Genomic DNA, 45,693 nt, shown 5'->3' with positions numbered 1-45,693 from the left:
ATTGAAGACAATATTTATACATAAAAACTGGCTTATATTACAATACTTTCAGGTATTATGCTCCAGATATTGTCCACGTTGTTCAGCTTGATCCGTTTTAGGTTTTTAGTCAGGTTTAACCTGTGTCAGTATGAGCTTAACGGATTGGTTTTAATGCCTTAAATAAAATAATAAAACGCTAGTTGATGGCTCCAATTTAAGCTAAATTAGATATATAATTTGAAAAAACAATAAATGGGATCGGTAATGGCTAGTCAAAATAGTGTAAGTTCTATTTCTGTTTCACATCTTTTAGAAGCTAAACCAGCTTTTTGTTGTCAGTTAGATGGTAAAGGCAAAGCGCTACCACTTAATGAACAGAGTAAACCTTCAATTTCACAACCATTTTGGATTCATTTAGATTTTGCTAAACAAGAAACCATCAATTGGGTAAATAATACAAATCTAGTTCCAGATTTGATTAAAAATGAATTGCTAAAACCTAAGCAAATATCCAAGGAAATTCGTTTTGAGTCTGGTGTTTTAGTGGTTTTAAAAGGTGTTAATTTTGTTCCCAATGAGCTTCCCGATCCTATTGTTACCTTTCGTTTTTATATAACTGATAACATGATTATTTCAACACGGCATCAACAAATTTCGGCTATTGCTGAATTAAAGGATCATCTAGAAAAGGGCATTGGTCCTGTAGATGTGGCGGATTGGTTGATTCAAATGTCTGATTTAATTAGTGATCAAGTTAATTTATCTTTTGATAGTGTTCACAATAAAATCATTAAGTTAGAGGAATCTGTTTTAAACCAACGTATCTTTTCTTATAAAGAAATTGGTCGAGTTCGTAAACAGTTGATCGTCTTACGCCGATTGTTATCACCACAACGCGATATTTTTGTAAAAATTTCGACTGAAAGAATATCGTGGATTGACGATAACGATCGCCAACGCTTACATGATATTTCCTATCAACAAAATCATTATGTATCTGATATTGATAGCTGTTTATTAAGAATAGCTTCAATTATGGAACAAATTAATAGCTTCTTGGCTGAATCAACCAATAAAAGAATCTATTTAATGTCACTTTTTACCATTATTTTTACACCCATTACGTTTTTAACCAGTTTGCTTGGTGTCAATTTAGCTGGTATTCCTTTTAGTAGTGAAAGTTGGTCTTTTGTTGGATTAATATTATTACTTGTTATTATTTGTGTTATTTCAGTTATTTGGCTTAAATACAAAAAATGGTGGTAATAAAGCATCTTTAAAAATGGATGAAAATTTATGAATGTTTATAAAGTTGGGTATAAGGATATAATTGACTTTTTATTTAAAACCATAAAATTAATACTGATTCAAACTTATCTTGTTTGAAATTTTAATGAATAATTATTGTTATGCAACCTAATCAATCTTATCGTTTATTTATTGCCGAAAAGCCCAGCTTAGCAAGGGCTATCGCTGACGTATTACCTAAACCTCTTCAAAAAGGTAATGGTTTTATTAAAGCGAGTAATGGTGATGTGGTTAGTTGGTGTATTGGTCATCTCCTTGAGCAAGCCACTCCAGAGGTTTATGATCCTCGATATAAGAAATGGGTGATTAATGATTTACCCATAGTGCCTGAAAAATGGATATTAATGCCTAAAGGTAATACAGAAAAACAATTTAATATTTTGGTAGATTTGATTAAGTCAGCAGAGCAAATAGTACATGCTGGTGACCCAGATAGGGAAGGGCAGTTACTAGTTGATGAAATTTTAAATTATTGCCAATTATCGCCAGATAAGCGCAAAGCAATTCAACGCTGTTTAATTAGTGATTTGAATGCCAGCGCTGTTGAAAAATCATTGCAACAATTACGCAACAATCAAGATTTTATTCCTTTATCAACTTCGGCATTAGCAAGGGCTAGAGCCGATTGGCTATATGGAATTAATATGAGTCGTCTTTGTACCATTGTTGGTCAAAAAAACGGTTATCGGGGGGTTTTATCAATTGGGCGAGTACAAACTCCTATTTTAGGGTTAGTGGTTAGGCGAGATTTAGAGATAGAGCAATTTGTACCTAAACCATTTTATGAAGTTTTTGCAGTGCTACAAACCAAAGATAATGAAATATTTAAAGCTAAATGGCAACCCAGCGAAGCTTGTTCGCCTTATCAGGACGAAGAAGGACGTGTTTTAGTTAAAAAATTGGCCGAAAATGTTTGTCAGCGTATTAATAAGCAATCAGGCACAATTGATAAAGTTAGTAATAAAAAGAAAGAACTTGCGCCACCAATGCCATTTAATTTATCGGCACTGCAAATTGAGATGGCTAGAAAAAATGGGCTAAGTGCCCAAGATGTGCTTGATATTTGCCAATCGTTATATGAAAAACACAAATTAATTACTTATCCAAGATCAGACTGTCGCTTTTTGCCAGAAGAACACTTAAAACAAATTACAGGTGTAAAGTCTGCCATTGAAAATAATTGTCCAGAACTACAAACCGCAATTAATAATGCTGATTATACTTTACGCACTAAAGCTTGGAATGACAAAAAAGTGGAAGCACATCACGCTATTATTCCAACGTTGCGTAAAGCTAAAATGGAAAACTTAACTGACAACGAAAAGGCGGTTTATCAAGTTGTGGCAACGCAATATTTAGCTCAATTTTATCCAGCATATAAATATGCTGAATTGCAAATTGATGTAGATATTCAAGGCGGAAAATTTATTTCTAAAGCTAACCAAATGCTTGATGAAGGTTGGAAAGTTTTATTTAGAACTAAAAACCATCAATCCCCAACCGATATGAATGACAATGAAAGTAATGGTTTATTAACTAAATTAGTTAAAAAGGGTGAAACCGTGCAATGCATTGATACTGAACTGGTTAGCAAAGAAACTCAGCCACCAAGACAATTTACCGATGCAACACTGTTGTCTGCGATGACGGGGATTGCCAGATTTGTTAAAGATCCAGAAATCAAAAAAATACTACGCGAAACAGATGGTTTAGGTACAGAAGCAACAAGGGCAGGTATTATTGAATTGTTATTTAAACGTCAATTTTTAATTCGTCAAGGCAAAGCAATTCGCTCAACCGAGGTGGGTAAAAATCTGATTTTATCACTACCAGATATAATGTCGATGCCAGACATGACCGCCCATTGGGAATTGCAATTAAACGAAATTAGCAAAAAAGAGTTTTCGTACCAACAATTTATGTATCAACTTAATTTATCACTGTTAGATCTTGTTAATCAGTTAAAGAATGCAAGGTTGAATATTCAAGGTTAATATCTATATAAAAAACAGGATGAAATTTAATAATACTGTTCATTCTGTTTATTAATATAGCCATACTAATTAAATAATAATTTTAAGTGCTTTTTCTTTTTGTTATTTTTATAACTCGATCAAATATCAGCATATATTAATAATATTATCCAAGTTAGCCGTTTTGAGTACATTTTTCTTAAATAAATGTGATAAAAGAAATCACAAAATAATTACCAAATTGGACTGATTATTATGGAGTAATTCAGATAGTTCCCTTTAAAATATTTACGTTAGTTAATAGGGTAGCGATTGTATATTCTATTAGATAATAGGGTTATCAATTTTATATAAAGTGAAGATGAAAACGGCGATAAGTGCCGTTTTTCAACAACTGTATTTATTTTTTCGTGATATAGGTTGACTTCTAATCCTTAAAGGAGTATAAAGAGCCCGCCTTTTGAGCTTTTCTTCCTTTTTTAGCTATTATGGAAGTTAAAAACGAGGGTGAAGGGAAGTTGAAATATAAAGTGAAGAGTTCAATTTACAGGAGAAATATGGACACTCAATCGGGTCACCCCAAGACTAGGGGAGACAAATTTAAACACATCATTATCGGTTAATGAACCTGTCTAAATAACCATTTTTTCAGTTCACAAACCGAAATTGATAAAACGGTAACGGTGAACGATATGTATTTTTTTACACGCTATCACACAAATTCAAAACACCAATGCGCGCAAAGTTTAATGGTGCGTGTTTTACATCTTTCAGAAAAACATTTAGAACCACCGAGTTGTATCTAAATTCTTAATTAATTCTGTTTGCTAATCAAATTTAATGCTCAGCCCAAGCTATAAGAAATAGCTTTATAGGCTACTTTTGTTATGCACTAAATTTTAGTTAATCACAAAATTTAATTATTTATTGTTATTTAGTAACAATAAGTTGGCCTACTTTTGCCAAAATTATGAATATAGGTACTTATGATGACAAAAAATACATCAAAAACTAAAGCACAAAATAGTGTAGATATTAAAGCTATCAACGAAGCTCAAAGCAGTCTTGATAGTATTTTAGCTAAATTTCAATCCAGCCTTTCAGGATTAACACAAGAAAGTGCAAAGTCGAGAATTGAAACATATGGAAAAAATGAAGTTGCACGCGAAAAGGTACCATCAGTTTTAGTACAACTATTAATGGCGTTTAATAATCCATTTATATTTGTATTATTAGCGTTAGCTATTGTCAGTTTTGTGACTGATTTTTGGTTACCTTTGCAAAATGGTGAAGAGACAGATTTAACCAGTATTATCATTATTCTAACTATGGTATCACTGAGTGGATTATTGCGTTTTTGGCAGGAATTTAGATCGAACAAAGCGGCTGAGGCGTTAAAATCGATGATTCGTACAACAGCAACGGTGCTAAGACGTGCGCATAAAGATATGAGCCCAGAACGTATTGAAATTCCATTAAGTGAAATTGTTCCTGGGGATATTGTTTACTTGTCGGCTGGAGACATGATCCCGGCAGATATTCGATTGATTGAATCTCGGGATTTATTTGTTAGCCAAGCCGTATTAACAGGCGAATCGATTCCTGTTGAAAAGTACGACACATTAGGTGCTGTAACACAAAAAACATCCGATAATATCGAAACATCAAACATCAACAAAGATAATTTGCTTGATGTTAATAACATTTGTTATATGGGAACCAACGTTGTTAGTGGAACCGCCACAGCCATTGTTGTTGCAACAGGAGGGGATACTCATTTTGGCTCATTGGCAAAATCAATTGTAGGATCTCGTGCTGAAACTTCGTTTGATCGCGGTGTTAATAGCGTTAGCTGGTTGCTTATTCGCTTTATGCTAATTATGGTGCCAATTGTATTTTTTATTAATGGTTTTTCAAAAAATGATTGGGGCGATGCTGCACTTTTTGCATTAGCCGTGGCCGTTGGCTTGACGCCTGAAATGTTACCAATGATAGTGAGCGCTAATCTAGCAAAAGGCGCTGTTGGTATGGCAAAACGTAAAGTGGTTGTTAAAAGACTTAACGCAATCCAAAATTTTGGGGCGATGGATATTTTATGTACTGACAAAACGGGGACATTAACACAAGATAAAATTATTTTAGAGCATCACCTTGATATAAAAGGTCAAGTCGATTCATCTGTTTTGGAACTTGCATGGCTTAATAGTTATTATCAAAGCGGCATGAAAAACTTGATGGATAAAGCGATTATTCGTTTTGCCGAAGAAAAGACCAGCATGAAAAAGGTTGGTGTTAGCTTATACAAAAAAATTGATGAATTACCATTTGATTTTGTACGCCGACGTTTATCGGTGGTGGTACAAAATGGTGATGATAACCATTTGATGATTTGTAAAGGCGCAGTTGAAGAAATGCTGTCTATTGCCAGTTACGTTTATGAAAATGACGAATATTTACCATTAAACGATGAACGTAAACAAGCTTTGATCGCATTAGCACATGAATATAATAAAGAAGGTTTTAGAGTATTAGCCGTTGGAGTAAAAAACATTCCGGCAAGTGAAACAAAACCACAATACACCGTGCAGGACGAAACTGCGCTCGCCATTCGTGGCTTTTTAACTTTTTTAGATCCACCAAAAGAAAGCGCATTCGAAGCTATTTCAGCATTGAATGAGCATGGTGTGGGAGTTAAAGTTTTAACTGGTGATAACGAAATCATCACCATTAAAGTTTGCCGAGAAGTTGGTTTAGAACCAGGCACGCCATTACTTGGCACTGAAATTGAAAAAATGGATGATGTCGAGCTAAAAAAACAGATCGAACAGCACACTATTTTTGCAAAATTAACGCCGCTGCAAAAATCGCGAATTATTCGGTTGTTGCAAGATAATGGACATACAGTTGGTTTTTTAGGCGATGGTATTAACGATGCACCAGCACTTCGCGATGCAGATGTAGGGATTTCGGTCGATACTGCAACCGACATCGCTAAAGAATCTGCTGATATTATTTTACTTGAAAAAAGCTTAATGGTTTTAGAAGAAGGTGTAATATGTGGCCGCGAGACCTTTGGCAATATCATGAAATATCTAAACATGACAGCAAGTTCTAATTTTGGCAATATTTTTTCAGTATTGGTTGCTAGTGCGTTTCTACCATTTTTACCTATGCTAGCGATACATTTACTTATTCAAAACTTATTGTATGATATTTCACAACTCTCATTGCCATGGGACAAAATGGACAATGAATTTTTACAAAAACCACGTAAATGGAATGCGTTAAATATTAGACGTTTTATGATTTGGATTGGGCCTACATCGTCTATTTTTGATATCACAACTTATGCATTAATGTGGTTTGTATTTAGTGCTAATAGTGTTGAAGCTCAATCACTATTTCATTCAGGATGGTTTATTGAAGGGTTATTATCGCAAACTTTGGTTGTGCACATGCTAAGAACACAAAAAATTCCATTTGTGCAAAGCACGGCGGCATTTCCTGTTATTGTGATGACTTTGTTAGTTATGGCGATTGGTATTTATATTCCATTTTCTCCACTAAGTGGGTTAATTGGACTACAACCATTACCGTGGTCATACTTTCCATGGCTATTAGCAACTCTATTTAGCTATTGCTGCGTTGCACAATTAATGAAACGTATCTATATCAAACGTTTTGGACAATGGTTTTAATTAACTAATAACAGCTAAGTGATACTAATATCGCTTAGCTAATTTAAGAAGTATTTATTTAAAAAATACTAAAAATCAAAATGTTAAATATAAAATAATAACAAAGGAAATAATCTATGAAAACACCACATAAAAATTTAATTATGCTAATTAAAAGCCGAAAACAAAAAAAGCTCAAGCAAAATTAAGCCATTAAATATAAAATAGTTAGCGCAAGGATTTTAAGTTAACACACAATAAAAAACCCCAATTATTGGGGTTTTTGTTTAATTGTTTATTAGTTTGAAATAAAACGATTAATTAAAATAATTACAAGTTGTAGGTAATTAAAAGTTTAGATAATTTCAGACGCTTTTTTTTAGAATTTCATGAATTTCATCTTTAATTTTAAGTTTCTGTTTTTTTAATGCCTCTATCGTTTCAGCGGTATTGACAATAATTCCAGATTCAATATTTTTAATTTTTTGGTCGAGCTCATTATGTTGGTCGAATAATTTTTGAAAATGTAAATCGGTATTTTTTAATTTGGAAATTAATTCTCGATATTCTGGAAACATAGTGCCTCCTTATATGGGCTAGTTAGAATAATAACAATAGCAGCTATTGCTAATTCAGAATACAATATTATGTGTAGTTTTAATAGAAAAATTGTTTTAATAACCAAATATATTTTTATAACAAAACTGTTTTAATTGCAGAGTAAAAAACAACAAGGGAGTTATTCCATGAGTGAGTCGATTGTAGTTGCCAAAAGTCATGGTAAAGATTTATCAATTATTGCTGCATTAGCTAATCGTCATGGTTTAATTACTGGCGCAACTGGTACAGGTAAAACAGTGACATTACAAAAAATGGCAGAAGGTTTTTCAAAAATAGGTGTACCTGTCTTTCTTGCTGATGTTAAAGGCGACCTAACTGGGATTGGTGAAAAGGGCAAATTAACTGAAAAACTACAAGCTCGTTTAGCGAGTATTGAAGTTAATAATTGGCAACCAGACTCGTCACCTATTGAATTATGGGATGTATTTGCTGAAAAAGGAATCCCCGTTCGTAGCACTGTGTCAGATATAGGACCTATTTTGCTTGGTCAGTTACTCGATTTAAATAACGTTCAAGCAGGGGTTTTACAGTTAGTATTTAAAATTGCTGATGATAACAATTTATTATTAATTGATTTTAAAGATCTTCGAGCATTAATTCAATTTGTTGGCGATAACGCTAAAAAATTTACTACACAATATGGAAACATTTCGTTATCGTCAATTGGCGCAATTCAACGTGGATTGTTAACTCTTGAACAACAAGGTGCCGAATTTTTCCTTGGTGAACCAATGCTTAACATTCAAGATTTAATGCAAGTTAATCCTAAAGGTTACGGTATAATTAACATCTTATCGGCCGAAAAGTTATATAACTCGCCAAAATTATATTCAGTCTTTTTATTGTGGTTATTGTCAGAACTTTTTGAGCATTTGCCAGAAGTAGGTGATCTTGATAAGCCGAAACTTGTCTTCTTTTTTGACGAAGCTCACTTACTTTTTAATAACATTTCGCCTGCATTATTAGAAAAAATAGAACAAGTGGTGCGTCTAATTCGCTCTAAAGGGGTCGGGGTTTATTTTTCTTCTCAGAATCCGAGTGATATTCCTGATACAGTTTTAGGGCAATTAGGCAATCGTGTGCAACATGCCTTACGCGCATTTACCCCAAAAGATCAAAAAGCTGTAAAAGTGGCTGCCCAAACTATGCGTGCCAATCCAAGTTTTGATACTGAAAAAGCAATAATGGAATTAGGCGTTGGCGAAGCTCTTATCTCGTTTCTAGATGAAAAAGGCAGTCCAAACATGGTTGAACGTGGTTATATTATTGCACCGAGTTCAAAAATGGGACCTATGTTGCCAGAAGATCAATTAACTATTATTCGCCAATCATGTTTTTACAATAAATACGCACAAACCATAGATCGACAATCCGCTTATGAAATACTGAAAAATGGATTTTCGTTAAATAACCAATCCGATCAAAACAGCAATGGTAGCGATATAAAAAGAGACGATGATAAAAATAATAAACAAAATAATGGTGGATTGCTAAATTTTTTAAGCACACTACTTTTTGGTACTAAGGGGCCAAGAGGTGGACAACATGATGGTATCACCCAAAAAATAGCTAAAAGCGCAACAAGGCAAGTTGTTAATCAAATCGGTAAACAGATCACCCGTGGTATATTAGGTGGTTTAAAAAAATAACCAAAACAAAGTTATTACTTAAAAAGTCAGCAAAATAGGAGTATTTTAATGTTAAAAATGTTCATAGAATGGTATAAAAAACGCTTTAGCGATCCGCATGTTGTTTCGCTAATGGCTGTTATTGTTGGCTTATTTGTTATTATCTATTTTTTCAATAAAATTCTTCTACCGGTTTTAATTGCGATTGTATTATCTTATTTACTTGATAGACCGGTTAACTATCTACATAAAAAAAACATACCAAGAACACTGGCAGTTGTAATGGTGTTACTGCTTTTTTTAATGATTGTATTAGTCGGATTTATGATTTTATTACCATTAATTTGGCAACAAAGCATTAGCTTAATCACTAATATTCCAAACATGCTAAATTTTGCAAACAACTTTTTAACCACCTTGCCTGAACACTACCCTGAACTAATTGATGTTGGCTTATTCGACTCGGTCATCCAAGGTATTACCAACAAAGTTGTGCAAACTGGTAATTCGTTATTGCAATTTTCCATTGTGTCTTTATTAGGGCTAGTATCTGTTGCAATTAATGGGGTATTAGTGCCCATAATGATGTTTTTTTTATTAAAGGACAAAACAAAAATATGGGGATACTGTTCAAAAATCTTGCCTAAGAACCGTACAATTTTGAACAAAGTTGCTGCTGAAATGGATATGCAAATATCCAATTATATAGTAGGCAATGTACTACATATAATTATTTTATCCATTTGTGTCTATATTCCTTTTTGGTATTTTGGTTTAGATTATGGACTTTTATTAGCAGTGCTTGTTGGATTATCTGTATTAGTGCCTTACGTTGGTATTATTATTTCAAGTATTCCGGTTGTATTAATTGCTCTATTTCAATGGGGATTAAGCGCACAATTTGGTTATTTATTGTTTTTCTATGTATTAATACAAGCATTAGATGGTAATTTATTGGTACCTTGCTTATTTTCTGAAAAACTTAATTTACATCCATTAGTTATTATTTTAGCGGTAATTGTGTTTGGTGGTTTATGGGGATTTTGGGGAATATTTTTTGCAATACCTTTGGCTACATTGGTTAAAGCAATTATAAATGCATGGCCAAAATCAGACGAATTAAATACTATCAATAGCGAAGTAAAAGCAGATTAATGGTTAATCTGCTTTTAATCAGAACTATTTGCTGTGTTTTTTAAGATAGTCTAAAACTACTTCGTGATGGTTAGCGGTTTTGAAATCATCAAACACTTTTTCGATTTTACCGTCTTTGCCAATTAAAAAGCTTATACGGTGAATCCCATCGTAGGTTTTTCCCATAAACTCTTTTTCGCCCCAAGTACCAAATGCTTGAGCAACTTCATGATTTTCGTCAGAAAGCAGCGTGAAATTTAACAGCTCTTTTTCGATAAATCGAGATAATTTCTCAGGTTTATCGGTACTTATACCAAGGATCACCACATTATATTTTTTGAACTCATCAGAACAATCTCGCAAATTACATGCTTGCACAGTGCAACCAGGTGTCATCGCTTTTGGGTAAAAATAAATTAAAACACGTTTGCCTTTAAAGTCATTTAAGCCTACAAGCTCTCCATCTTGGTCTGGCAACGAAAACTGAGGTGCTTTTTCACCTTCTTTAAGTGGATTAACCATATGATTATTACCTATTTTAATAGTTTAATTTTTAATTGGAAATATAAAAAGTGCCATACATCTAAACTAAGTTATTAAAAAAACGACTTGCTGCATCAATGGTATGATTGATCTCTTTATCTGTGTGCTTAAGTGACATGAAACCAGCTTCGAAAGCTGACGGTGCAAAATAAACACCTTCATTTAGCATATGATGATAGAATTTCTTAAATAATTCAACATTACACTGCATCACATCTTGATAAGTGGTTACTTCAGAAGCAGTTGTAAAGAATAATCCAAACATCCCTCCTACATAATTCAACACTAACGGCACATTATGCTTTTTAGCTACCGATAATAAACCATCAGCAAGCGATGCGGTTTTATCTTTTAACTCTTGATAGATTCCAACTTCCATTAACTTGGTTAACGTTGTGTAACCCGCTGCCATTGCAACGGGGTTACCTGAAAGCGTTCCAGCTTGGTATATTGGACCAGTTGGTGCTAATTGCATCATAATATCTGCACGACCACCAAACGCTCCAACAGGCATACCTCCACCAATAATTTTGCCTAAACAAGTTAAATCGGGCACAACATCATAATAATCTTGAGCTCCGCCCAGTGCGACTCGAAAGCCTGTCATCACTTCGTCAATGATTAATAACGTACCATACTTATCGCAAAGTGCTCGTAAACCGTGCAGAAACTCTTTTTGAGCTGGCACGCAATTCATATTGCCCGCAACTGGCTCAATAATGATGGCGGCAATTTGGTCGGGATATTGCTCAAATTGTTTTTTGACCGATTCTAAATTGTTATAATCACAAACTAAGGTATGTTTAACAAAATCATCAGGTACACCTGGTGAAGTTGGGTGACCAAAAGTAAGGGCACCAGACCCCGCTTTAACTAACAAATAATCAGCATGACCGTGATAACAGCCTTCAAATTTAATAATCTTATCACGTCCAGTAAAACCACGTGCAACACGGATGGCACTCATGGTTGCTTCAGTTCCCGAATTTACCATACGCACCATTTCAATTGAAGGCATTAATTGAGTGACCAAATTAGCAACTTTGGTTTCAATTTCGGTTGGTGCACCATAACTCAAACCGTTATGAACAGCGTTAATTACCGCATTGGCTACATCGGGGTCATTGTGTCCAAGGATCATCGGCCCCCAAGAACCAACATAATCAATATAGGCTCTTTCGTCCACATCATAAATATACGCACCGTTTGCACGCTCAATAAATAAAGGTGAGCCACCAACGCCATTAAAGGCGCGAACAGGCGAATTAACGCCACCAGGCATAACTGATTGAGCCTGATGATAAAGTTTTTCTGATTTGAAATTGTTTTGCATAACTGAGATGATCTCTCTATAAAAATTTGTTGTATTTATTCATAAAATCAAAATAAATTCAAGCCAACTATGAGAAATTTATTTAATAGAAGTTTTCTATTTTGTATTTTCATTTAGCAAAGGTATATAATGCAAAGATCAATATATTAGGAGAAGAATATGAGCGATGCTTTACCGATTAACTTTACTGATGCTGCAGCCAACAAAGTTAAATCATTAGTCACTGAAGAAGAGAACCCAAACCTAAAATTAAGGGTGTATATAACAGGCGGTGGTTGTAGTGGATTTCAGTATGGTTTTACTTTCGATGAAAAGGTAAACGAAGATGACTTAGCTATTGAAAAAAATGGTGTATCTTTAGTTATTGATCCCATGAGTTTACAATATCTAGTTGGCGGCACTATCGATTATGTAGAGGGTTTACAAGGCTCTCGTTTTGTGGTTGATAATCCCAATGCAACAACAACATGCGGTTGCGGTTCATCTTTCAGTGTTTAAGCCATATTTAAGTTTTAAAAATACCAATAACGTTATGGGAAGATAATAAACCATAACTTTAACTTTAATTTTTATAGAAAGATTAATAAAAGCCATAAAAAGTGACAAACATTGAGCAGTTAAACAATAATTTTTAATTTTTAGTTGACGGCAAAATTAAGATGGGTAAAATGCACAGCATTCGAAACGCAATTACCTTTTGGTAATAAGTTTTGAGCCCGGGTGGTGAAATCGGTAGACACAAGGGATTTAAAATCCCTCGGCCTTTTTGGCCGTGCGAGTTCAAGTCTCGCCCCGGGCACCACTAACAAACAACTCTCATGCGGGAATAGCTCAGTTGGTAGAGCACGACCTTGCCAAGGTCGGGGTCGCGAGTTCGAACCTCGTTTCCCGCTCCAATAAAACATCTATTTAGTATAAAAGTAAATTTATATCCCATAGTGTGTTAACTAACGAAAGTTATTAGTTGTGTGCAAGGCACAAAAAACACAGCAAAAACATTGTAATAAAAACAGAAATTAGCTAATAATTACTTAAATTAAGTAAAACAAAAAACTTAAATAAAATCAATAGTCTGCCTGAGCTATTTTAGAGAAAACACACAACACGGCAAGGTTAATTTACCTATCTTTTAACTGTGTCGGAGTGCTTTGCTGATAGACTGAGGGCAGCACGCCAAATAGGACTGTTTGGCGAGTTTGTGCTTTGTTATGGATGCCAATTTATCAGTAACAATTTGGCACTTCTGAGCAAAGCAAATAGGCTTAAAAAAGGCGAATATCATAATGATTTGAGTAAATCATGCCGATGGTTAAGAGCGAGCGTGGGCGTTGGGTACCGTAGTTTATATTTTGTAGCCATGTGATTTGTAAGATGTTACGCTCAAAATTCTTAAATTAAACGTTACCACCAATATCAGTTATTCCGACAAAATTCAAAAGCTATAAAGCTAACACCATATTTTAATTATAAAATTAACCTATCTATAAAGTCGAATTGTTTTATCTTTACATTTCTTTACAAAAAAGTCCGCCAAAAAACTAGCCAACTATTTTATAAATGGTTATACTTTTATCGCTGTAGGAAAACAAGCTTATTAAATAAGCAAATAATTATAAAAATATAAATAAAACAAATCATTACTTGACAGGTTAACCATAATGCATTATCATTTTAGACACCAGACACCAGACACCAGAACTGGCAAACCTATGTCTTAAGTTTATCAAATAATCTTATTCGACGAGTTTTTTCACGAAACTTATTTATACCTTCCAAATTATTTCTCAACGAATTATCGAAATTATCGCTCAAATCACCTAAAACAGCTTTGTTAGTATCAGCACTGTTATTATTGTCATCGTCATGGAATGTACAGGCAAATGGTAAAAAGGTTAGAGCGGGTAATCGTAGTGATGCAATAATAATACCGTCGCCAGTTATCAATTATGTAAGGCCAAATCTAAATTTTGGTGACGACGAATATGCAGGCCAAGCTAGCTTATGGAATCCTGATAAGGGCTTTTTAGTACAATCAATTGATTTTGAATCAATTCATCCTGAATTATACAACCTCAATTTCCCGACCACAGGTATGCATAATTTATATTTTGATTTACTTATAACTGGAGTAAATATAAATAAATTGACATGGGAACCCGTTACTTTGGGGGGAATCACTGCGACAGTGACAAATGTTGTAGCTAATGATAGGTGGATCCCTGATGAAGATAAGGGACAAGTTGTCGCCCGTGTTAAGCTAACAGGTCCAGAGGCAAGAAATCAATGGTACAATCCTCATCCTAACCCAATTGCTAAGCCAAGGTTACCGCAGACGTTTGAGTTAGTGGGTAGGGATATTAGTACCGCTGATGAGGTAGTAAAATATGGATTTGTGTTAAAGCAGTGGTTCGTCAATCGGGGTGATCAATTGAAAACTTATAGTGACCAGTTAGCATGGTGTAATAGTTTGGGGTATCGAATGCCGAGGATAAGGGATTTAACTGGAATGGCAACACATTTTCAAACAAAAAAATTAAGGGGTAAGTGTTTTTTAAATTCAACGGGAGGCAAGTAGCCTAACGAAGAATGTAATCGTTTATGATTATACCAATAGGCATAAGCCGAAAAAGCGCGTTGTAACTCAGCCGTTGAGTTGAACCGTTGGCCTTTTACAAATTCCGTTTTAATTGTTTTAAATGTCGCTTCCGCTACCGCATTGTCATATGGACATCCTTTCTTGCTTAATGAATGCGTGATATTAAATGTCTTAAAACAATCCGCTAATAACCGATTATCAAACTCTTTACCGCGGTCTGAATGAAATAAATCTAATTTTGATAATGGTTGTTTAATTTGGCTTAATGCCGACATAACAAGCTCTGCTGTTTTATGTTGACCAACATGATAACCGACAATTTGCCTATCGGATAAGTTCACTAAAACACATAAATAGTTCCAACGTTGCTTAACTTGAATATAGGTTAAATCCGCAACAACAATTTGTTTTTTATCACCTACATCAAATTGTCGTTGCAGGTGATTTTCTGTGGCGGTTTCATTCACTTCCGTATTGTGAGATTGATAACGTTTAACGGTGTATTTTGATACCAGCAATGAGGCTTTCATCACCCGAGCAATGTAACGACGTGACACCCAAATATTCTCTTTCTGTAAATCAAAACGAATTCGTCTTGTACCATAAGACTGATAGCTCTGATTAAATAGCGTCACGATTTTATTGGCATAAAGCCCTACTGATTTTTGTCTATTCAATTTACACTGATAATAAGCATAATGTCTTGATAATCCTAAATATTGACATAGCTTTGTTATGCTATAACGATGTCGATTTGCTTTTAGGATAACGATTTTCGTCCTATTATCAGTGCTGCTTGCTTTAAAATATCGTTTTCCATACGGAGTTGTTTAAGCTCTTTACGCAACGCGATTAACTCTTGTTCTTGTGGACTGCGATTATCTTTTGTTTTAAATGAGCCGCTTTGGCTTGCTTGCGTTATCCAACGGTCCAATGCTGATGGTGTCAAATCATATTCGGCAATGATTTCACTACGTGATTTACCATGTTGATAAAGACTGACCATTTGGTGTTTAAAATCATCTGTGAATGTTCGTCTTTTGCGTTTAATCTTATTCATATTTGTTCCTTTTTTAGTTGTGATAAGTTTACCTTACCCCTTAAAAAAGTTGTATGAATTAGTGTAGCCGATCCAAACCAATTCGAAGTGTGGTGTAGATAATAATTATTTCCCATGTATAAATAACATAGATGGGGCTACGCCGTCATCAGGTACTCTATTTTACCAGCGTCACATAAGAGCAGGATTTTTTACGGAGTGGGGCCGCATGGACGACTACGCTGGTGCGGGCTTCGTTTTTTACGGCTACTGGACAGGCGACGCGGCAGGTAGCACCCGGTTCGCTGTCGACTCGGACGACGCCCGCGTCCGCCCAGCTAGCCACACCAATTATGCTGTTTGCATTGCGCCTTAGCTTTTAGCATTTAGTTCTTAATCTGTATGAAAACGCCGAGTTGTTTACACTTCATAATTAAAATAATCCTCTAAAGACTCATAAGGCGTTTTGCCTGAAATCGCTTTATGGGGTTTAATGGTATTATAAAAATTAATAAAGCGTTTAAGTTTTTGTTTTCTATCTTTTGAGTCGCTAAATATTTGCCGATTATGCCACATCGCAATTCAAAGTTTGTATCACTCTTTCGGCTTTCACATCGGTTTGACAGGTGGGATTGGTACATTTTTGCTTGATACAGCGATTATCACGCAGTTTATCTAAACAAATATTTATCTAACAAACAAAGACTGTCCAATTTTTGTCAAAAAGTTTCAGGAAAACACCGTGTTTAAGTAAAAAAACAAAAAAAATCATGTTAATACTAGAAAATAATTTTTCTAGTTTGCTGTTTCGTTTGATTTATAAGTAAAGATAAACCTTTGGTATCAATCTGTAGCATTTTGCTTGGATAGGTTTTGTAATAGCGTTTAGCCAAATCAATGGCCGTCGTTTTTTCTTTATGATATAAACGCCATATCGCTTGCTGGTGATAAAGCGCTAATTTTGTTTTTTACGACTAATTATTACAGTAGTTTCTCAAATTACCGTAAACAATATTAGTAATATCTTACACATAAGACATCAAATAATATGATGCCTATTGAATTAAAAACACGAAAACAGGCAGCTTAATTTTCTACGTGAGAGTGTACTAAGTTTGGGGTATTTACATCGTGAGTATTTATTTTACCTATTTAGAAACACAACACAGCGAAGGTTTGAGTTTGTATTTTTTATTGTTTAATTATATTTACTATTTTTTTACTGTTTATTTATTTTTGTTGAGAATAATTCGCATTTTTACACTAAAAATAACTTCATTTCTTTCTAAAATATGTATTTTTAATTTTATATGATTATTTATATCAGCACTGTTGTCATTTTTAGGAAGCGTAATGTCATTTTTTACTCTTAACCAGTTACCTTTAGGCCACGAGGCGGTTATTACTAGGTTGTTACCCGAATCGTTACCTTTTCGTCGAAAGTTACTTGCAATGGGGATTACACCAGGGTGTAAGGTTCTGGTTGTGCGAGTTGCACCATTTGGTGATCCGATTGAAATTAAAATGCGTGGATTTTGGCTTTGTTTGCGTCGTAAAGAAGCACAAGCTATTGAAGTTATGGAGGTAAGTAAATGAAGATAGCATTAATTGGTAACCCTAACTGTGGTAAGACGACATTATTTAATTTATTAACTGGCTCAAAGCAACGTGTAGGAAATTGGCCTGGAGTGACTGTTGAACGTAAGACAGGTGTTTTTACTTATCATAATGCACAATATGAAGTCGTTGATTTGCCTGGTACATATTCGATCGAACCAGACCCACTTAGTGTTTCACAAGATGAGCTTATCGCACGTCAGTTTGTGTTGTCTGATAGTGATAGTGTTATTATTAATATTATGGATGCAACTAATTTGCAACGTAGTCTGTATTTAACTTGTCAGTTAATTGACTTGCAAGTGCCAATGATTGTTGTATTAAATATGATGGATGCAGTTAAAGCCATGGGCGAACAGATTAATGTTGATATGTTGTCAACACTGTTAGGTTGCCCTGTTGTGGCATTATCATCAACCCAAAAAATGGGGCTATCGTGCTTTTATCAACAAATCGAAAACATGGTAATCACGCTACAAGTAGCTCAACCGTCGATTGATTTGCTTGGCGATGATCAGCAAGCGGTGATTAATCGTTGTATTTGTGAGTTACCAGATGATAGTGTTGTGCATCAATTCAATCGTTGGCAATTGATGGATGCGTTATTAGATGATTCGCGTTATAACTTACTCGAATGCGAAAAAGAGATGTTTGCAAACTGCCGTTCATTGCTTGCAAAATGGTGTGATAATGAAATTGATGTGGCGCTTGCTAGTGCACGTTATGATACGATTGATACAATTTGTAAGAAAGTGATTGATAAACCACGTGAACTTAGTCGTCGATTTTCAGACATATTGGATAATATCACCTTAGGGCGTATTACTGGTATTCCGTTCTTTTTACTCGCAATGTATGCCATGTTTATGCTAGCGATTAATTTTGGGACTGTGTTTATTGATTTTTTTGATGTGCTGTGTGGTACTATTTTTGTCGATGGTTCAACGCAGTTACTTCATGCTATCAATGCACCGAATTGGCTTACGGCTATTTTGGGTAATGGGATTGGTCGTGGTATTCAAACGGTTTCAACTTTTATTCCTGTCATTGGGGCGATGTTTTTTTGTTTGTCTTTTTTGGAAGATTCTGGTTATTTGGCGCGAGCAGCAATGGTAATCGATCGGCTGATGCGTTGCATTGGTTTGCCGGGAAAAGCATTTGTGCCAATGTTAGTGGGTTTCGGTTGTGGTGTGCCAGCCATTATGGGCACGCGAACGTTAGAAAGTCCTCGTGATCGTATTATGTCAATTTGTATGATTCCTTTCATGTCATGTGGAGCTAGATTGCCGGTGTATGCTTTATTCGCCGTGATATTTTTTCCTAAAAATGCCTCTATAGTGGTGTTTGCCTTATATTTGCTTGGTGTAGTTGTGGCAATGATAACTGGATTTATACTTAAATTTACGCTATTAAAAGGTTCATTAACACCGTTTATTATGGAAATGCCAGTGTATCGTATTCCGACTTTAAGTAGTCTAATTAGTTTAACTTGGCAGCGTTTAAAGTCGTTTGTTTTTAAAGCAGGTAAAGCCATTGTGTTGATGGTAACAATATTAAGTATGCTTAATTCATGGGGGAGTGATGGTTCGTTTAGACACGAAAGTTCGCAGGACTCTATGCTTTCTGTTGTTAGCCAAACAATCACTCCAGCATTTTCACCAATGGGGATTAAACACGATAATTGGCCCGCAACGGTGGGAATTTTTACGGGTATTTTTGCTAAGGAGTCGGTGATTGCAACGCTTAATTCGCTTTATTCGATGGGCGATGACAATGAGCAAGCAACCAAGTCATTTGATTTATCACAAGGGATTGTAGATGCGTTGGCAACGATTCCTAAGAATTTAGTTGATCTATCAGATGCAGTATTAGATCCACTAGGGTTTAATACAGTTTCACAAAATATTGATTCACTTCAGTCTGATTTGGATGTAAATTCGGTAACAATTTCTCAAATCAAGGGCGCTTTTGGTTCGTCTTCGAATGCGATGAGTTATTTGATCTTCATTTTACTTTATACACCTTGTGCTGCTGCATTAGGAGCTGTGTACCGAGAGGCTGGTTTTAGATGGATGATATTTGTGGCAATTTGGACTTTTACTATCGCATGGCTAACAGCAACGATTTATTATCAATTTACTTTGCTTGGGCATTCTACTATGGCAGGTTGGTGGCTTTTGGGATGTAGTGTATTTATTGTTGTAGCACTATTGTTTATGCGTATTTTAGGGCGATATTCATCATTTAACCAACAAACGGAACCGAATCTACAACAGTGTAAAGAATCATCATGCTGTCAGTAAGTAGCTGGCTAGCTAATTTGTAAAAATATAGATAGAGAAAAGATTTGTGATTTTTCTGTAACTTTAATTATCGGATTATTGCTATGTTAATAACGTCGATTCGTGATTATGTACAATTAAAAGGCCGTGTACCATTGCAAGATGTTGCACGCCATTTTCGTTTACCTGAAAGTGCAGCTGAGCAGATGTTAGGGTTTTGGATTAAAAAAGGGATGATAAAGCTCATAGTACAAGATCAGCTATTGTTTTGCCAAACTAATAAGTGTCACTCTTGTTCAAACTGTCACTTAGCTGGTAATGTTGAATATGTTTGGGTTTAATTGAATCATGAATCAGTAACTTTTTACATTTATAATGTGTTGTCAATTATTTTGTTGCATCATAGATAAATGATGCTAATTAACGCTGATTTGATTTTGTGATTAAATTCACAGAATTAATTTTATTTGTATGGATAAGCTAGCAAACATGGATAAGTGATTCTATATTATCAGAGTCTGAGGCTACATTTTATGTTTTTAGCCTATCTGATTTTTGACAACAAGATAGATTAATGACCACCTCATGACAAAGTCGTTTTATTGTTGAATAAATGTTATTATACTTTCATTATAGTAAAACGTTGTATGAGGATAAAATGTATGAGTCAATTAGATGAATTTAAAAAATTAACTGTAGTGGTAGCCGATACTGGTGATATCGATTCTATTAAGCAGTTTTCCCCCGAAGATGCAACAACCAATCCTTCCCTCGTTTTGAAAGCAGCGCAACTTCCTCAATATCGTTATTTAATTGATTCTGCAGTTGAAACTGCGAAAAAAATTGGTGGCAGTAAAGAACAACAATTAGTTAATGCGTGTGATCAGGTTGCAGTTAATATTGGCGCCGAAATTTTAAAAACAGTTCCTGGTCGTATTTCGACCGAAGTGGATGCCCGTTTGTCTTTTGATAAACAAGGATGTATTGAAAAGGCACGTGAAATTATTGCACTTTATGAAGAAAAGGGTATTGATAAGTCACGTATCTTAATTAAAATTGCTTCAACTTGGGAAGGTATTAAAGCGGCTGAAGTGCTAGAAAAAGAAGGGATAAACTGTAATTTAACTTTGCTATTTTCGTTCGCACAAGCACGTGCTTGTGCTGAAGTAAATGCATTTTTAATTTCGCCTTTTGTGGGCCGAATCTATGATTGGTATCAAGCTAAAAAATCAATCGAACCTTATGTTGCGGATGAAGATCCGGGCGTAATTTCTGTGCGTAATATCTTTAATTATTATAAACAACACGGTTATAAAACTATTGTTATGGGGGCTAGCTTTCGTAAGGTCGATCAGATTTTAGCATTAGCAGGTTGTGATAGATTAACTATTTCACCTAATCTATTAGCCGAAATGCAACAATCAAATGCGCCTGTTGTACAGAAGCTCAATCCAAATCAAACCATAGTTGCTCGTCCTGCGCCAATGACTGAGGCCGAATTTAGATGGCAACATAATAGCGATGCTATGGCAGTTGAAAAATTAGCCGAAGGGATTCGTGCTTTTGCCGTAGATCAAGGCAAATTAGAAGATATGATTGGCGCATTGTTATAATCATATAAAACAATTGGGGAGTATGCTCCCCATTTTTATGCTATTTCTTTCGTTAATTTAAATAACGATTTTGCAAGTGATGTTAACCTTGCAGGTATTAACAAATTTAAACTCAAAATTTTTTGGAGATGATGACATGAATGCAACCACACTATCTCACCGCGAACTGGCGAATGCGATAAGGGCATTAAGCATGGATGGCGTGCAAAAAGCAAAATCAGGCCATCCTGGTGCACCTATGGGTATGGCGGATATGGCCGAAGTACTTTGGCGTGGCTTTTTAAAACACAATCCAACCAATCCTAAATGGGCTGATCGTGACCGTTTTGTTTTATCAAATGGTCATGCATCTATGTTGATTTATAGCCTATTGCATTTAACTGGTTATGATGTGACGATTGATGATCTTAAAAATTTCCGTCAGTTGCATTCAAAAACTGCAGGACACCCTGAATATGGTTATGTGCCAGGTGTCGAAACAACCACAGGTCCACTTGGGCAAGGTATTGCCAATGCTGTAGGTATGGCAATTGCAGAAAGAACATTAGCGGCACAATTTAATAAAGCAGGTCATACTATTGTTGATCACCATACTTATGTGTTTATGGGCGATGGTTGTATGATGGAAGGAATATCGCACGAAGTGTGTTCATTAGCAGGCACGTTAAAGCTAGGTAAACTAATTGCATTTTATGACGATAATGGAATTTCAATCGACGGTGAGGTAGAAGGTTGGTTTACTGATGATACCGCAAAACGTTTTGAATCTTATGGTTGGCATGTTATTCGTGGTATTGATGGGCATGACGCTAAAGCCTTAAAACAAGCGATTGAACAAGCGCAAGCAGTAAGTGATAAACCATCACTACTAATGTGTAAAACGGTAATTGGTTTTGGTTCGCCAAATAAAGCAGGTAGCCATGAAAGTCATGGTGCACCTTTAGGTGATGCTGAAATTGAAGCAACCCGTAAATCATTAGGTTGGAATTATCCTGCTTTTGAAATTCCTAAAGATTATTATGATGCTTGGGATGCGAAAGCAAAAGGTAAACAGCACGAAGATGAATGGAATGCTCGTTTTGATGCTTATGCTAAGGCCTATCCTGAATTAGCTAAAGAATTCAAGCGTCGCGTTAATGGTGATCTGCCTGCAGACTGGTCACAAATTGCTAACGATGTGGTTAATAAACTACAAGCAAACCCTGCAACAATAGCTACTCGTAAAGCATCACAAAATGCTATCGAAGCATTTGCGCCAGCTTTACCTGAATTTTTAGGTGGTTCAGCAGATTTAGCACCAAGTAACTTAACCATGTGGTCAGGCTCTAAAGAAATTTTAGCTAATGCTGATGGTAACTATATCCATTATGGTGTGCGTGAGTTTGGTATGTCAGCAATCATGAACGGTATTGCCTTACATGGCGGATTTATTCCTTATGGTGCAACATTCTTAATGTTTATGGAGTACGCACGCAATGCTATTCGTATGGCTGCGTTAATGAAAATCCGTTCATTATTTGTTTATACACATGATTCAATTGGCTTGGGTGAAGATGGCCCAACGCATCAACCCGTCGAGCAAATGGCAAGCTTACGAGTTACGCCAAATGTGAGTACTTGGCGCCCATGTGACCAAGTAGAATCAGCTATTGCTTGGCAGTATGGTATTGAGCGCAAAGATGGTCCAATTGCATTAATCTTCTCAAGACAGAATTTAAAACAACAAGAACGTACAGCTGAACAATTAGCCAATGTCTATCGAGGCGGTTATATCTTAAATGATTGTACTGGTACTCCAGAGTTGATAATTATTGCTACTGGTTCAGAAGTAGAACTTGCAGTTGAAGCTTATCATCAACTTACACAAGCAGGTAAAAAAGTGCGAGTTGTGTCAATGCCATCAACTGATGCGTTTGATAAACAAGATAGCACTTATAGAGAGTCAGTATTGCCATCATCAGTGACAGCTCGCCTAGCTATTGAAGCTGGTATCAGCGATTACTGGTATAAATATGTTGGTCTTAACGGCAAAGTCGTTGGCATGACAAGCTTTGGTGAGTCAGGTCCAGCTGATCAACTATTTAAAGCATTCGGCTTTACTGTTGAAAATGTACTTGCGCAAGCAAATAGTTTATTGAAATAGTTAATTTATTATACTAAAAAACACCATCAGTGAAAGTATTGATGGCGTTTTTTTATTTAAATAATGAGTATTAATCAAAAGGATTAACCCATTTTTTGTTTAATTATTGAAAATTCAATAATTGGTTATTATAAAAATGTAGTTAATCCTTTCTATATTATTAAATTTTTATATAGATGATTTTACTTTGATGCCCATTCTAAAATAACTTCAACGGGTTGTTTTTGAATATAGATCATCCTAGCTATTAATAGTAATGCCGCAACAGCAAGTCCTGATATAATACCTATCCAAAAACCAGCTGCGCCAATTGGTTGAATGATTAGGTCGGTTAATCCTAAAACATAACCAACTGGCAATCCGACTACCCAATAAGAAAGTAGAGTAATAAAAAAAATGCTTTTAGTGTCTTTATAACCTCGAAGCACATTACTAGCTACTACTTGTAAATAGTCAGACGCTTGATAAATAGCGAGTAAAATAATAAGTTGCATACAAATAGCAATTACAGCATTTTCTTGTGTAAATATGGTGATGATTTGTGAACTAAAAATAACTAAAATTAATGCAACTATAATGGCGATTGCTAAGGATATGGCTAAACTAATGTAAGAAGTTTGTTTGGCTAAAACTGGTTTTCTTTTGCCCAGTAAATAACCGACACGAATACTAGTAGCAACCCCAAGAGATAATGGAATAGCGAAGGTTAAACTGCTGATGGTGAATATAATTTGATGTGCAGCAACGGTTATTTGACCTAATGGGGCAATTAATAATGCAATCACAGCAAATAAGCTCATTTCAAAAAAGTAAGCGAGAGCAAGAGGAGTACCAAGCACAACAATTTTTTTGATTATAGCAAAATCAACTAGTTTGGTGATTGGTGTTAGGCGAATGTCGCGTTGGCTTGCGCTAGTGAGTGTATATAAGCGTATTAATATAAACATGAGCCAAAAGATGATTGTCGCTGTAATGCCACAGCCGACCCCACCAAAAGCAGGTAAGCCTAATTTTCCATAGATTAAAACGTAATTAATTGGAATGTTGGCAAGAAGGGCAATGAATATAATCACCATGGCTGGCTTTGTGTTTGATAGCCCTTCACATTGATTGCGGTAGACCAAGAAAAGCAAGAATGCTGGCACACCCCACATTATGGCACGTAAAAATTTGGTTGCCACGTCCATCATTTCTGGATCAATAGGGTGATCGTCCGAGCTTCTTAAGTTTATTATTAGGTCGGAATGATAGAGAACTAACATCATAAGCACTGATAATACCAATGCGATGACAACGCCTTGCCGAGTATGATCGGCAACTTGGTTTCGTTTAGCTGCACCATTTAGGTTTGAAATAATTGGCGTTAAAACAGTGAGTAAACCTTGCCCAAATAAGATGGTAGGTAGCCATATCGAGACAGCAATGGCTACCCCAGAAAGTGCCGTTTTACTATAATTGCCTGCCATGATAGTATCAACAAAGGTGATCGCAGTTTGCGATACTTGCGCAATTAGCACCGGAACTGCCAATTTAACCAGATTTTTTACTTCGTGTTTATAATGTTGTTTCATGGTGTTAATTAACGTTTAACCGTTCCCCATAGATCGTACTCATCGGAATGCTCAATGTTAACCTGAACAATATCACCGACTTTGACTTGGTTTTCTTCGTTTAAATAAACAACGCCGTCGATTTCAGGGGCATCAGCCATACTACGACCTATTGCACCTTCATCATCAACTTCATCAATAATGACAGCTAGCGTTTTGCCAATTTTGGCTTGTAATTTTTGCGTTGAGATTTTTTGTTGTAGTTGCATAAAGCGATCAAAACGTTCTTGTTTTATTGCTTCAGGAATTTGATCGGCAAGTTTATTGGCTTCAGCACCTTCTATAGGACTGTATGGAAAGCAGCCAACGCGATCTAATTGCGCTTGTGATAAAAAGTCGAGCAGTAATTCAAAATCTTGTTCTGTTTCACCAGGGTAACCAACAATAAAAGTTGAACGTAACGTGATATCAGAACAGATTTCTCGCCATTTATGGATACGTTCTAAGGTTCTTTCAATGGTTCCAGGTCGTTTCATTGATTTTAAAATTGTTGGACTTGCGTGTTGTAATGGCACATCTAAATAAGGCAAAATTTTACCATCTGCCATTAATGGAATTAGATTATCGACACTTGGATAAGGATACATATAATGCAATCTGACCCAAATTCCCAAACTTGATAATTGTTCGCAAAGCGTTTGAATATCAGTTTTTAATGGCATTCCATTCCAGAAACTGGTCCTGTTTTTGATATCAACGCCGTAAGCTGAAGTGTCTTGTGCAATAACTAATAATTCTTTAACACCACTGTCGGCTAGTCGTTTTGCTTCATCAAGTACGTTACCAATAGGGCGACTAATCATTTCACCTCGTAATGATGGAATAATGCAAAATGTACAACTATGATTACAACCTTCAGAAATTTTTAGGTAAGCATAATGTTTTGGTGTTAGTTTTATACCTTGTTGGGGGACTAGACTGGTAAATGGATTATAAGCAGGTTTTGGTGCATATTTATTAACATGATTTAGTACCGCTTCATAGCTGTGTGGACCTGATATTTCAAGTACTTTTGGGTGTACAGTCCTAATTTGATCTTCTTTGGCACCAAGGCATCCAGTTACAATGACTTTGCCGTTTTCATTAAGAGCTTCGCCGATTGCTTCTAGAGATTCTTGTACTGCACTGTCAATAAATCCACAAGTGTTTACAATGACCAGATCGGCATTGTCATAGCTAGGTACGACTTGATAACCTTGTGTACGCAGTTCGGTTAAAATTCGTTCAGAGTCAACTAAATTTTTAGGACAGCCAAGGCTCACAAATCCAATTGTAGGGGGTAACATATTCATAGTATTTATAATAGTGTGTTATATTAAAGAGGTATTGTTTGAGAATTCAATAAACAATATTTGTTAATTATCGTTTACAAATCAAAATAAAGTCGGCATTTTATCACATTTCATCATAGTTAATATACCGATTTTCTAATTTCAAATTTACATTAGCAATGCTTTGGCTTATCTATTAAGTATTAGTAATAACTCGGAAAGTAGTTCGTTTGAATAAAAAGAATTATTTATTAAGTATTTCTCTGATATTTATCAGTATAAAATAAAGCCTTTATTGACAATAAAGGCTATTTAAAAAATAGAAAGTTAACAATCAAGTTATATTATCTTAATGCATTAATGATTTCGTCAATTTGACGATCTATGCTTTCAGCACCACCACCCGACAAATACCAAAGATCAGGAGTTAAATAAACAACCTGTGTTTTGCTTTTGTTTAATACTTTTTGTGAAAAAAAGTGCTCAGCCATACCTTGATTGCCGATTGCTTTGCTACGATCAACAACAAAAATAATATCAGGTTTGACTGATTTAATGTAATTATCATCAATAAAAATTGGTTTTGGTTTGCCTATTAAGTTATTTGCGGGCATAACGGTGAGTGGTACCGCTCGTTTAACATCTAGTACATCGTGAATCAATGCCGCGCTGGAACTTGAATTGATAAGAATCATCTTCCCATCGTTATGAATAGCAACAATAGCTTTTTTGGAACTAGCTTCGGCTACTGCTCGGGCATGTTGAATTTTTTCATCTAATGACTGAATAATATTATCAGCTTTACTCTCTGTGCCTGTAATATTTGCCAGTAGGTGGATATGATTTTTGGTTGATTCAACATAATTTTGGGCGTTAACACTTAAATTAATGACTGGTGCAATTTTAGATAGATCTTCAGTTTTACTAGCTTGACGGCCATCAATAATAATTAAATCTGGCTTAACTTGTCTGATTGCATCAATATTGGGTTCTTTCATATTGCCTGTATCGGTAATTGATGTTTTGTTAAATTGTTGCAAATAAGAAGGGATAACTGATAGTGGAGTTGCAACAACTATCGAACCTTTACCTAACGCATCTAAAGTATCTAATGCCCCATAGTTCATGACAACAACTTTTTCGGGCGACTTAGGAACTTGTACCGTTTGGTTGTTGGCAGTTACACTCATTGTTGTCGTTGATTGGCAACCAGTTAAACTTAATATAATCGATGCAATACTACTTAAAAATATCTTTTTCTTTTTATTCATCTCAAATTTTCCTGTGTTTATATAAATGATAATTATTATCATTTAACAAAAAGGATTTGTCTAGCTATAAATAATTTTTTAAAGATATTGATAATCATTCTCATATAGTGTAGTCTTCATATATCTTATAAATCTATAAATGTCATTATAAATAATAGGGTTATAACAATGAAAGCAAAAAAGAAGATTAAATTGGCTACAAATGTCATTAATACTAGTATTTTGTTGTCATTATCGACAGCTGCTATAGCAGCTAGCAATTCAGATACTGACACCATGGTTGTTACTGCATCGGGGTTTTCTCAACAAGTCAAAGAAGCACCGGCTACCATTTCGGTAATTACACCAGAAGAAATTGAAAAAAAACCTTATCGTGATGTCACAGATGCGTTGAAGGATATTCCTGGAGTAAATATTACTGGTGGTGGTGATTCTACTGATATTAGTATTCGAGGCATGGATGCCAAATATACCCTAATATTAGTAGATGGCAAAAAGGTTAGTACCCGCGAAACAAGACCAAATAGTGATAATTCAGGATTTGAACAAGGATGGTTACCACCATTAACGGCAATTGAACGTATTGAGGTTGTGCGAGGCCCTATGTCGTCATTATATGGTTCTGATGCGATGGGAGGGGTTGTTAATATTATTACCAAAAAAGTGTCAAATAAATGGCAAAGTGGTATACGTTTAGAATCGGTTATTCCTTATCGTTCAAAAGAAAAAGATACATATACTGGCAGTTTTTCGACCATGGGACCGATTATTGATGACGTTTTAGGTATACAACTTTATGGGCAGTATTCAAATCGTCATGAAGATAAATTTCTTGCTGGTCATGCAGGACAAAAATTACGTAGTTTAAATGGTAAATTGTCTTTAAATGCTACAGACACACAAAAATTTGATCTCGATTTTGGACGAGCTTTACAAAATAGTAATGCAACTGCAGGAAAAACAAGAGATAAATCTAGAAGTGATTTTAATAGAGATAATAGACGAAATACGTTTGCTTTAACACATAATGGTTTGTTTGGTGATGTCTCTACAACTTCATTTGTCTCTTATGAAGGAAATAATAACCCAAAAAGGAACATGAAAATTCGTAATACGGATGTAGATACACGTGTTACTATTCCTTTTAGTATTAACATGCTGACTTTAGGCGGAAAATATAATTATCAAGAGTTGCATGACGAAGGAAATCAACTAAAAACGACATTATCTAAAATTGATCGTTGGAATTATGCGTTATTTGGAGAAGATGAGTTACGTATTTTAGAAAATTGGAGTTTAACATTAGGATTACGTTATAACAAAGATGAAAATTATGGTAGCAACTGGAATCCAAGAGTTTACAGTGTGTGGAATATTGATGATAACTTTACGTTAAAAGGCGGTTATTCTACTGGTTATGCTACACCACAATTACGTTATGTGGTGACGGATTGGGGGCAAGTTACTGGTGGTGGATATTCTGATGGTGTAATCATTGGAAATCCAGATTTAAAACCAGAAAAAACAAATAATTTCGAAATTGGTATAGGTTATACCAATGATTATGGTATTGATGCCTCTGCAACTGCATTTTACACAAAATATAAAGACAAAATTCAATCATATTATATTTGTAATCGTAAAAAAGGAAGCAAGTGTTTGTTGAATGGTTATAGTAAAAAATTTGACTTTATACAAGGCCGTGAAAATGTTGGCAAAGCTGATCTTAAAGGCTTTGAATTTTCATTTAAAACGCCTTTATTTACTGATTTCCTATTAACATCTAACTATTCTTGGACAAAAACAGAACAAAAAAGTGGGCAATTTAAAGGACGATCTTTAAATCGAACCCCTAAACAAAAATTCAATACTCAATTAGATTGGTATGTCACCCAACAATGGGATTTATGGACAAAAATGGCCTATTATGGCATGGAATCGTCTAATAACCGTGATGGCACAAAAGTTGAATATCCTGGTTATACTTTCTGGGACATCGGTGCATCTTATCAAATACATAAACAAGCTAAGGTTTATGCCGGTGTTTATAATCTATTTGATAAAAATGTAACTAACGATGATTTTGGTAAAACCTTAGAAGGTAGACGATACTTTGTTGGGACTGAGGTTAATTTTTAATCATTAAGTAAATTTAATTTTGTCTATAATTTTAAGGCAGCTTTTTAATATAGCTGCCTTTTTAATGATATTATTCAATTAAATATTATTTAATCTGATCTTGCAATTAAATTTGTGTATTCATTTATTTATGAATTGCTTAATACGGTAATTTATTAAAAAATGGACATATTTATCCAAAACAAGAAAAGTGAAACGAGTCGGTTTATTTTAGAAAAGTTAATTGCTTCCTTCAAATGATAGATAGTAAAAATTTAGGATGGAACATTGCACTTATTTGTAGTGCTATTAATTGCGATTTATAATCAAATGAATTAAGTTTAATTATTAATTGTTCAGTAGCTTTTCATTGTACTAGGGAATTATTGACTGGACTATCAGGCTTTAACTTGATAGAAGAAAATAAAATCAAGTGTTTAACTGATGGTTTTGTTGGTTTAATTTGATTGGATTTGAAGCCGTTTAAGATATTATCGCAAAACTATAATAGCTCTTCATGCTCAAAATCCAATCACAATAAAATTAATAATCCTTTAATAATCTCACAATCTCTTTAATATCATTCGGTGTTGTTTGGCAGCAACCGCCAATTAATTTTGCACCTAATTTTGTCCAGATTGGTAGTTGATTTTTGAAGGTGCAATCATGTTGATGGTTCTTGTGCCACTGTTTTGTTATTGGATCATATTGTTCACCTGAATTTGGATAAACAATTAATGGTTTGGTTGTAAGCTTATTTAGCACTTCTAATGCTGGAGTAACACTTTCTAACGCAATGCAGTTAATACCAAGGCTTACAATTTGCTCGAAGTTGTTTAAATAATCTATTACTTGTGATAATGGTGTGCCATCGCTAAGATGCAGGGCATCTTTTAATGTAAACGAAAACCATGCATTGATAGTTGGAAACTGCTGTATCAATTTAACTAACGCTTTAATTTCAGCAAAAGAAGGTAGAGTTTCACAAGCAAGGATATCAACTTGGGCATTAATCAAGGCTTGAATGCGATCACGGTGAAAATCAATAAATTCAGCTTCAGTTAGTTGATAGTCGCCAGTATATTCTGACCCATTAGCAAGATATGCTCCATAGGGACCAACTGACCCAGCAATCAATAATGTTTTATTTTGCTTTGTTTCATTCAAATACTGCTGTTTAGCTTGCTGTGCAAGTTCAACGCTTTTTTTTATTAATTTGATAGATTCATCAAACGTAATTCCTTTTTTTTCAAACCCTACTGGTGTGGCTTGATAGCTGGCGGTGATAGCGCAATCGGCGCCAGCTTTAAAATAGTCATAATGAACTTGATAGATCAGTTCGGGCTTTTCAATTAATACTTTTGCCGACCATAGACTATCATTAAGATCGCATCCACGGCGTTGTAGTTCACTGGCTAGTGCACCATCAATAATAATGTGATTTTTTTGTTTGAATAGTGCACTAATTGGATTATAACTTGTCATTTTTTACTGCTCGTTTTTGATAAGATTGGGTAAAGTGATGCGCAATAAAACAGACAATTACAAAAGGAATACCGCAATAAAGCGCAATGCGTTGTTCTGGATCGAATGCTAAACCAATGCAAGCAATCAAACACAGAATAAACCCTAAAATTGGCACAAAAGGGTAAAATGGTGCTTTATATTTTAAGGCATTTTTTTGATTTTCGGATAGTTTCTTTCTAAAAAAGTAATGTGAAATGCAAATACTTAACCAAACTGCTACCACGGCGAAGCCAGAAATAGCGGTTAATGCTACAAATACAGTATCAGGAGCTATCACGCTTGAAAATAACGCTAACAATCCACCAAGCATACTTACTGCAATAGCGATCATTGGAATACCTTTATTGGTTAATTTAGCAAAGCACTTTGGTAGTGTACCTTGATTAGACAACGACCACATCATACGCCCAGAGGCATAAAGTCCTGAATTAGCGGCTGATAAAATAGCGGTTACAATAACAAAATTAAATATATCAGCAGCATATGGAATACCGATATTTTCAAATACCATTACAAATGGACTAGTAATAACGCCAGCTTGATCCATAGGTAGTAGAGAGGCTAACACAATAATGGTTCCAATAAAAAAGAGAATCAATCTTAAAATTGTTGTTTTAATGGCAAGTGGAATCGATTTTTCGGGATTATGAGTTTCGCCCGCAGCAATACCAATTAACTCGGTACCAGAAAAGGCAAAATTAACTGAAACCATCGTCATGATAATTGGTGTTATACCATTAGGAAACCAGCCATTATCGGTAATATTGTGTAAAAAAGGTGCTGGCATGTCATTTTTCATAGGAACAAAACCAAAGATAGCAGCAGCTCCAGCAACAATAAAAATAATAATAGTGATGACTTTAATGATTGAAAACCAAAATTCACTTTCGGCAAAGAATTGAGCGGTTATAATGTTTAATGCAAAGATTACGATACAAAAAATTAAACACCAAATCCAGACCGAAACAGTAGGGAACCAATACTTCATACATAATCCAGCTGCGGTTAGACTTGAACCAAGTGCCACTGTCCAAGTTAACCAATACAGCCAAGCAACGGTATAACCAGTGCCAGGACTAATAAAGCGAGAAGCATAAGTGTGAAATGCACCTGTTTCAGGCATAGCGACAGCCAGTTCGCCTAGGCACAACATCACTAAATAAACAACTAATGCACCAATTAAATAAGCAATAATAGCGCCAATAGCCCCAGCAGTAGCAATAATATAACCAGTATTAAAAAATAAACCTGTGCCAATAACGCCACCCAGTGACAACATAATTAAATGACGGGTTTTCATGGTTCGTTTAAATTGGTTTTCTGTTGTGGATGATGAATTTGTATTCATAAATTTTTTTGCTTAAGTTAAAAATAATAAGATTCCGCCAAAATTAGTGGCGGAACTAAATAGGTTAATTTGAATAATAAATTAGCTAATTATAATTGTTCAAAGAATTCTTCTTTTGTTACTTTTTTACCATTTACGTTAACTTCATCACTATCTTTGGTTAGGCTTATATCAGAATAGATACCTTTGGTTTTACCATTGCTTGAAGTAAAATATTGAGAGCTACTAATGAAAAATGCGGACATCATTTGTAGGTTTTGATTTGCTTTAGCAATTTGTTCTGGTGTTACCGTGTTAGAGTTAGGGTTTTCGATCTGTGCGGACGTATACGCTAATACATCAAATGGTGCTTCAAGTTTTAATTTTAGTGAGTCAATTTTATCGTAATCAGCTTCATCAATAGCTGTACTATCTACATCAGACATACTGAAAATTAGGTTAAGATTAATATCGCCTGCAGGATTGTGCCAATTCAATTTATTTAACGAAAAATTAATATAATGCTTTTGTTCTGTATCATCTGAGTCAGGATAACCTATTCCCAATTGATTAGTGAATAGATGTTTATCAAGTCCTTTAAAATCAATATCTATCGAGCCATAACCTAGATTTTGTTGTCCATAAATAATTGAATCTACACTACTTGAAAATGATCCATCGACAGTATTGGTGACGTCATTTAGGACATTTTTTTCGTCCATAACGAATTTATTAATAACAACCGAAACTGGTTTTGAATTAAATGATGCAGGGTAGGTTAATAAAATTTTATCAATTTCAATTTTAGTTGATATGTCAGAGCCAGTAGTATAACTACCAAAGGTGTACTTGCCTTCACCAAGTTCTAATGCACTATCAATTCTTGGAAAGAATGGAACTTCATTTTGGGTAACTTTTATTGCTTTGCTTGCTAGTTTAACAGTGATATATTCGCCATAACTTATACCTGCATGTCCTGTAATAAAAGGCTGATTGCCCGCTAGCTTCCAAAGTGTCGGATTAGTTTGTTCGCTCATTTCATATTCTAACCAAGCCATTTTAGGCGCAAAACTTCCTTTGGCGAGTGCAGCGATAGGAAATGGACCATGATGAATAGTAACATCATCAGAAAATAAGGTTTTAGGTTGAGCATCGTCGCCTGTAGCATTTTGGAGTGATGCTGTAATAGTTAAATGCAATTTAGTTGAAAAGATATTCTTTTCATAATTACTTTTTATAATATTAAACGTAAAATCGTTTTGAGTTTGATTAATTTTGTTTGTAATTTGTACCAATTCATTATCGATGTTATTTTCGATCATGTTGCCTGTATGCCATGCAGTGCCTACGTAAGCAACCCCTAATACAGCAAATATTCCTATAGCAAGTGTGGTTTTTTTCATTATAGTTCTCTTAGTTATTTATTATATTTTAAATTATCATTCCTGATGATTTATAAAATCAACCAGCAAACTTTTAATATATTCAAAGTGATAAATTAATTGTAATCCTAGTTGTTATAATTTTAATCGATTTGAGCTTTCTAGGCGATAGTTTTTTGATTTTTTGTAAAATGCACCTATACAAGTTTAAATAAGTACCCTAGCATATTATGGTGCATATATTGTTAACTACTACGCTTGAATCTAAAATAATCGCTAAATTAACCAATATCATTGAAACATTTTATAATTTTTTTAGTGTCGCTAAAATAAATTAGAAATTTCCAAAAAAATCTTTTTTATCTAGTAATTGTCCATTTACCTTTACGCTTTGATTGCCTTTTGTATACTCCACATTAGAATAGATACCTTCTGTTTGATCTTTATTAAAGATAAAAAATGGTGATCTACTAAAAAACATTTTGGCATTGGTTTTTATTACAGCGCTTTCTTTTGCAATTTGTTCTGATGTAACTTGCTTAGTGTTAGGGTTTTGGATTTGTGCGGACAAACTAGCTAAAACATCAAACGGAGCTTCGAGATTGAATTTAAGTGTATTTATTTTGTCATAGTTTTCTACATCAGTATTTGAGCTATTTATTTCTGATATATTAAACAATAAGTTAACATTAATGTCGCCACTAGCATTGTGCCAATTCAATTTATTTAACGAAAATTCAATATTGTGTTTGTCGCTCTCACTTATGTCAGGATCAGTTGTTTCAAAGTGAGGATCGAAAAATTGTCTACCAACCCCTTTGAAGTCAATATCAAATGATCCACTACCTAGATTTTGTTGACCGTAAATAATCGAACCAATACGACTTACAAGCGAACCTTCAATTGTATTATTGCTATCATTTAAGATATTTTTTTGACTCATCACGATTTTGTCAATAATCACTGATTCGTTTTTCGGTGTGGATGATTTGAAATTTAATGTAATTTTATCAATACTGCTTTGCTCATCAATATTTCGATTTTTGTAGTTAGCACGACCTTTTGATTTTAAGTTGTCAATATTAAAATTCCCTTTTGAAAGATAGCTATCAAAACTGTAGTTAATATTGCCAATATTAAATTCATAATCGATGTCTTCTGTGGTAGTCAGTGGCTTTAATGACAGTTTAAAGTCATCAAAGTTAAAATGATGGGTATCGTCAGAAAGAAAAACTAATTTATCCAGTTTGATTTCAGCCTTGATGTCAGAACCATCGGTATAGCTACTAAAGGTATAACTGCCGTTACTGATATCTAAGATACTATCATGAATGGTTGGGATTTCGTTTTGCGAGGCTTTAATCGCTTTGCTTGCTAGTTTAACGGTAATATATTCGTCATAACTCACGCTTGTATGTCCACTAATAAACGGTCGATTGCCCGCTAGTTTCCAAAGTGTTGGATTTGCTTGTTGACTCATTTCATATTGTAACCAAGCCAATTGTGGGGAAAAAGTCCCTTTTGCAAGCGCAGCAATAGGAAAAGGACCATGATGGATAGTGACATCGTCATCAAATAAGTTTTTTGGATAACTACCTTGAATAGTCGATTCACGTGGTGATACGGTCACTGTTAGATGTACTTTTGTTGAAAAAATACCTTTGTCATAATGGTTTTTAGTAACGGAAAATGTGAAAAGATCTTGGGACAGGTTAACTTTGTTTGTGATTAGTGCTAATTGGTCATCAATATGCTCTTCAATCATATTACCGCTGTACCATGATGTACCTGCATAAGCCATACCTAATACAGCAATTATTCCTATAGTAAGTGTGCTTTTTTTCATTGTGGCTCTCTTAGTCGTTTATTGTAATTTTAGTTATCATTCTTGATGACTTGCAAAATCAGACAACAAATTTTTAATATATTCAATGCGATCGATTCGTTGCAATTCTGATTTTTGTAATTTTAATCGATTTGAACTTTCTAAGCGATAATTTTTTGGTTCTTTTTGAATTATTTCAATTAAGTAATCGACTGACACCTTATTATTATTACCGAATTCAATATAACCGCCTTTTTCACCAAATTCAATCTTAGTAATGCCTAATTGAGTTGCGTGATAACGGATTTTGGTAGTTTCTAGTAAAAAAAGCACTACATCGGGCAATTTACCAAAACGATCACGCATTTCAACTTGAATATCGGTGAGTTCGATAAGATCGGTGATACTCGCAATACGTTTATATAGTGATAAACGTGTATTAACATCGGGAATAAAATCATCAGGAATAAGTGTTGGTAAGCGTAACTCAATTTCTGTTTGTTGATTATTGATTAATGATTCAAGTGTTGGCTCTTTGCCTTCTTTTAGTGATTTGACGGCCTCATCAAGTAGCTCAATATAAAGGTTAAAGCCAATGGTCTCAATTTGGCCGCTTTGATCGCTGCCTAATAACTCCCCAGCACCTCGAATTTCAAGATCGTGTGTGGCTAGAGCAAAACCTGCACCTAAATCTTCAAGTGAGGCAATTGCTTCTAGGCGTTTTTTGGCATCTTTAGTGAGTAATTTAGGATGTGGGGTTAATAGATAAGCGTAAGCCTGATGATAAGAACGTCCAACTCGTCCTCTGAGCTGATGTAACTGGGCTAAACCAAATTTATCGGCACGATCAATGATAATGGTATTGGCATTAGGAATGTCGATACCAGTTTCAACAATGGTTGTACAAACAAGTATGTTAAAACGTTGATGATGAAAGTCATTCATTACGCGCTCTAAGTCGCGTTCATGCATTTGCCCATGACCAATGGTAATTCGTGCTTCGGGCACCAGCTCTGCAAGTTTTTCGCTTACTTTTTCGATATCAGAAATATCATTGTGTAAGTAATAAATCTGACCACCACGTAAAATTTCACGTAAAATGGCTTCTCTAATCACGAGATCATCATATTCTCTAACAAAGGTTTTCACTGCTAATCGGCGAGCTGGAGGGGTCGCAATAATAGAAAGATCCCGCATACCACTCATTGCCATGTTGAGGGTTCTTGGAATTGGCGTTGCGGTTAGTGTTAGAATATCAATGTTTGCTCGCATTGCTTTAATTCGTTCTTTTTGGCGGACGCCAAAACGATGTTCTTCATCAACAATCAACAGGCCTAAATCTTTCCATTTGATATCTTCTTGTAACAATTTATGTGTGCCAATTACAATATCAATTTTGCCTTCACCAAGAGCTTCTATAATACTTTTTTGTTGTTTGGCGGTTTTGAATCGAGACAGGCTTTCTATGCGAATTGGCCAGTTTGCAAAGCGATCACAAAAGCTTTCGTAATGTTGTTCTGCAAGTAAAGTTGTAGGAACTAAAACTGCTGTTTGTTTATGATTAATAACGGCTAAAAAAGCAGCTCGGATCGCTACTTCTGTTTTACCAAATCCAACATCACCACAGACTAATCTATCCATGGCATAAGGAGAGCACATATCGCCAATTACTGCCCCAATGGCATTTTGTTGATCATCAGTTTCTTGATAAGGAAACCCTTGGCAAAATAGTTCATACTGCTCTCGGTCTTGTTTAAATTCAAATCCGGGTTTACTTTCACGTTCAGCGTAAATATCTAGTAATTCAGCTGCAACATCTCGTACTTTTTCGGCCGCTTTTTGCCGTGCTTTACTCCAAGCATCAGTACCTAATTTATTCAATGGTGCGTTTTCTTCATCGCCACCAGAATAACGGCTAATTAGATTTAATGATGAAACAGGAACATAAAGCTTGGTGTCATTGGCATATAATAGAATAAGATATTCAGCCGTAATCCCACCTGTTTCTAATGTGGTAAGTCCTGCATATCGACCAACGCCATGTTCTAAATGGACAACGGGTTTGCCGGGTGTTAGCTCAGCTAAACTACGAATAAGTGAATCAGTATTGATAGCTTGTTTATTTTCTTTTTTACGACGAACTACTCGTCGTCCTAATAGCTCATTTTCAGTAATAAAGGCAAAATTATCTTGCTGATTGATAAAGCCCTGTTCACTAGCTCCAACGATTAAATAAAATCGGCTATCACTGTTTTTTCGTTCATCAAGTAAATTGATGGTAGTGGGGTGAATACGAATTCGTCCAAGAATTTCTTGTAAAGCCTCTTTGCGTCCTTCTGATTCAACCGAAAAGATGATTGTTCCTGCAAAATTTTCAACAAATTTTTGAAATTGCAAATAAGGATCTTTTTGTTGGATCTCAATAGCAATATTAGGTAATGCTACATAAGGCAAATTAACGTTTTTATTTGATTCAATCGTTATTGCATGCGATAAAACCATTCTTGGGTAGTTTTTGAAATTGGCAAAAATCTCGTCAGTTTTAGACCAAATAACATTTGGTGCAAGTAATGGTCGCATAGGATCGACTTTGCGACTTTCATAACGTTGGGTAATATCTTGCCAATATTTGTTAGCATATTGCTCAATATTAACTGTATTGATAATTAAGCTATTTGTTAAAAAATAAGAAAATAGAGGTGTTAATGGTTCGTTAAAAAACAGTGCTTGCCAATATTCAATACCAGTTGGCAAAATATTTTTACTAACTTGTTGATAGATGCTTTCTGAGTCTAATCTAACTTCAAATTGTTCTCGCCATTGACTACGAAACAACTCAATAGCTGTTTTATCGAAAGGAAACTCATGGGCTGGTAGCAATTGTATTTCAGCAATTTCATCAAAGGTACGTTGAGTTTCGACATCAAAAGTACGGATACTGTCGATTTCATCATCAAAAAAATCGATGCGATAAGGCTTATCACTGCCCATGGGGTAGATATCAAAAAGCGCTCCACGAGTAGCATATTCGCCATGCTCCATAACTTGGCTGACTGAACGATAGCCAGCATTTTCAAGTTGAAGGCGTAAATGTTCTCGGCTAATTTGTAAGCCTTTTTTCATCATAAAAACATGTCCACCCAAATAACTTTGTGGACAGACTTTTTGCATTAAGGTATTAATGGGTAAAATTAACGCCCCTTTGGTTAAATGTCCAAGATGATAAAGGCAAGATAAGCGTTCTGATACGATATCTTGATGAGGAGAAAAGCTGTCATAAGGCAATGTTTCCCAATCTGGAAAGATAATAGAAGGGAAGGATGTAAACTGCTTTAGTTCTTCATGAATGCGCGAGGTTTGTTGCATATCATCAGTGACAATCACAACTATACCTTCATGTGCATCTATAGCTTGAGCGCAAAATTGTGATAAGGAAGAGCCAACTAGCTGCCCAATTTGCTTTACTTCACCTGATTTTTGAGGAATTAAGTTTGAAATATTAACTGTTTTAGACATGATGAGTTCGTTGATGTCGCTGAAAATTTATTGTCAGATTATAACGTAAGTATGAGGTTGTTTTCTATAACTGTTTAATCCTGTATGATAAGCACCTTGCATTTAACTAGCAAAACTTTGTAAAAAAGTTTCAGGTAATATATACGTTTATGTCAAAAATATTTCGTCCATTAGTATTCTTTATTGGTTTGCGCTATGTATACGGGCAAAAAACGGATGGGTTTGGTCGCTTTGTATCATGGTTGTCGATGATTGGGATTATGTTAGGTTCAATTGGTCTAATTGTGGTCTTATCTGTCATGAACGGGCTTGAAGATCAGATGCAAAGTAGTATTTTAAAGTTTTTACCTCAAGCCCAGATCACAACACCACAAGGTAGGATAGATCCTAAGGTCATTACTCGTGAGCAATTTAATCAGATTCAAGGTGTTAATCGTATTAGTTCTTTGGTGTCGAGTGATGTGGTTTTGCAAAGTGAGCAAAGTATCACTGTAAGCACACTAATGGGCATTAACCCAGAAGATGATGATCCTATTAATGATTATATCTATAGTGGATCGTTCTTAGATCTTCAAGCAGGGCAATACAATGTTATCATAGGGCAAACGTTAGCTAATCAATTAGGTGTAACTGTTGGCGATAAAATACGTTTAATGGTAACAGATGCAAGTCAAATTACCCCAGTTGGGCGTATACCTTCCCAGCGTTTATTTAATATTGTAGGACTGTTTACGGTTAACCACGATATCAATCAAACGCTTATTTATGTCAATCAATCTGACGCCAAAAACTTATTACGTTATCCTCCTAATATGATTAGCAGTTGGCGTCTATTTTTAGATAAACCACTGGATATTGCCTCGATAACCAATACCCCATTACCTGAAGGATTAGTCTTTAAAGATTGGCGAGCTAAACGCGGTGAATTATTTCAAGCCATTAAAATGGAAAAAAATGTCATGGGATTACTTATTAGCCTGATTGTGATTGTTGCGGCTTTTAACATTATTACTTCATTAAGCTTGCTGGTGATGGAAAAGCAAGGCGAAGTCGCTATTTTAAAAACACAAGGTCTGTCTCGCTTTAAAATTATGTTAATTTTTATTATTCAAGGTGCAAGTTCAGGAATAATTGGCACGTTATTAGGTAGCGCCTTAGGACTGCTACTTGCTATTAACTTAAACGAAATCATGCAATTGTTAGGTTTATCTTTAGCTGGTATCTTGCTACCTTCATTGGTTGAACCATCGCAAATTATTTTAATTATTATTGGATTGCTTATGTTATCGCTAATTTCAACACTTTATCCTGCATATCGTGCAGCCAATATTCAACCTGCCGAGGCTTTACGTTATGAATAATTCACAAATATTACTAAGTGCCAAAAATCTTTATAAAACTTATAACGAAGGCAAAATGGTAACCGAGGTTTTAAAAAATGTCTCGTTTGACATTTATTCACAATCATTACTCGCCATTATAGGTAGTTCAGGATCAGGTAAAAGCACTTTATTGCATTTGCTTGGTGGCTTAGATAATCCCACATCTGGCGAAATTATTTTTAAATCACATCAGTTAAATCAATTATCTGAACAAGAAAAGGCACGTCTACGCAATCAAGAAATTGGCTTTGTTTACCAATTTCACCACCTATTGCCTGACTTTACCGCGCTTGAAAATGTAGCCATGCCACTATTAATTGGCGGCGTTTTACCCAACGAAGCTAAAAAACGGGCTATGGCAATGCTAGAGTCGGTTAATTTAGTCAAACGAGCAAATCATCGTCCTTCCGAGTTGTCTGGTGGAGAACGCCAACGAGTGGCAATAGGGCGTGCATTAATTAATAACCCCGCTTTAGTAATGGCTGATGAGCCAACAGGTAACCTTGATAAATCAACAGCCGATTCTATTTTTGAGTTACTGATTAAATTAAATCGTGAACATGGAACTGCGTTTTTGGTTGTTACACATGATCTTGAGCTTGCTAATAAACTTGATAAACAAATGGTGATGAGAGATGGTCAACTTTCTGATAGCGCATCATCAGATAACAATTAATGGATAATTAATATGAATTTATCTTTAATTACCGCCATAAAATTTCGAAAAGGGCGTCGTAAAAGTGGTATGGTGTCATTAATTTCGATTATCTCAACACTCAGCATTGCTATTGGTATTGCGGCATTAATTATTGGCTTAAGTGCCATGAATGGCTTTGAGCGTGAATTACACAATCGAGTGTTATCGGTAGTGCCACATGGACAATTCTATCCAAAATACGGCAATTTAGATAATTGGCAACACGTTCAACAAGAACTTAAAAACAATAATAATATTGTATCAGCCTTGCCATTTGTTAATTTTACTGGATTGATTGAAAACGGTAGTAAGCTTGGTGCTGTGCAAGTACAAGGTCTTGACCCTGAACAAGAAATGCAATTCAGTTCACTACCGAATTATGTACTGAATAATAAATGGCAAGATTTTAAGCCCGATAGCCAACAAATTATTATTGGAGCAGGGCTTGCTAAAAATTTATCAGTGAGTGAAGGGGGATGGGTTTCTTTATTAATTCCTGTTTCGAGTAGTCCAAATCAACTCAAACCACCTAAAAGAGTCCGTTTGCAAGTAGTAGGGATTTTAGAATTAAGTGGCAGCTTGAGTAATAATATGGCAATAATTCCATTAACAGATGCACAGAAATTACTAAATATGGGCGATAGCGTTACAGGTATTATGGTAAATGTAAAAGACGTTTATCAATCCAATAACCTTATTGGTCAAGCAGCATTAAGGCTTGACGAAGATCTGTTATTTAATAGTTGGGAACAGACGTTTGGCTTTATGTATCGTGATATTCAAATGATTAGGCAAATCATGTATCTGGCCATGATTGTGGTCATTGGCGTGGCTTGTTTTAATATTGTATCGACTTTAGTCATTGCCGTAAAAGATAAACAGCGTGATATTGCCATATTAAAGACCCTAGGCGCAACTAATCGTTTAATCAAACATATTTTTATATGGTATGGGGTGATTTCAGGGTTAATTGGCAGTCTAATTGGAGTTATTTTAGGCGTAATACTGTCATGGCAACTTTCTAACATCATGGGCTTTATTGAGTCATTAATGGGGCATAAAATCTTAAATAGCAATATCTATTTTATCGATTTTTTACCATCCGAAATTCATCTGTTTGATGTGGTAATAGTGTTTATAACCGCCATGTTACTCAGCTTAATTGCTAGCTATTATCCAGCTAAACGTGCTTGTAAGATTGAGCCTGCACGGATTTTAAATAGCTTTTAAATAGGTTTTGCATAAACAAGGCGCTGTTTAATGATAATCAGCGCCTTTTTATTATTAATAATAGACATAATAACCACTAGGCAAAGCATAGTGCATATATTGCACATAAATCCCCAATGCAGTCACAATAAATACAAGACCAATAATAAGCAGAGTTAACTTACTTGGGTATTTGAATATTTTAATACATAACGAAACAGCCCCACCAAGTACAAAACCAGCACAAGCACCACCAATATGCGCCATATTATCGATAGATGGCAATAACCCTAACCCAGCAGTTAATACTAAACTCACCAGCATTGCTTTGACTGGCATTTCTTGTATATTGGTTTTAAATACCAAACAATAAGCCAACAATGCGGTAATAATACCCAAAATAGCACCCGAGGCACCACAGCTAATCACATTTTGATTGATGGTGGCAATATCGCTTGATAAGCTTCCTACTAGCCCTGAAAAAAAGTAAATGCCAACAAAAGCAAGGCAAGGAATGCGCTGTTCTAAAATAGGACCAATGCTCCATAATGCCAGCATATTCATAGCTAAATGAGTAAAACTGACATGCATAAATAAATTAGTAAACATGCGCCAATATTGGCCAGAAAAAGTTAACTCCGCAACATCGGCTCCCCAATCAATCAAAAAATGATTTTCATATAATGGCGAAAACCCACGGCTATCAACTAGCCGAAATGCAAAAAAACACAGAATATTGATTACTACTAGCGTTGTGGTGATTTTAGATTGACTGGCGTAATATTTAATATCATTAAAGGTGCTCATTAAAAATCCTTTTGAATAGGTAAATTTTATCGAAAGAGGTCAGTTAATCTAACCGTTTACCTAATATCACTAAATCACGCTGAACATTATCTAATTCAGCAATTTTTGGAAGAAGTCCCCATTGTTGATACTGCATTTTTTTAAATAAATTAACACTAGGTAAGTTATGTCGAAACACATAGCTAAAAATTGCCTCAATTCCAGCCTGTTTAGCAAATTGTTCAATTTTATCCACCATAAATTGACCAATTTTTTTGCCACGAAAATCTTGATGAAGATATAAGCTAATCTCAACGGTTTTATAAAAAGCGGGGCGACCATAAAACGAAGATAAACTAATCCAACCACAAGGTTTATCTTGATATTTAATTAACCAAAGTGGACGATTGTTAGGGTTATGTTGGTAAAACCATTCCAATCGACTTTCAACAGAAACAGGCACTGTATCGGCAGTAACTTGGCGACCAGCAATTGTTGAATTATAAACATCAACAATAAATGATAAATCTTCTAATGTAGCATCGTGGTAAGTAATCATGTTTTTTTGCTTTAAGTGGTTTAAAGTGAAATTATTGTAATTTTATTATTGTTTATTGGCAATAAAGCATATTTTTATAGTGAGAAAAATAATGTATAGTAATATTTCACATTTAAAATAAAATCAATTCACTAGATGGATTTTTTGAAAATACAATTTAAAAATTGCCTCAAAATATAAAATTTAGCTAACCCTTTTTTTTTAACAATAAATTAAAATCAATAAAAACAAAAGGTTAATAATATCTTGTAAAAAAGGGTTTTTGACAGAAAAAATCCTGTTTGTCTTTTGCTAAATGGAATTATAGTATATTGGCTTCTAGTTTACCGCCGTGTAGGCGGTTTAGAAACTGGCTAAAAAATGTACTAAAATTTACGTAGTTTACCGCCGTGTAGGCGGTTTAGAAAATGATAATCATTAACTTCATAATTACTATAAAGTTTACCGCCGTGTAGGCGGTTTAGAAAACTAGCAACAAATCGATTAACAGCAAGAGGGCGTTTACCGCCGTGTAGGCGGTTTAGAAATGCAAATATCGCAATGGATGCAAAAGATTTCAGTTTACCGCCGTGTAGGCGGTTTAGAAAAAGTAATACCTCATTTTGCAACCCTCCTTTTTGTTTACCGCCGTGTAGGCGGTTTAGAAATAGCTTTTTATTTAAATCTTCAACGACAACAGGTTTACCGCCGTGTAGGCGGTTTAGAAAATTGCGAACATTATCAGAATCAATTTTTACAGGTTTACCGCCGTGTAGGCGGTTTAGAAACGTTTGGGAGCCAGGAATACGCACGAGAAGAATGTTTACCGCCGTGTAGGCGGTTTAGAAATTCACATCTCCGTCATTGATTGCATAACCAATGTTTACCGCCGTGTAGGCGGTTTAGAAAATTTGACGGAGGTAGTGTTTTTTACACTTACAGTTTACCGCCGTGTAGGCGGTTTAGAAAGTCAATCTCAATCGGGTTATAATTGGTTTTTAGTTTACCGCCGTGTAGGCGGTTTAGAAAAGTTTACCTTCAGGATGATATGTCATTTGAACGTTTACCGCCGTATAGGCGGCCTTTTGTATAAAAATAGAAATTTCTGTATAACTGGTTGATTTTAATGAAAATAAAAAATTAAATAAAATCAACACTCTACCTGGGCGATTTTATGGGCGTAATACATCTTATAACATGGTAAGGATTATATGTTCATTGGTTGTTAGGTAATTCACTAATTCCTTGGTTTAGAAATTATCACCAATATTCATGATATTCACAAAAGTTAAGACTTACAAAACCTAACACCGTATTCTAATTAAAAAATTGCATAAAAAACTAGCCAAGTTTTTTTAAAATGGCTATACTTTAATCTCCTTAAAGGAATGGATTATTAAACAATCAAATAAATATAAAAATTAAAATAAATCATTAATTTACTTGACAGGTGAACCGTAATGCATTATCATTTTAGACACCAGACACCAGACACCAGCACTGGCAAACCTATGTCTTAAATTTATCAAATAAACATACTAGTTGGATTTTTAGCCCCGCCACGTTTATATTTTCAAAGTTATCTTCCAAATTATTATCAAAATTATTCCGAAAATTTCTGTTAGTATTGGTATTGTTATTATTATCTTCTTTATGGAGTTTACAGGCATTACCCGTGAAAAATGGTCGAAGGATTAATCGTAGTGATGCCGTAATACTGCCATCGTCACAATGGGGTGAGCTTA

Annotated in this window: 33 protein-coding genes, 2 tRNA genes and 1 CRISPR repeat array (1 of these 36 cut by a window edge); of the genes, 19 read left to right on the top strand and 16 right to left on the bottom strand. The window is 35.0% G+C overall.

Going from position 1 to position 45,693, the window contains the following annotated elements; genetic code table 11:
• The first annotated feature begins 246 nt into the window (after positions 1 to 246).
• From zntB to mgtA, 3 genes are all read left to right on the top strand, one after another.
• Positions 247 to 1,248, top strand: coding sequence for a zinc transporter ZntB (gene zntB / locus ACGH80_RS03135; RefSeq protein ID WP_411630520.1), 1,002 nt, complete (start codon positions 247 to 249; stop codon positions 1,246 to 1,248).
• A gap of 143 nt (positions 1,249 to 1,391) precedes the next feature.
• On the top strand, positions 1,392 to 3,284 hold the full coding sequence (locus ACGH80_RS03130; protein ID WP_411630519.1) for a DNA topoisomerase III: 1,893 nt from the start codon (positions 1,392 to 1,394) through the stop codon (positions 3,282 to 3,284).
• 968 nt (positions 3,285 to 4,252) lie between these two features.
• Entirely contained in the window at positions 4,253 to 6,961 is a 2,709-nt protein-coding gene (gene mgtA / locus ACGH80_RS03125) for a magnesium-translocating P-type ATPase (protein WP_065589908.1), read from the top strand.
• Positions 6,962 to 7,305: 344 nt separating this feature from the next.
• Here the strand turns inward: mgtA and ACGH80_RS03120 are convergent, their stop codons facing one another.
• A complete protein-coding gene (locus ACGH80_RS03120; protein WP_411630518.1) occupies positions 7,306 to 7,518 on the bottom strand; it encodes a YdcH family protein in 213 nt (70 codons plus the stop codon).
• 168 nt (positions 7,519 to 7,686) lie between these two features.
• On the opposite strand from ACGH80_RS03120, the gene ACGH80_RS03115 reads away from it, so the two are divergent.
• Both ACGH80_RS03115 and ACGH80_RS03110 read left to right on the top strand, forming a co-directional pair.
• Positions 7,687 to 9,210 carry a helicase HerA-like C-terminal domain-containing protein gene (locus ACGH80_RS03115; protein WP_065589909.1) on the top strand — a complete coding sequence of 508 codons (1,524 nt, stop codon included), beginning with the start codon at positions 7,687 to 7,689 and terminating at the stop codon, positions 9,208 to 9,210.
• Between the two features lie 48 nt (positions 9,211 to 9,258).
• Positions 9,259 to 10,344 carry an AI-2E family transporter gene (locus ACGH80_RS03110; protein ID WP_411630517.1) on the top strand — a complete coding sequence of 362 codons (1,086 nt, stop codon included), beginning with the start codon at positions 9,259 to 9,261 and terminating at the stop codon, positions 10,342 to 10,344.
• Positions 10,345 to 10,368: 24 nt separating this feature from the next.
• Here the strand turns inward: ACGH80_RS03110 and bcp are convergent, their stop codons facing one another.
• Both bcp and hemL read right to left on the bottom strand, forming a co-directional pair.
• Complete coding sequence (gene bcp, locus ACGH80_RS03105) at positions 10,369 to 10,845, bottom strand: thioredoxin-dependent thiol peroxidase (protein ID WP_065559949.1); 477 nt, start codon at positions 10,843 to 10,845, stop codon at positions 10,369 to 10,371.
• A 61-nt stretch (positions 10,846 to 10,906) separates the two neighbouring features.
• A complete protein-coding gene (gene hemL, locus ACGH80_RS03100; RefSeq protein ID WP_411578673.1) occupies positions 10,907 to 12,199 on the bottom strand; it encodes a glutamate-1-semialdehyde 2,1-aminomutase in 1,293 nt (430 codons plus the stop codon).
• A gap of 159 nt (positions 12,200 to 12,358) precedes the next feature.
• Here hemL and erpA point away from each other — a divergent pair, with 159 nt between their 5' ends.
• The 4 genes from erpA (at position 12,359) to ACGH80_RS03080 (ending at position 14,774) form a co-directional block, all read left to right on the top strand.
• Positions 12,359 to 12,697 (top strand): iron-sulfur cluster insertion protein ErpA, encoded by a 339-nt coding sequence (erpA, locus tag ACGH80_RS03095; protein ID WP_034914816.1) that lies wholly within the window; start codon positions 12,359 to 12,361, stop codon positions 12,695 to 12,697.
• A 216-nt stretch (positions 12,698 to 12,913) separates the two neighbouring features.
• Positions 12,914 to 13,001 (top strand) — tRNA-Leu (locus tag ACGH80_RS03090).
• An 18-nt stretch (positions 13,002 to 13,019) separates the two neighbouring features.
• Positions 13,020 to 13,095 (top strand) — tRNA-Gly (locus ACGH80_RS03085).
• A 956-nt stretch (positions 13,096 to 14,051) separates the two neighbouring features.
• Entirely contained in the window at positions 14,052 to 14,774 is a 723-nt protein-coding gene (locus ACGH80_RS03080; protein ID WP_411630516.1) for a hypothetical protein, read from the top strand.
• On the opposite strand, the gene ACGH80_RS03075 is transcribed toward ACGH80_RS03080, so the two are convergent.
• The 3 genes from ACGH80_RS03075 to ACGH80_RS03065 all read right to left on the bottom strand — a co-directional run bounded on the left by ACGH80_RS03075 (position 14,720) and on the right by ACGH80_RS03065 (position 16,410).
• Positions 14,720 to 15,532, bottom strand: coding sequence for an IS3 family transposase (locus ACGH80_RS03075; protein ID WP_411630522.1), 813 nt, complete (start codon positions 15,530 to 15,532; stop codon positions 14,720 to 14,722). The two genes, ACGH80_RS03080 and ACGH80_RS03075, sit on opposite strands and share 55 nt — an antisense overlap.
• Positions 15,533 to 15,555: 23 nt before the next feature.
• Positions 15,556 to 15,855, bottom strand: a complete 300-nt coding sequence (locus ACGH80_RS03070; protein WP_411630515.1) for a transposase — start codon at positions 15,853 to 15,855, stop codon at positions 15,556 to 15,558.
• 399 nt (positions 15,856 to 16,254) lie between these two features.
• Positions 16,255 to 16,410: an integrase core domain-containing protein gene (locus ACGH80_RS03065; protein ID WP_081296780.1), complete on the bottom strand. Its 156-nt coding sequence runs from the start codon at positions 16,408 to 16,410 to the stop codon at positions 16,255 to 16,257.
• A gap of 777 nt (positions 16,411 to 17,187) precedes the next feature.
• Here ACGH80_RS03065 and ACGH80_RS03060 point away from each other — a divergent pair.
• The 5 genes from ACGH80_RS03060 to tkt all read left to right on the top strand — a co-directional run bounded on the left by ACGH80_RS03060 (position 17,188) and on the right by tkt (position 23,489).
• Positions 17,188 to 17,430 carry a ferrous iron transport protein A gene (locus tag ACGH80_RS03060; protein WP_065589913.1) on the top strand — a complete coding sequence of 81 codons (243 nt, stop codon included), beginning with the start codon at positions 17,188 to 17,190 and terminating at the stop codon, positions 17,428 to 17,430.
• The gene (gene feoB, locus ACGH80_RS03055) at positions 17,427 to 19,754 is read left to right on the top strand and encodes a Fe(2+) transporter permease subunit FeoB (RefSeq protein ID WP_411630514.1); all 2,328 of its coding nucleotides are present in this window, start codon (positions 17,427 to 17,429) and stop codon (positions 19,752 to 19,754) included. The genes ACGH80_RS03060 and feoB overlap by 4 nt, the downstream gene beginning before the upstream one ends.
• Positions 19,755 to 19,837: 83 nt before the next feature.
• Positions 19,838 to 20,074, top strand: coding sequence for a FeoC-like transcriptional regulator (locus ACGH80_RS03050; protein ID WP_065575337.1), 237 nt, complete (start codon positions 19,838 to 19,840; stop codon positions 20,072 to 20,074).
• A 321-nt stretch (positions 20,075 to 20,395) separates the two neighbouring features.
• Entirely contained in the window at positions 20,396 to 21,346 is a 951-nt protein-coding gene (tal, locus tag ACGH80_RS03045) for a transaldolase (RefSeq protein WP_411630513.1), read from the top strand.
• Positions 21,347 to 21,482: 136 nt separating this feature from the next.
• Positions 21,483 to 23,489, top strand: coding sequence for a transketolase (gene tkt, locus ACGH80_RS03040; protein WP_411630512.1), 2,007 nt, complete (start codon positions 21,483 to 21,485; stop codon positions 23,487 to 23,489).
• A gap of 182 nt (positions 23,490 to 23,671) precedes the next feature.
• On the opposite strand, the gene ACGH80_RS03035 is transcribed toward tkt, so the two are convergent.
• The 3 genes from ACGH80_RS03035 to ACGH80_RS03025 form a co-directional block, all read right to left on the bottom strand.
• Complete coding sequence (locus tag ACGH80_RS03035) at positions 23,672 to 25,060, bottom strand: MATE family efflux transporter (protein WP_411630511.1); 1,389 nt, start codon at positions 25,058 to 25,060, stop codon at positions 23,672 to 23,674.
• 8 nt (positions 25,061 to 25,068) lie between these two features.
• On the bottom strand, positions 25,069 to 26,385 hold the full coding sequence (gene rimO / locus ACGH80_RS03030) for a 30S ribosomal protein S12 methylthiotransferase RimO (protein ID WP_411592662.1): 1,317 nt from the start codon (positions 26,383 to 26,385) through the stop codon (positions 25,069 to 25,071).
• 329 nt (positions 26,386 to 26,714) lie between these two features.
• Entirely contained in the window at positions 26,715 to 27,641 is a 927-nt protein-coding gene (locus ACGH80_RS03025; RefSeq protein WP_411630510.1) for a siderophore ABC transporter substrate-binding protein, read from the bottom strand.
• 168 nt (positions 27,642 to 27,809) lie between these two features.
• Here ACGH80_RS03025 and ACGH80_RS03020 point away from each other — a divergent pair, with 168 nt between their 5' ends.
• Positions 27,810 to 29,780, top strand: coding sequence for a TonB-dependent receptor domain-containing protein (locus ACGH80_RS03020; protein WP_034911754.1), 1,971 nt, complete (start codon positions 27,810 to 27,812; stop codon positions 29,778 to 29,780).
• A gap of 522 nt (positions 29,781 to 30,302) precedes the next feature.
• Here ACGH80_RS03020 and mmuM read toward each other — a convergent pair.
• The 5 genes from mmuM to mfd form a co-directional block, all read right to left on the bottom strand.
• Positions 30,303 to 31,244: a homocysteine S-methyltransferase gene (gene mmuM / locus ACGH80_RS03015; RefSeq protein WP_411630509.1), complete on the bottom strand. Its 942-nt coding sequence runs from the start codon at positions 31,242 to 31,244 to the stop codon at positions 30,303 to 30,305.
• Positions 31,231 to 32,634: an S-methylmethionine permease gene (mmuP, locus tag ACGH80_RS03010; protein WP_411630508.1), complete on the bottom strand. Its 1,404-nt coding sequence runs from the start codon at positions 32,632 to 32,634 to the stop codon at positions 31,231 to 31,233. The genes mmuM and mmuP overlap by 14 nt, the downstream gene beginning before the upstream one ends.
• An 89-nt stretch (positions 32,635 to 32,723) precedes the next feature.
• Entirely contained in the window at positions 32,724 to 34,016 is a 1,293-nt protein-coding gene (locus tag ACGH80_RS03005; protein ID WP_174798553.1) for a DUF945 family protein, read from the bottom strand.
• 313 nt (positions 34,017 to 34,329) lie between these two features.
• Positions 34,330 to 35,841, bottom strand: a complete 1,512-nt coding sequence (locus tag ACGH80_RS03000) for a YdgA family protein (RefSeq protein ID WP_411630507.1) — start codon at positions 35,839 to 35,841, stop codon at positions 34,330 to 34,332.
• A 36-nt stretch (positions 35,842 to 35,877) separates the two neighbouring features.
• Positions 35,878 to 39,336 (bottom strand): transcription-repair coupling factor, encoded by a 3,459-nt coding sequence (gene mfd, locus ACGH80_RS02995; RefSeq protein WP_411630506.1) that lies wholly within the window; start codon positions 39,334 to 39,336, stop codon positions 35,878 to 35,880.
• 158 nt (positions 39,337 to 39,494) lie between these two features.
• On the opposite strand from mfd, the gene lolC reads away from it, so the two are divergent.
• From lolC to lolE, 3 genes are read left to right on the top strand one after another with little or no spacing between them, the layout of a single operon-like run.
• Entirely contained in the window at positions 39,495 to 40,697 is a 1,203-nt protein-coding gene (gene lolC, locus ACGH80_RS02990) for a lipoprotein-releasing ABC transporter permease subunit LolC (RefSeq protein WP_034911788.1), read from the top strand.
• The gene (lolD, locus tag ACGH80_RS02985; protein WP_065590452.1) at positions 40,690 to 41,394 is read left to right on the top strand and encodes a lipoprotein-releasing ABC transporter ATP-binding protein LolD; all 705 of its coding nucleotides are present in this window, start codon (positions 40,690 to 40,692) and stop codon (positions 41,392 to 41,394) included. The genes lolC and lolD overlap by 8 nt, the downstream gene beginning before the upstream one ends.
• 12 nt (positions 41,395 to 41,406) lie before the next feature.
• Positions 41,407 to 42,645, top strand: a complete 1,239-nt coding sequence (gene lolE, locus ACGH80_RS02980) for a lipoprotein-releasing ABC transporter permease subunit LolE (protein WP_411578662.1) — start codon at positions 41,407 to 41,409, stop codon at positions 42,643 to 42,645.
• 54 nt (positions 42,646 to 42,699) lie between these two features.
• Here lolE and ACGH80_RS02975 read toward each other — a convergent pair whose 3' ends face one another.
• Both ACGH80_RS02975 and ACGH80_RS02970 read right to left on the bottom strand, forming a co-directional pair.
• A complete protein-coding gene (locus ACGH80_RS02975; RefSeq protein ID WP_411630505.1) occupies positions 42,700 to 43,431 on the bottom strand; it encodes a rhomboid family intramembrane serine protease in 732 nt (243 codons plus the stop codon).
• Positions 43,432 to 43,474: 43 nt separating this feature from the next.
• Positions 43,475 to 43,969, bottom strand: coding sequence for an N-acetyltransferase family protein (locus ACGH80_RS02970; protein WP_411630504.1), 495 nt, complete (start codon positions 43,967 to 43,969; stop codon positions 43,475 to 43,477).
• Positions 43,970 to 44,290: 321 nt separating this feature from the next.
• A CRISPR array of direct repeats spans positions 44,291 to 44,977; the repeat unit is 28 nt; unit sequence GTTTACCGCCGTGTAGGCGGTTTAGAAA.
• A 604-nt stretch (positions 44,978 to 45,581) separates the two neighbouring features.
• Between ACGH80_RS02970 and ACGH80_RS02965 the strand changes: the two genes are divergently transcribed.
• Positions 45,582 to 45,693 carry the start of a hypothetical protein gene (locus ACGH80_RS02965; RefSeq protein WP_411630503.1) on the top strand. 815 nt of this gene lie beyond the right edge of the window, so 112 of the gene's 927 nt are visible here — the first part of the coding sequence; it begins with the start codon at positions 45,582 to 45,584; the stop codon falls past the right edge of the window.

The organism is Gilliamella sp. BG1 (assembly GCF_046635625.1).
In the GTDB taxonomy this organism is placed as follows: domain Bacteria; phylum Pseudomonadota; class Gammaproteobacteria; order Enterobacterales; family Orbaceae; genus Gilliamella; species Gilliamella bombi.
Note: the sequence above shows the minus strand (reverse complement) of the source record. Positions and strands in the feature narration are given on the sequence as shown.

Coding starts and splice junctions, on each gene's coding strand:
- ACGH80_RS03020 (WP_034911754.1), top strand. CDS start 27,810: ATGAAAGCAAAAAAGAAGATTAAATTGGCTACAAATGTCATTAATACT.
- ACGH80_RS03005 (WP_174798553.1), bottom strand. CDS start 34,016: ATGAAAAAAACCACACTTGCTATAGGAATATTTGCTGTATTAGGGGTT.
- lolD (WP_065590452.1), top strand. CDS start 40,690: ATGAATAATTCACAAATATTACTAAGTGCCAAAAATCTTTATAAAACT.
- lolE (WP_411578662.1), top strand. CDS start 41,407: ATGAATTTATCTTTAATTACCGCCATAAAATTTCGAAAAGGGCGTCGT.
- mmuP (WP_411630508.1), bottom strand. CDS start 32,634: ATGAATACAAATTCATCATCCACAACAGAAAACCAATTTAAACGAACC.
- tal (WP_411630513.1), top strand. CDS start 20,396: ATGAGTCAATTAGATGAATTTAAAAAATTAACTGTAGTGGTAGCCGAT.
- ACGH80_RS03115 (WP_065589909.1), top strand. CDS start 7,687: ATGAGTGAGTCGATTGTAGTTGCCAAAAGTCATGGTAAAGATTTATCA.
- hemL (WP_411578673.1), bottom strand. CDS start 12,199: ATGCAAAACAATTTCAAATCAGAAAAACTTTATCATCAGGCTCAATCA.
- ACGH80_RS03120 (WP_411630518.1), bottom strand. CDS start 7,518: ATGTTTCCAGAATATCGAGAATTAATTTCCAAATTAAAAAATACCGAT.
- ACGH80_RS03000 (WP_411630507.1), bottom strand. CDS start 35,841: ATGAAAAAAAGCACACTTACTATAGGAATAATTGCTGTATTAGGTATG.
- ACGH80_RS03070 (WP_411630515.1), bottom strand. CDS start 15,855: ATGAATAAGATTAAACGCAAAAGACGAACATTCACAGATGATTTTAAA.
- mmuM (WP_411630509.1), bottom strand. CDS start 31,244: ATGACAAGTTATAATCCAATTAGTGCACTATTCAAACAAAAAAATCAC.
- ACGH80_RS03110 (WP_411630517.1), top strand. CDS start 9,259: ATGTTAAAAATGTTCATAGAATGGTATAAAAAACGCTTTAGCGATCCG.
- erpA (WP_034914816.1), top strand. CDS start 12,359: ATGAGCGATGCTTTACCGATTAACTTTACTGATGCTGCAGCCAACAAA.
- mgtA (WP_065589908.1), top strand. CDS start 4,253: ATGACAAAAAATACATCAAAAACTAAAGCACAAAATAGTGTAGATATT.
- ACGH80_RS03060 (WP_065589913.1), top strand. CDS start 17,188: ATGTCATTTTTTACTCTTAACCAGTTACCTTTAGGCCACGAGGCGGTT.
- ACGH80_RS02970 (WP_411630504.1), bottom strand. CDS start 43,969: ATGATTACTTACCACGATGCTACATTAGAAGATTTATCATTTATTGTT.
- tkt (WP_411630512.1), top strand. CDS start 21,483: ATGAATGCAACCACACTATCTCACCGCGAACTGGCGAATGCGATAAGG.
- ACGH80_RS03035 (WP_411630511.1), bottom strand. CDS start 25,060: ATGAAACAACATTATAAACACGAAGTAAAAAATCTGGTTAAATTGGCA.
- ACGH80_RS03065 (WP_081296780.1), bottom strand. CDS start 16,410: ATGTGGCATAATCGGCAAATATTTAGCGACTCAAAAGATAGAAAACAA.
- ACGH80_RS03050 (WP_065575337.1), top strand. CDS start 19,838: ATGTTAATAACGTCGATTCGTGATTATGTACAATTAAAAGGCCGTGTA.
- zntB (WP_411630520.1), top strand. CDS start 247: ATGGCTAGTCAAAATAGTGTAAGTTCTATTTCTGTTTCACATCTTTTA.
- bcp (WP_065559949.1), bottom strand. CDS start 10,845: ATGGTTAATCCACTTAAAGAAGGTGAAAAAGCACCTCAGTTTTCGTTG.
- ACGH80_RS03025 (WP_411630510.1), bottom strand. CDS start 27,641: ATGAATAAAAAGAAAAAGATATTTTTAAGTAGTATTGCATCGATTATA.
- rimO (WP_411592662.1), bottom strand. CDS start 26,385: ATGTTACCCCCTACAATTGGATTTGTGAGCCTTGGCTGTCCTAAAAAT.
- ACGH80_RS03130 (WP_411630519.1), top strand. CDS start 1,392: ATGCAACCTAATCAATCTTATCGTTTATTTATTGCCGAAAAGCCCAGC.
- feoB (WP_411630514.1), top strand. CDS start 17,427: ATGAAGATAGCATTAATTGGTAACCCTAACTGTGGTAAGACGACATTA.
- mfd (WP_411630506.1), bottom strand. CDS start 39,336: ATGTCTAAAACAGTTAATATTTCAAACTTAATTCCTCAAAAATCAGGT.
- ACGH80_RS02975 (WP_411630505.1), bottom strand. CDS start 43,431: ATGAGCACCTTTAATGATATTAAATATTACGCCAGTCAATCTAAAATC.